Below are 55,853 nucleotides of genomic sequence, written 5' to 3' on the forward strand. Positions count from 1 at the left end.
AGGGGCAGGAGACCTTTGCGGATGGCGGCTTCAATGTTTTGTGGATTGAGCGAATTCTCTGCTACGGCGTTGCGCACTACAATGTCCATCGCCAAGGCCTGCTGCACCAGCAGGTTCGTCGTATCGTCACTCAGTGCGTCAAAGGCCTCGTCCCCCAGCACCAGACGAATCGCACCAAAGTAGGCCTTGGCATGTGGCTTGTCTGCCAGAGCATCCGGCATATCCGGGGTTGCTCGGGCGTCCAGCTTTTCCTCGAAGGACTTGAACAGCGCATACTGCTTCAGTGGGTGGTCGAACATGGCCTCCGCTTCAGCGATGGCCTGACGTAGCAGTTCGCCAAACACTTTCTGTGCGTAAGGGTCAGTCGCCAGCTCCTGTTCGATGGTCTTGCGCAGCCGGGTGCGGATTATGTCCGTCTCGTTGCGTGTCTTCTCCTCTGACCAGTCCTTCGGATCGTCCACTTGTCCTAACTGGTGCACCAGATAAACCCCCTCAGGTTCACGCACCTCCGTGCCGATGACCTGCTTGTCCACCAGCTTGCGGATCTGTTCTTCGTAAACGCTGTAATCCACCGTCTCCATGGCGTCGCGGCGTGCGGTCTGGCGCAGCTCGGTGAAGAAACGGAGGTCTGCCTTGTACCGGGCAATCTGTGCTTCAGAGAAGCTCTTGTCCTCAAAGAAGCTGCGCGATGAGAGCGCCGTCTGCAAGCACAGGCCGAAAGCAGTCAGTGCATCGTAGAAGCCGTCTCGCAGCTTCTGCCGCTCGTCGTACTCTTCGCCGTCGCTGTCCTTCACGAACTTCGGTGCCAGCACCTGCCGGTACTGCTCGCGGTCGAGTTTGTTGGTCACCGATTGGAAGAACGACCACAACTCATCGTGCAAGGCCGGCAGGCGCTTGTATTCCGTGCTGAACTGGTGATACAACCCCTCCAGATCATTGATGTCAAAGCCCCCTTGTGTGCGAGCTTCAAGGTCCTGGTAGGCGCGGATGGCGGTGTCGAGTTCCTTCAAGATACCGCGGTAGTCCACCAGCACGCCGTAGCGCTTCGCGTCGTGCAGACGGTTGACGCGTGCCACGGCCTGGATGAGGTTGTGCCCCTTCAAGGGTTTGTCGATATACAGCACGGCATTGCGCGGCTCGTCGAAGCCAGTCAGCAGCTTGTCCACGACGATCAGCAAGTCGGGGGCGCCGTCTGAGCCAAAGTCGTTCACCACCTGCTTCTCGTAGGCTTCGGGGTCATTCCCGCAGGTTGCCATGGCCTGCTTCCACCACTTCTGTACCTCGGGCAAGGTGTCCTCGTCCACCTCGGAGTTGCCCTCGCGTGTGTCCGGCGCCGAGATCACGATGGCACTGGTGACCAGGCCAGTTTCATCCAACGCCCTTTTGTAGCGAATGGCGTCGAGCTTGCTGTCAGTGGCGACCTGGCCCTTCAGGCCGAGGTCGAGCTTCTTGATGTTTTCGCTGAAGTGGGTCGCGATGTCCCAGGCGATCAGTTCGATGCGGTTGGCCGCGCCGTAGATGGCCCCTTTCTTGGCAAATTTCCTTTTCAGATCGGTGCGCTGGGCCTCGCTGAGATTGCTGGTGATCTTCTCGAACCAGCGGTTGACGGCCTCTTCATTGATGTCCAGCTCGGGTACGCGCTCTTCGTACAGCAGCGGGGCCACGGTTTCGTCCTCCACGGCGCGCTGCATGGTGTAGGCATGCACGATGGGGCCGAATTTGTTGGCCGTCTTTTCCTTCTTGAGCAGGGGCGTGCCGGTGAAGGCGATGTAGGACGCCTTGGGCAGTGCCTTCTTCATGCGTTCATGCGTCTCGCCGCCGTGGCTGCGGTGGCCTTCGTCCACCAGCACGATCATGTCGGCAGAGTCGTTACGGCACTCCGGCAGCTTGGATGCCGTGTTGAACTTGTGCACTAGCGTGAAGGTGATACGCTCGGTGCCCTTGCCGATGCGCTGTGCCAGGTCACGGCCGGACAGACTGCGGCTCTTCTCTCCGTCTTTCTGCGTAGCGATGCTGGAGCCAAAGGCACCACCTGTCATGAAGTTGCGGGTGAGCTGAGTTTCCAGGTCAATGCGGTCGGTCACGACAACTACGCGGCACTCCTTCAAGGTATCCACCAGCAGCAGCGCCTTGGTCAAGAACACCATGGTGAAACTCTTGCCTGATCCCGTGGTGTGCCACACTACACCGCCCTCGCGACCACCACCTTGCGATTCGGGCTTTTTCTGGCTGATGCGCGCCAGCAGCGCACGGATGCCAAAAAACTGCTGGTAGCGGGCCACGATCTTGCCCACTTTGCGGTCGAAGAGCACATAACCGCGCAGGAATTCGAGCAGACGCGCCGGGGTCAGGAGGCTGATCAGCAGGCGATCCTGCTCGGTAGCCTGCATGGGGGCGCTCCAGAGCGTGTCGAAATACGCCGCCAGCGCGGCAGGCTTGCCGTCGAACAGCGCAGTGCGCACATCCGGCTTGAGTGCCTTGTTCTTAAGCGCCTGCATGTGCGCCTCGTCGAACCCCTCTTCTCGCCACTTGGCCCAGAATTTGGCCGCCGTGTGTGTGGTGCCGTAGCGCCCCTCAGTCTGGCTGATGGACAGCAGCAGCTGGGCATAGGCAAACAAGTTAGGAATTTCATCCGGTCGTTGGTTGCGCAGATGTTGGCTGATGCCCTCGGTCACCATGGCTTTAGCGGGATGGCTACCACCGCCCGATTCAGGCCGCTTAGCTTCGATCACCACCAAGGGGATGCCGTTCACATACGCCACCACATCCGGCGTGCGGTGGTGCGTACCCTGCGTGGCCAGCAACTCCAGCTCTTCGGTCACATCCCAGCGGTTGGCCGTGGTGTCGGCCCAGTCGATTACTGCGATGGTCGGCTGGTGCTTTTTGCCATCGGGCATAAATTCCGTCACTGTGATACCCAGTGCCAACTTGCCATACAGCCGCTCATTGGCTGGCATGAGCCCTTCAGCCAAGCTGAGTGCCGACAATTCCCGCACGATCTGGTCGACGCCGCTGGGCGACAACGGGTACCACTCGCCCTTGTATTCATAGCGCCGGGTTTGCAGCACCTCAATCAGCCGAGGCTTGAGCAGCACCTCGCGCGTGCTACCACGCAGGGCCAGCGCCTGCGCTGTGGTCAGAAAGTTCCAGCCCTGGTTGCACAGCAGGTGCAGCGCGGGCAGGTGGGCGCTGTACTGCTCGCGGGAGTTGGGCGTGGTGTTCATGCCTGTGCCTCCGTTTCAGCGTCCGACAGCTTGACGCGGCGTTTGCCGGTCAGGAGTTGGGACATCAGGGCGGATTTCTCTTGGCGCAAAAGTTGGAGATATGTCTCATGACACTTAACTGCCTGCTCCGCAGCATTCAAAATGTCTGCGATGGCTTGCTGCTCTGAAATCGAAGGGTATGGCAACCTTAGGAATTCAAAGTCGTCATAGCTGATCTGCTTCCCGTCGCGAATCCCGATTACAGCAACTGCCAACCGGCCAATAAACTCCTGCGATTTGAAGTAGTGGCGGTAGAAGTCATCAACGATAGGCTTGGCCGGTTTCAATACGGTGTAGGCTGGACTAACTAGCCCTTTGAATCGTGAGTACTCCAGACCACCTTCGAAAGAGCGTAGGCTGATGACAAAGTCACCTGGTTCAACGAGCTTGTAGCCATCTGTTGAGCCCTCAGGCATGACTACCTTTCGATCCAAAGAATTGCGTGGAACGACACCGACGTCCTGCATAACTGAAAGTAGCTCAAGACCGTCGTTGCGGCGAACGGACCGAGGCAAGAAAATCGCAGATGCATGCTCTCGATGCAAAATGGGTTCATCACGTGAATGTCTGGATCGATCACCAATTAATGCTTGTGTCAGTCCCAATTTCTGCCGCCGGCTGTTAGCAACAACTTGCTCTGTGGCGACGATGGCTTGATCCCAAGTGGAGAGAATTTGGGCTATGCGGCGCTGCTCGTGGATTGGCGCAACTGGAACCGCGATTTGCTTCAGCAACCCTGCGTTTAGGTGTGAGACGCCACCGGAATGTCCGAAGTCGCGAATGTTGTCGTACTGAGACCAAAGAAATTGAAAGTAGAAATCCGGGTCATACCCTTCGTTGAGCAATATCGCTGCGGAGTTTTGGTTGGTCGCGGCTTCAATGCCCAGCTTCGCCACTTGGCCACGCGTCTTTCCCTGCCCGTACATCGCCATCAACAGTGTTCCGTGCGGAAACAGCTTGGCCGACGAGTTCTGCAAACCGGCTTCCGTGATCCTCTCGGCAGAGTCCGTGATCGTGTTGAATAGGATTTCCCCCGTCGTGATCCACGGAATTTCTCCGCCCCAGTATTCAGACTTGCTTCGGTCAGGCGTTCCGCCTGAGGTGATGCGGGCAATCTCGCCCAGCGTTGAACGGTGCCATGCCTCAGGCAGCATCACGATCTCCCTTTTTCTTTGTCAGCCGCTTAGCGACCTTTCCCAATTCGTTCAAGGTATCTTTATCGGCTGCCGCACCCAGCACGCGCACAGCATATGCCTCACCTTCCGCCTCCAACGCAGCCCGCCGTTGCGCCACAAACTGCTCGTACTCGCTCTGCGCATGGGCCACCGCCTGCTTGTGCGACACCTTGCCGGCGCCCACCAGCACTTGCCGGTCATTGAAGCTGAGGAAGGCGTCGAGCTTTTCGGCCCAGTCCTTCAGGAACACCTCTTTGCGGCGCGTGGCCTGGTCTTCGGCAAAGTCCAACCACATGGTGACGATGCGGTTCAACTCGGAAATTTCCTGCTCGTTCAGGTAGTTCTTGGCCACGCCCACGTCGGCCTTCTGCACCTGGCCCTTGCGGGTGGTAGTCAGGCCCATGTTGGGCTGGGTGTGGTCGGCACGGCGGCGGATGATCTCGGCTGCCGTCTGGCCGGACACGGCGTAGTGCAGCTTGTTCTGGATGACGCGGAAAAAGGCTGTGGTTTCGGGCAACGTGGGGGCGTAGTCAGCCGCCAGGGCGAAGATTTCGCGCACCCGCAGGTACATGCGGCGCTCACTGGCGCGGATGTCACGGATGCGCTCCAGCAATTCACCGAAGCGATCTGGCAGCACCGAGTCACCCACAGGCGGGTTCTTCAGACGCTCGTCGTCGAGCACAAAGCCTTTCAGCAGGTATTCGCTCAGGTTGGCCGTGGCCCATTGGCGGAACTGGGTGCCGCGTGCAGAGCGAGCCCGGTAGCCCACGGCCAGGATGACGTCGAGGCTGTAGAAGCGCACATTGCGGCGGACGAGCCGACCTCCCTCTTGGCGAACTTGTAAGCCGGACTTACAGGTTGCCTGGGGATGGGCCTCACCTTCGGCGTAGATCGTCTTCACATGCTGGGTGACGTTCTGTGGCGTGGTCTGGAACAGCGTGGCGATTTCGGCCTGACTGAGCCACAGCAAACCGCCTTCGGCTCGCATTTCAACGCGGGTGAGACCATCGTCAGTGGTGTAGAGAATGAATTCGCCCTGGCTTTCTGCACTGGATGGTGCATTGAGGTCCACAGGCGCAGCAACCGCTGTGGTTGGCGTATTGGGTTTTGGCGCTTTACTCATAGCCCAGTTCCTTCAGGTAGACCGCCATCTGGGTTTCCAGGCTGGCCAGTTCTACCTTGAGCTGCTCGCGCTCCTTGCGCACGGCCATCAGGTCGATTTCGGCTTCTTCCTCGAACGTGTCCACATAGCGCGGGATGTTGAGGTTGAAATCGTTCTCGGCGATCTCCGCTGGCGAGGCGAGGTAGGCGTACTTGTCCACACTCCGCCGCGTGGTGGCGGTGGTCAGGATTCGCTGCAGGTCGGCTTCGCGCAGTAGGTTCTGGTTCTTGCCGGCTTCGAAGTCGCGGCTGGCGTCGATGAACAGCACCTCGTCGTCAGCCTTGTTCTTGCGGAACACCAGCACCGCGGCGGGGATGCCGGTGCCATAGAACAGCTTTTCAGGCAGGCCAACCACCACGTCGAGCAGGTTCTCTTCGATCAGTCTCTGGCGAATGCGCCCCTCGGCAGCGCCACGGAACAGCACCCCGTGCGGCACGACCACGGCCATGCGGCCGGTGCCGGGCTTCATGGTCTCGATCATGTGCAGGATGAAGGCGTAGTCGCCCTTGGTGCGGGGCGGCACACCACGCCGGAAACGGCTGAATTTGTCGGCATCGGCCCCTTCAAAGCCCCACTTTTCCAGGCTGAACGGCGGGTTGGCCACCACGATGTCAAAGTGCTTGAGGCTGGCGGCACCGTCGAGCAGCTTGGGGTTGCGGATGGTGTCGCCCCATTCGATGCGGTGGTTATCCTCGCCGTGCAGGAACATGTTCATCTTGGCCAGGGCCCAGGTGCTGCCGATGGCTTCCTGCCCATAGAGCGCGTACTTGCGTGAACCGGTGTTCTCGCGGATCAGGCGGCCGCACTTCATCAGCAGCGACCCAGAGCCGCAAGTGGGGTCACAGATTTCGTCCCCTTCTTGCGGTGCCATCAGGCGGGCCATGAGTGCGGAGACTTCGGGTGGGGTGTAGAACTCGCCAGCCTTCTTACCACTGGTGGATGCGAAGTTCTTGATGAGGAACTCATAGGCATTTCCGATCACGTCAAGTTGGCCGACACGGCTGGGACGCAAATCCAGCTCGGGCTTGGCGAAGTCTTCTAGCAAGTGGCGCAGGATGTCGTTCTTCTGTTGTTCATCCCCCAGCTTGTTGGAATTGAAGCTGATGTCTTGGAACACATCGCGCAGCTTGGTGATGTTGGCCTCTTCGATGGCGTGCAGCGCCTTGTCGATGCGTTCGCCGTTACCAGGGCTGTGCCGCAGGGTGTGCAGGGCATAGAAGCTGGCGCTGGCAGGCAGCACGAAGCGCTCGTTCTTGAGCATTTCTGCAATCAGCTCAGGGTGGTCACCGTACTGCTTCTTGTAGGCGTCGTAGTGGTCTTGCCAGACATCTGACACGTACTTGAGAAACAGCATGGTCAGGACGAAATCCTTGTAGATACTCGGGTCCACGGTGCCGCGGAAGGTGTCGCATGCGGCCCAGACGGCGGCATTGATGGCGTCTTGGCTGACAGAGGTAATCTTGGTGGTGTCGTTCATGGTGCGGATTCCCGGGTTATTCAGTAGCAGCCTGCGCGGCGTGCGCAAGACTTTCCGCAAGCGCTTGGAGTTGTTGCTCGCGGTTGTGAATGAGTTGGTGGAGGGTGTTTCGCTCCTGACGCGCCAAGTCGGCCAGGGCAACGATGCGTTGCTGGTCAGCCAGCGGCGGTACGCATAGCGTGAGCGATTCCAGTACAGGGCGGCGAATGCTCAACTGGCTGCTGCCTTCCGCGGCTTGTTGAAGCTGGCGCTGGAATGGGGGCTGGTTGATCTGCCATGCCAAGAAGGCAGGCAGCAGTGCAGCACGTGGCATCACCTGGAGCAGAAAGAAGTGCGGGCTGCATACGGCGGTACTGGGCGGTTCGTCGATGCAGACTGCGTAGAACCGTGCGCCTTTGGACACGAACAAAACGTCACCGGCCTTCAGCCAGTCCGGCTGCCTGCGGCCAGCAAGCATGGTGCGCGTGACTCCAGGCCAGTTCACCCCGAGGCCGGGGTCAACGTCCTTCATCTGAACGGCCAAAGTGTCGCCTTCGGCTGACTCTTCTATGGAGCCCCGAAAAGGGTAGCCACTTTGCACGGAGGCTACTCTGTCAATGGTGGAAAATTTTGCATCAATCGACATGAAGCGAATGATACGCGAGTTTTGCTTTAAAAATATGCATCATGCAGATTGATGTGAAATTTTTGATGGAGTAACTCGCTTCCCCGACCTGAAAGGCGAAGAGGGCGGTTGCGTCCATCAGGCGCGGAGGTCGTGTCAGCCTAAGTCCGTAAGGCCTTCGATAGGGCCGAATGCCCATCAGCACCCAAGTAGCATGCCGGCGCCATCGCGTGTCATGCGCTCAGTGCTTCAGCTTTCTCGGCTGGGTCATCTGCCTTGGGCGCGAGGCCGACCGACCAATGGCCGCCTTCTTCCTGGCGCGGGATCAGCAGGTCGTAGGTCCTGACCATGTTCAGCAGCCCCGAGTGGCCATAGGTTTGCGGAGAAAACGCTGGATCGGTGCGCTTGAGGTACTGACCCAGCGCGCCCATGGCTACCTTGCCTTCGGAGGTGTTGCCGGCCAGCAAGGCCACGGCTTCGACCAGGAAGCGTGGCCGGCGTTTAGGGGCGGGCTTGGCAGGGTCTGGCTTGGGTGCTTCTGGTGTCGCCGCTGTCTCCTTTGTGGTCTTGGGCAGTGCCTCGGCAACCATCTCGATCGGTGGTTCGGGGCGGGTCCATTCGAAGAACTGGTCGCTGGCATTGCGCAGGGCATCGGGTGTCTTGGCCTCGCCTACGATGCAGACCGAGGCGCCGCGCTCGCGCAGCTTGCGGCACAGGTAGGCGAAGTCGGAATCGCTGGTGACCAGGCAGAAGGTGTCGGCGCGTCCATCGAAAAGGGCTTCCAGAGCATCCAGCGCCAGGGCGATGTCGGCCGTGTTCTTGCCGGCGGCGTACTGGTACTGCAGGCAGGGCGTGAAAGCCAGTCGCACCAGTGCCTCCTGCCACTTGTGGGCGAGCGTTGTCTGGTTGCCGTAGCCGCGGCGCAGGACGACACGGCCGAACTGGGCCACCATGCGCAAGGCATGCTCGAGGATTTCTGGGGGAACGTTGTCGCAGTCGACCAGGACGGCCACGCGGGTCTCGGTTGTCTGTGAGGGTGTGCTCATCCGTCTTCGGGCTCTGGAGTGGATCTGTTTCTCACGGTAACCGATTTCGGGCGTCCCCGGCCGTGGGGCTGGCCGGTCGCGCTGTCGTGTTGCGCATCGAGCCCCCTGCGGCGTCTCGCCCCTGAGGGCTTCCATCGTTCCCTCCCTCCGGTCGGCTGACGCCTGCGGCCCGGATTTCCAGACCCGGTCCTGCGCGCTTCGCTTGCCAAGAGTGCGGTGTGCGGTGGTTTGGTGGAGGGCGGTCTTGCTGTTCCCTTCATCGTGCCACGGCGTGCTCGCCGTCAAGGGCTGCGCGTGCTCGCACGCTTGCGGCCTGCAGCCGTCGTTGCCCCCTGACTGCTAGCGTTGCGCCGTGACCTGGAAGGGCTGGGCAATTCCGCCCGGCAACTTTCAGGAGTTCACCATGAACTGCGCATTCATCACCGACGAGCAGCGTGCGCTGCTGCTGGCCAACGGCCGCGAATCGTTGGAGAACCGGGACTTCGATCCGGCCCCTGTGGTCAAGCTGTTCACGCCGGATGCCGGTGCGACCTGGCTGCTGACCGAGATCGACCCGGATGACCACGACCATGCTTTCGGCCTGTGCGACCTGGGCCTGGGAATGCCCGAACTGGGCTGGGTCAGCCTGCAGGAACTGGCATCCGTGCGTGGTCGGCTGGGATTGCCGGTCGAGCGGGATCTGCACTTTCGCGCGGAGAAGCGCTTGAGCGCCTATGTGCGTGATGCACGGCTAGCGGGGCAGATTGTTACCTGATCCCTCTGGGGCGCTGGAAGGTGCCCCTTTTCTCCCTCGGCTTAGGCGCTCACCAGGGCTTCCATATAGCCACTATTTGCGGATGGGAGCCTGACCAGCGAGCTCAATCGGGGACCATTGCTGCGAGCTGCTGCAAAAGTCCGGATATACGCGCGCAATCTTGTCCTACTTGATGTGGCGAATCAGAGGACTGGTAAACCGAGATCCTATATATGCTATTAACCCTTGAAGATATATTTTCTATGATATTCCATGAAAGGCTTCATTCCCTCCAAAGAAATATCTATTGCACGTAAATACATGTTTTGAGTCAGTGATATGGCTTGCATGTCGAGAATTTTTAAGCTTGAACTCACTAGGATCTTGAATCTGTTTTGCTCGTCAAAGCTAATCAGTCCGGAGTCAAATAGCTTGTCAAAGCTTGGATTTAGTAGAATGCCGTTGTCAGGGGAGAGCCTTTCATGCTTGTTTTCACACTTGCTCCATGGCTTGATATGTGAGGCAATCAGTAGAGTAGGGCTCTTGACTTGGCCAAGAGCACAACCTTCCCAGCGTCGCATCAGTTGATCTCTAAAGTAGCCTTGCCCCACGCGGGCTTTAATCAACTGCTCTTTCTCTGTCTCCGAGAGGGTCCCGTTGCGCTGAATGGCTTGAATTTCCTCAGAGTCAATAGAATCAGGTTCGCCATTAAATGGATCAATAACTCTTGGGGCGGGCTTGATACTCCTGAGCATTCTGTAGGATTTGTCAAGTGGGTTGTAGTGGTGAACATACCAGGGCTCGGTGTCCAAGCTGCGAAAATCTACTTGACGCTCTTGTTCGCCATCAATTAAAATTTCTTTGCCATCTATAAATATAATTCGAATAGGCTCTTGAGTTTTGTTGGCTCTATAGATTTGATCGGTGAAATCCTGTAATTTACTCAGGTGATTTCGCATGCGGCTGGCACTTTTGCCGTTGCCTTCTGCACTATATTTCGAGAGAAGATCGCTTTTTTCCTTGATTTCTTGGCCAATTGAGGCCTCGAATCCAAGATGCCCATCTATTTCCTTTAGGCCAATCCACCACATGCAGGCAACTAGTGGTTGATTAGGCTTGTCCAATCCATAGTTCCATTTGCTCGCTTGAAATGTGTTTTCACTTGGCTCAATTGGGGAGCCATCAACCTGACTGTACTCCCAAAAATGCATATCCATTCCGGTTTGTTTGAGCAGATCATATACGCGGGGTTTGTGCGCTTGAGGCTTAAGTTTTTGGATTTTTTCTACTGCGGACATTTTTTCAAATTGACATGTATTGTCCCGGGGGCGGGGAGGGTTTGGATGTGGGCAGGACCCCATCGCAGCGGCTTTGGTGAGATGGCAATCATAGGTTGCATCAGCTTTTGTCCATGGCACTATGTGCGCAATTTTTCTGCACCAAGCTTTGGCCCTCAAGGGGATGGACGGTTGCAACGATCGAAATTGCACGAATTTAGTCAGTTCTTGGTTTCAGCTGTCAAGAAAGTGACAGAGCTGCGAAGGGACATGGTGCCTATGCGATGCGGTTGCTTAGATTTTCTGCGATGGCGTGATGATCTCGCACTAGATCTATCGGGACTAAGTCCGGGATCTGGCCCTTAAAATTGCTTGGCGAAAAATTCAACCAAATGGATTACAAGGGGCCTAAGAATGGAAGTCAAACGGCAGGAGTTGTTCGGAACCGCGATCGTGCTCGCGCCAGACAAAGTTGGCACCAATGCGATCCGTATTGCGTTCACGCAACTGGAGCTGACGCAACGCCATCGCATTGCCAGCGGTTTTGTGGATTTGTTCTCCAACCTCGACGGGCTGTATGAGCGGGCCGACCTTATTGCCAATGAGGTTCGGAGTTTGGCGATCGAACAGGCGATGAAGGCGTTGGCTGCGCACGGCCTGTACGAAGTGTCGGAGCAGCAGTTCTTTGAGCAGTTCATGGATCCCTACGATAGCTGGGATCAGGATTTCGAGCCGATCGCTGACGCCTACGAGGCCATGGTCGAGCACACGGCGAACCTAGACGCCTATCGGACCGCGCGGCGCCAGAACCGGGCGAAGTGGGTTGGGCTGAACGAGCACAGCGTGTATCAGGCTGACGGCAAGAACTTCGTCTCTAATGTCGGTCACGGCGTGTTCAACCTCATGGCCAAGGGCGTGACCGCGATCGGCAACGCGATCAAGAAGGATGAAATTTTCAAGAGTCCGCAGACCCTGGTGCGCGTGCGCGACGGCATAGGCGACATCGTCGCTGCAGCACGCGAGGGCACGATCGAGGCGCTGAAAATGCTCAAGCCGGGTGCGGTTTACCTTTACTCGCAGGACGAGGCCGCCCGTGCGGCTGCGATTATCGAACATGTGCGCAAGGGGCGCGTCCCTGACGCGGATCTGCTGCCAGCCTTGCTGCGCGCGATTGATGCATTTCCCTATAACCGAGATGCTTACGTTTTGCTGCTGCAGCATAGCGGCTGCGATGCAGGGCGTTTGGACGAGATTGTTGCGTACTTTGGTTTGGCTGTGTTGGACCCAGAGAGGAAGCAGCTCTTTGAGGTCCGTCGACGTGGCACGGACCTAAGCACCTTAGAAGCCCTTGACGTACACCTGCCCGAGCTCATCGCTTATGCAGAGGCGATCGGTTACACGCCCTTCGCGCAGGAGGCCGTCACGCTGCGCGAGGCCGCCGCTCGTCAAGTCTTCGACAGCCGCGTGCGCATACTCGGTGAAGCCTCGGTAGCCGATATCCAAGCACAGTTGGATGCATTGCGTGTGTATGCAGTTGAACTCGGGATTGACGGAGCCGAGACTGCGCTCGCTCAAGTGCTGACTGCGGCTCGCTTGCGAGAATTCAACCAGGAGGCAGCCAAGCATCCGCTGGCATCGCTTGAGGATTGCGATCGCAGCCTACCGCACCTTGACGCGTATGCACGTCGGATCGGCTTCGACGGCTTCAACGCCTGGGCGGAGATGGCGCGTCAGCGCGCAGCCACGCCCGTCCCCAATAAGGCCAAGGAGGTGCAGACCGTAAGCATCAGCAGCGACGCATCCAACGCCAATGGCAAGGCATCAAGCAAACCCATAGAAATGGTATTGGGCTTTGCAGTGATCGGACTCGTCTCGTTCGGGGGATTCAAAGCGTATGCGCATTTCACGGCACCCGCCGAGACGGCTCCCGCTGCTCTGGTGTTGCCGAAGGAGGCTGCTACACCCATACCGGTCATGGTGCCGCTTGCGCCACCTTCAGCACCGCAGCCCCCGGCGGCCACCTCTGGCGTCGTGGATAGTAAGCAGCTTCGGCCGCTCTCTCCTGCTGCCGAGGAGGCGATCCGCGAGGGCTTCGTCGAGATCAACGACCCCTCCGTTCAAGCCTGCACGGATGCCAAGATCGCAGACTTCCGCAAAGAGATGGGTGAGGACGCTGTGTTGAGGTTCGACATTCACAACGAGTTCGCCGTTGATTGCGGCTTTAACATCTGAGAGCATCTAGCGCGGCCTATAGCCCTGATCCATCAAGATGGGCGCCAGATCCTTGTCCACTTCGCAGCGGAAACGGAGATGAGTCGAACCTATCTATGGCGAACCGCTGGAGTTCGTTGCGTGGCTATGTAGCTACGCCATCAGTATCGCCTTCAATCCATCTCATGGGAACGAGTTTAGTGCCGTCACGCCACTCTTTCAGACCTACGACTCCAGGTATGTCGCCCCAAAGGTCGCGTGGCGCGTGATCTAGTACGATCACTTGAAGCTTACCCTCGGCTTTTTCCACCACTTTCGCTAAAACCTCGAAAGCCTTGTGCACCGCGGCAATGTCTTCATCACGCAATAGTGGCTCGGGCTCATCGTCTCTTGGCTGTCGGCCGACATGCTTGGGGAAATAGACTTGGCTAGGCTGATCCAATACCAGAAAGCTTGGAACCGGGTTATTCGGCTGGGACAAATAGAACTGATGTAGCGCCAGCAGCATGGCCAAATGGTAAGAAAGCCAGTTCGATCCACTGCCAATCTCTGACAAGTAGTCGTCGCGATCAGCACCTCTGACCTTAATCGTGAGATCGCTGATCTCCAACGAGATTGGATCGTCGGCATTCTCGACATCCAAGAATGGCAGCAGCCGGCCAGCGTAGCCGTTGACAGCATTTAGCGCGCGGCGCTTACGGGATTCCACATCCTGTTCCCGCAGCTCGGCTTCCAGTCCTTTCACTGTTTCGCGTAGTTTGTCCACCTCCTCTGTGAGGCCTCTGTCACTGCCCAGGCGTCGGTGCAGGTCTAGAGCAGACTCAAGATTCCCGACGAAGCGCTCCGCCTTCTTGGCGGCAAACTGCCGTTCATTGGCTTCTTTCGATCGGCTCGACAGCGCACGTTTGCGGATTTGCACCGAACGGAGACGCTCCGTTGTCAGGGCGACTTCGGCTGTTACGCGCTGCAATTCACGGTCGAACGCTGCGGGAACCTCCTTGTCAATACCTGCTTCGGCCTCTACCTCCTGCAGTCTGGCGGACAAGACTTCCAACTTGCCGCGAGCCGATGCAGTGTGGCTGCCGCACATCGGGCAATCTGCCTCGCTATCAGTGTGTCCGGCTAGCCAACTTGATAGCTGTAGCCGGCCGCGTTGTAATGCAAGCGCAGTCTCATATTGATCGCCACTGACGCGCATGCGATTCATCTCTTCCAACCTGTGCCGCAGAGTAGTCAACTCGCGCGAAACGCCGCGTTCTTCGTTCTCCAAATTGCTGAGTTCGCTTAGCGCCTCGGAGATCGTTGAAGAGCTGACGGCAATTGTTAGGTCAGTGCGTGCAACGACTTCTTCTAACAACTCAATCATCTGCCCTCGTGTTGGCTGCGATTCTGGTTTCGGCGTTAAGCCAAGTTCCTGGGCTTCACTGAACTTTGCGGTGAGGTCGGCCAGCCAGCGAGCCGATACATCCTGCGCTTCTTTGAGCTCACGCTCTTTCCGTCGAAGTTCAGATCTTGTTCTTCCCAGTTCAAACTGCTTGGCCATTAGGCTTGGTGTTACGGCACCCAGCACATACGGGAAGATCTTGCGTAGCTTTTCCCGGTGCTCATAGGTATTGGTCTTAAAGAACAGCACGTCTGGGTTGGCCACGATGTTCTGTGGCTGGAACGTGAAGGCGGCAAGGTCCCGGAAACTCGGCCGCCCGTCGAAACCTATGGACTCATCACCTCCGGTGAAATCCAGCTTCGATAGTCCGGCAAGATCATCGAGCAGCTGTTTGACAGCCTCAGCATTAGTGTTCTTGACGATACGTTCCGGTATCTCTTCAATTGAATCGGCCTCCATGAGGAACATGTCGTCAGTGCAGCGTTGCGTGCCGGGCTCACGTCGTGCCAGAAGCTTGTCGCCCTGCGACGTCGCAACAATTACTCCGAACCATTCGCAGTATTTGCGGATGGTTTTGACAGGTATTGAGCAAGTGCTTGACCCAAGGCAGTAGTCAATGATGGGAATGACAGCGGATTTGCCGGTACGCGAAGCACCGCTGATCACATTGACCTTGCCGAGATCAAACCGTAGTCTGCGAGGTCTGAACGCTGGATTGCGGGGCCAAAGTACGATTGAGCGGATCTGGAAGAACATCAGAGCCTTACCTTCAGTGTTGTCGTTATTTCGTGTAGGGTTAGCGCGCCACACCAGGCGCCTAACTTCTCCGCATCGCTCATCAGCTGCTTGACTTCATCCGGCAGGCTGCGCGCTTTGGTTTTGGACAAAGGCATGGCTTCGCCAGACTCAGTCAGATGGATTAGACGCCCAGCCGCGGCTAGTTCGATCGACTGTAGCGTTAACGTTCGCCAGCGGATTGATCGTTCGTGGATTTGCAGTAGAAGATCCTGCTTTGATACCTTGGAGTCACCAAACTTGGCTGCGAATGCTCGTAATCCAGAGCTGGGTCTGGTGCTGTGCAGCAGACCTGCAGTGGCTTGGTGAAGCACGATTGGCAATACCAGAAACAGTGCCGGCAGTGCAGGTGCATCCCCCGTTGGATGGGCTGTCACGTAGGCGCAGCAAAAACGCCAGAGGATGGCGGCGCCGAGAGCGGGATTCTGAACGTTTTGTGCCTCTTTGGCCAGCATCGTCATCCCGCCCTTTTCTGCTTAAGTTGGAGTTCAAATTGAGGATGCCAGCCAATGGTCAAGTCGTCGGCGAGTCGGTGGAGGCAGCCAGGAATGAAATGTCCTGGCACGTCTTTTTCTTGCACGGCAAGGTTATCCTGCATGCAGTCAGCATAAAGAGCCAAGCCCTGCAGGTCTGGACTTTTATCTCCATGAGTTACCTTACAGACAAGGAACTTGTTTCTCCAACTACGTTTGAGGTCGATGTCCAGTTCCTCAAACGAGGTCGGATCCACCTCTCCGCTAATGGCCCAAGCGGTCCGATCAGCTGCCGCCATCAGATAGTCGCTCACTGCCTCGAGTTTGTCTTCAAACGGCAGCCCGATTAGATCCAGCTGCTGCACAAACACCCTTGGTAGCTGGCCCTCCGCCTCTTGGGAGCTAGGCCGCCTTGCTTGACTGCGAAGTACAGTGTCTCTATCGATTTTGCGGACGTAGGCGGCATACCATGTTTGGAAATCGTCACTCGCAATGATCGCTGGCTTTCCTGCCTCTAGCAGTTCGTCAATGCGTCGTTTCACGACACCGCTCATATGGTCGGCAATGTCCCGAACCTTGCTTTTGGAAACGGGGTGTGTCCTGATGATCGCTTCAACATCCGCTTGGGGACTGCCTGAGCCGCAATTTAGGGTGAAGTTCTTGATGATCTGGACAACTTGAGCTGGATCTGCATTGAAAACGTTCTGGACATACGAGGCTATCTCGGTCGCGACCTTTTCGCGTTCGGGGTAGTTTGGAGCGTTTCCCCAAAGTGTGGAGCGTGCAAGCAGAATCGCACTTTGAGCGGACTCCAGTGTGGCGGCGGCAGAGAAAGCGTCAACGAGCATTCCCGAAACGGGGCGTGACACGTAAATTTCAAATATTGTGCGATCAGGCTCGCAGCCGCCGGCAGCAGCCAAGGTGACCCAGTTAGAGAGGGTCTTCCAAAGCGACTTTGCACGATCCGCCACCGGGTTTGCTGTAAGTGCGCTTTTGCTTTGACCAAGTTTGGCTCCGTGAGCATCTACTTGTGCGACGTCATCCAAATATTCCATGCTACAGGCGCTTCCTGGAGGTGCCTGTAGCAGCATCTGGAGGAGCCGGGTGTATTGAAGCCCTATGCCGAGTGCTTGACCTGGAACTTCGGTCTTACGCCTTCGTGAAGAGGTTGTCCTGCCTGTAGATATTGTCATGCCGCGCCCTCGTGAACATTTGAAGCATCATCTTACAAGTGAAGATGCAAATCTTGAAAGGACAACTACCACTTCAAATTTGGCCAAGCGGCTACATTTGAAAGCCTGTTTGTATCGTGTCATCTTGCCGCGCATTGCTGATCGCAGCGCTGCTTACAATTCTTAGGAATGCCTCTTTGGAGGAGGTCACCTCTTCCAGAAGGCGGCGTTTATGCAGAGAGATGTAGAGCGCAACGGCATACGCTTGGCAGTTGATGGAGCGCTCCGGATTGAACTCGATATCGGTAAAGGCCGAAAAATCCAAGAGCTGAGTGGCCAGGTTTGGGGCTTTCTTAAGAGCATTGATATAGAGCCAGTCATAAAACGCTGTTTGAGGCTCCAATCCCCAGTCCGTGCCAAAGAAGCGAAACCCAAGGAGGTTGCCTGATGAGCGCAGCCGTTCATCCTTTTTTGCCTCTCGCGAGGTCATGCCAAAGATGTCGACAAACGGCCCACCATGCTCGAAGACCTTGCTGCCTTGATAGGCACACTCTACGCTGAAGGTGCGGTTAAATTTGACTGTTGTGAAGGTGAGATTGAACGCGCTGAGCGCTACACCTAGCTCCCTTCGAGATTTGCTGGAGACTTCCAGCACGCTACTGATGCCTGGAAGCTTGCACGCGGCCGCATGTAGGGAGTCAACAGATTTCTGCTTTTGTGACGCGGCCATGCCGGCGAACCACTGGAAATCGACGTGACGTGTCCTTACTAGTGCGGGCCCTTCAATGGCTGGAATGAAGATGGGTCTCTCTGCCATGAGTCAACTATTGGAACTTCCGAACGTAGCTGCGGTTAGCAAAAAATCCTTTGTTCGGATGGTAAACCTTGGTCTTTCGTTCACCGACATGTGGTTTGTACCTAGCAAAGACGGCCTCCTTATCGAAGGCCACACCAAAAATATACCGAGGTTCAATGACATCGAACACTAGCACTTCTGCTTGAACATCGGTTGGATCGTATGCCTTCAAGTTGTCATCGGCGCGTGGAGTGGAACCTTCGATTTCGTCGTACATACCAACGAACGCCTGAGCGGTCATTAAATCTTGGATGGGCTGGCTACTGATTCGGGCATTGGCAGCATTGTGACGACAGAATGCACACGGTTTTTCCCAGAGAATTGACGAATAAAGGCCGAGAACCGCCCAGTCCTCCTCGGGTTCCTCTTGGCGGTATTTGTAGAACATTTGGCTGTTGGGGAAGGCGATAGAGACAGAGGTGCTGTCGGGATGGCCATCCCAGCGATGTTGGTCATTGATACGCGGGATGACACCAATTTCTGCAATGCGTTCAATGGGATACAAGCCATGCTGCATGATTGTTGGCAGGTTTACTGCGCGCGTAAAGTGCCAGAGATGGGGAACTTGGACTTGGACGGCGTGTGCGTGAATGGCCTGCCTTGGCATGATGTCGCCTTCTTTGTATCTATTACATATATGCTTATATTGTTACAGAATTGTAGGTAAGTCACGAGAGCAATTCAGACTTGGCGGTGAGTGTCGGGTAAGTACCTGTGCCGGCCTTTAACCGTATGCATCTTTACCTCAAATGATCTCTTTCAGTATCGTTGCCAAGAGCACGTAACGAAATCTCTCAATGGAAATCCCGGCTCCCATCTGCCAGCCTTCCCAGTAGCGGTGTCAAATCCTCCAGCCGGCTCGTCACTAAGTTGCAGACCTCGCCTTCGCGTTGCCAGCGGCCATGCACGCCAGCAGCTTGGAATGCATGGCGCTGGCTAATCTTGGTCCAGACCACGACCTGTATGCGGAGATGATGCTGGCGTGGAGCACGGGATTGGTCGCCATCCCTGACGAGCTGCGTTCGGAGGAGGCAGTGCCCATTCTGTGCGCGGGCATCGCGACCTTCAATGCAGTGAAAAAATGCGGTGCGCAGGCCGGCGACACCGTGGCGATCCTGGGCATCGGTGGCCTCGGGCACATGGCGCTGCAATACGCGCGGCGCATGGGTTCCGCGTTGTCGCCATCGGGCGCGGCGGCGACATCGCGGCGGATGCGCTGGCGCTGGGCGCTCACGTCTATATCGACAACCGCGCGGAAGATGCTGCCACGAGACTCAAGAGCATGGGCGGTGCCCAGGCCCTCGTGACCACGATCGACCGTGCCGATACCGTATCGGCATTACTGGCGGGCCTGGCGTCGGAGGGGCGGCTGGTCCTGCTGGATCCCAGCAAAGGCCCATTGCAGGTGCCTGGCGGACTGCTCGTCGGTGGCCAGCGCGGCATTCTGGGCTCCTGACCGGCACGCCCCATGACAGCGAAAAAGCACTGGATTTCAGTGTGCTGGTGGATGTGCGGCCGCGCATCGAAGTCCTGCCCATGGCGCAGGCGTCTGAGGCGCTGTGCAGGCCGAAGTCCGGCGACGTCAAATTCCGCATGGTGCTGACCATGGATCACCAACACTGAGATCCTAGCGAAAAAATGACAGGCAACAGCACGACTTCAGCCCCCCATTCCCTCGCTGTCCTGCCCGAGAAGGTGCAGCGCGGCAATATCTGGCGCCTGTGCATTGCCCAGGCGCTCGCCGGCGCCAACTCGGTGGTGGTCTATGCCACGGGCGCCATCGTCGGCGACATGCTGGCGCCAACCCCGATGCTGGCCACCTTGCCGATTTCCATCTTCGTGGTCGGCATGGCGGCGTGCATTCTGCCTGTAGGCGCCATCACCCGGCGGCATGGCCGGGGGACTGCCTTTCTGGCGGGAACCGGGGCAGGAGCCCTGGCGGGTCTGCTCGCCATGCTCGCCGTCATCCTGGGCTCGTTCTGGCTGTTTTGCCTGGCGACGTTCCTGGGCGGCAGCTACGCGGCCGTGGTGCTGTCGTTCCGTTTCGCGGCCGCCGATGGCGTGGAACCCAAGCGCCGGCCCTGTGCACTGTCACTGGTCATGGCCGGAGGCGTGGTCGCCGGGGTCGTGGGGCCGCAACTGGTGACCTGGACGATGGACTGGTGGCCGCCGCACCTGTTCGCCGCGACCTACCTGTTCCAGGCCGCCGTGGCTGCGGTGTCGGCGCTGATCCTGCTCGGCGTGAAGCTGCCGCCCATGCCCACGGCCGCCGAAATGGCCGGCGGGTGGCCCCTCGCCGAGATCGCGCACCAGCCGCGCTTCATCGCTGCGGCCATCGCGCGCGCGGTGTCGTACATGCTGATGAACTTCCTGATGACCGCGGCGCCGCTGGCGATGCACCTATGCGGGCATTCGCAGGCCTCGGCCAACCTGGGCCTGCAATGGCATGTCATCGCGATGTATGTGCCCAGCTTCTTCACGGGCAACCTGATTGCGCGCTTTGGCGCTGGACGCATGGCGGCGGCGGGGCTGGTCTTAACCGGGATTGCCGCCGTCGCAGGGCTGCGTGGTGTCGATGTGGCGCACTTCTGGTGGATGCTGATCCTGCTGGGCCTGGGCTGGAATTTCGGGTTTCTCGGCGCTTCCGCGCTGGTGCTGGAGTGCCACAGGCCCGAAGAAAAGACACGGGGTCAATCCCTCCGCGATTTCATCGTCTTCGGCCTGATGGCGATCGGATCGTTCTCCTCGGGCGGCGTGCTGTCCGCCTATGGCTGGAACACCGTGTTGTGGGTGTCGTTCGTTCCACTGGCGCTTGCCTCCGTGGCGCTGGTCGCAGCGATGTGAAGGAATGCCGCCAGTGAGGCGCCCATAAGGCACGGTCAATAGGGCCTGGGCGCTCAGTTCGCTGTCTGCAGGTTCATCACGGCGTTGATTGTGTCGGCCAATACTGGGGCCATGATGAAACCATCGGGGCTACCGGCTAGATGGGCTGCCTTTGGCATGCTTCACTGCGGGGCTCCTGCGCTTGCTTGCCGGGAGCCCCGACGTGACTGGCGGCGCCGGCGGGGCTCTTCTATTGCCGTTTCTTGGCCAGGTTCGGCGTGGGTTTTCGTGTGGCGGATTGCATACTCGAGCAGGCTTGCTACTTGCTGAGGCCGTTCACGTTGACCATGCGCATGGAAGGCGATGAGGTAGAAGCAAGCAGCCAAGATCAGCGGCAACCACAGGTATATATTGATATCGCTCTTGAGGAGCGTCGATGCGGCCATGGCCGAAGCCGCGAATGCGGGAAACAGACCGAGCTTGCGCAGATCACCGGTGAGCAAACCGACTCGGCCGTCAAAGATGTCCCAGCGATGGCGGTACTGCAGCAGCGCGTATTCCAATGTGGCTTTGTCGTAACCGAGGAGTCGGGTCAGGAAGGCTGCGTCGCCGTCCATATCCTGTTGAAGGCGGGTGAGCAATTCTGGAAAGCGTTGCTTTCGATGGCGCCAGAAGACGTATCCCACATTGACGATGGTGAACAGCATGAAGCCCAGCCCGCATAGCAATACCATGGCATAGAGCAGTAGCAGGACCATGGCAAGGTGCTGGGAAGGCCGCGTGTACTGCACGAATGCTGCGATTGCCATGAGCGCTATAGCGGTCAGGTAACCATAAAGCATTGCATTCTCCAAACGGCGCATACGTGTTGAGGGCTCAAATTCACTGTTCTTGCGATGAACCAGTGTCATTTCCTGCAGCAAGGAGAAGAGAGAGGCCAGAGTGTTGGGCTTGAGCATGGTTGGTGTAGCTATTGGATCGTCAGTCATCGCAGTATCCGGCGAATCCAGCAACTGATGATTCCGGGCGTCCCCGGCCACGTGGGAGTTGGCCGGTCGCGCTGTCGTGCGCGTAGCGCATCGAGCCTCGCTGCGCGAGTCTCGCCCCATGCGGGCTCCCATCGTTCCCTCGCTCCACTCGGCTGACGCCTCCGGCCCGGCTTCCAGCTTCGGGCCTGCGCGCTTGCGCTTGCGTGCGGTTCGGCACACAAGGGCGGCCGTTGCCATGTCCAGCCGTCTTCCCTGACTCCATCACCTTGTCCGCGACTGTAGCCCGCGGCCGTGTGCCGTCAAGGCGCGCAGGGCCGTGTCCTCGGCTGCGCCTGCGGGCCGCACCAACCCTGCGCTTGTTTCCTTGACGGCCCCCGTCCACGTGCTCCCTTTCGTCGCGGGCGATGAACTCAGGAAAGACGGTGAGAACCAGGCCAAGAGGGCCAACCGGGTTCCTCGTGCCGACCGCACCGAACAGCCGCAAGGCTGGGCTCCGAATCTAGGAATCCGGTGTGCGGTTTTCTTCAACAGCCAAGTCAGGAGAAAGACATGCTCGCATCCCGTTTCGCCAACCATTCCCCCGCACTGCGTTCCGACCATCCCCTGTCGGATGACCAAATTCGCAGGGTAGCCCCCTCCATCTTCGCGGATGCCCCGCATGAGAGCCGTTCCGAGCGGTACGCCTATATCCCCACGGCCACGGTCTTGACCGAGCTGCGCAAGGAAGGGTTTCAGCCCTTCATGGCGTGCCAGACCCGTGTGCGCCACGAGGGGCGGCGCGAGCACACGAAGCACCTATTGCGCCTGCGCCATGCCAGCCAGATTAATGGCGCGGAAGCCAATGAAATCGTGCTGCTGAACTCGCACGATGGCACCAGCAGCTACCAGATGCTGGCTGGTCAGTTCAGATTCATCTGTGCCAATGGGCTGGTGTGTGGCGACACCTTTGCAGATGTGCGCGTGCCCCACAAAGGCGACGTGGCGGGGCAGGTCATCGAGGGCGCTTTCGAGGTGCTGCGCGGCTTCGACCGGGTGCAGGAATCCCGCGACCTGATGCGCGGCATCACCCTGGACGATGGCGAATCCCAAGTGTTCGCCCGTGCCGCGCTGGCCCTCAAATACGACGACCTGAACAAGCCCGCACCCGTGACGGAATCGCAAATCCTGATGCCGCGCCGCTTCGAGGATCGCCGCCCGGATTTGTGGTCTGTCTTTAACCGCACCCAAGAAAACCTCACAAAAGGCGGCCTGTCCGGGCGCAGCGCCAACGGACGCCGCCAGCAGACCCGCCCTGTGCAGGGCATTGATTCCGACATTCGACTGAACCGCGCCCTGTGGCTACTGGCCGATGGCATGCGTCAGCTCAAGGCCTGACCGTTCCCCCGCTGGAGGGGCGGTTTCCCCTCCATTCCCTTGTTTCACTCGATTGGAGATTTACCATGAACGCCGTTACCACTACCGAAACCCGCGCCGTCCACATCGCAGCCAGCGACGGCGCCAACGCGCTGCAGGCCGCCGACCCGAGCAAACACATGATTCTGGTTCCGCTGTCGCGGCTGGTGCTGCGCCCCACGGGCCGCAACGTGCGCAAGACCGTTCCGCGCATGTCCATCCCCGAACTGGCCGCGAGCATCCAGCGCGTGGGCCTGCTGCAAAACCTGATCGTGATTCCCGCCAGCGATGGCGAGCATTACGAGGTGGTCGCTGGTGGCCGACGCCTCGCAGCCCTCAAGCTGCTGGCGAAGAAGCACCGCATCGCCAAGGATTGGGACGTGCCTTGCCTGCAGGTGGCCGATGGCACCGCACGCACCGCCAGCCTCACCGAGAACGTGCAGCGCGAAGCCATGCACCCGGCAGACCAGTTCGAGGCCTTTGCGGCACTGGTGGCCGAAGGCCGGCCCATCGAGGACATTGCGGCGGATTTCTCCGTCACGCCGCTGGTGGTGCAGCGCCGTTTGAAGCTCGCCAACGTCTCGCCCCGGCTGATGGAGGATTACCGGGCCGATGCCCTGAGCCTTGACCAGTTGATGGCCCTGGCCGGGACGGATGACCACGCGGCGCAAGAAGCGGCTTTCTACGAGGCCCCGCAATGGCAGCGCCAGCCGTCCGCGCTGCGCGAACGCCTGACCGAGCGCGAAATCGACGCCTTCCGTCATCCGCTGGTGCGTTTCGTCGGGCTGGAAGCATACGAGCAGGCGGGCGGCGGTATCCGGCGCGATCTGTTCGCAGAGGACGATGCGGGCGTGTACCTGACCGACGCTGCTCTGTTGGAACGGCTGGCGCAAGACAAGCTGGCGGGTATCGCCGCCGAGGTGAAGGCCGAGGGCTGGGCCTGGGTGGATGCTGCGCCCGCCGCCACCTATGCCGACCTGCAAGCCTTCCAGCGTGCGCCGAGGGAACGCCGCGAGCCGAACAAGCGCGAAGCGCAGCGCATCGAGAGGCTGCAAGCCAAGATGCAGGAGGTCGCCGAAGCGGTGGATGCCGCGATGGACGCCGAGAACGAGGACAAGACCGACGCCCTGCAGGAGGAAGGCGAGCGGCTGGGTGAGCAGTTGCAGGCACTGGAAGATGGCTTGCAGGGGTACGGCGCGAACGTGAAGGCCGCAGCCGGAGCCATCGTCACCATCGACCGCAACGGGCAGGCTGTGATTCATCGCGGGCTATTGCGCGAGGCTGAAGCGAAGGCGCTGCGCACGCTCGAAAAGCTGCGCCATGGCTTCAGCGACCCGGATGCTGCGAACGATGATGAAGGCGAGGAAGACCAGCAGCCCAGGGCTGCAGCGATTTCCGACCGGCTGGCTCAGCGCCTGAGCGCCCATCGCACGGCGGCGCTGCAAATCGAGGTGGCCCAGCATCCGCAGGTGGCGCTGGCTGCGCTGGTGCATGGCATGGTGCAGACCGTCCTGCAGGAACGCCACTACGGGCACGGCCTGCCGCTGGGCGTGCGCCTCACGGTGCAAGACCGACTGGAAGGCTTGGCCCCGGACATGCCGGAATCGCCTGCTGCCGTGGCGCTGCGCGAATTGCAGCAAGTCGCGGGCGACGCCTTGCCGAAAGACAGCGCCGAACTGTTCGCCGTGCTGCTGGCGATGGAGCAAGGCGAATTGGTCAAGCTGCTGGCCGTATGTGTGGCTTCCACGGTGGACGTGGTGACGCCGCGTGCCACGGGGCAGCAGCCCGGCACGGAACTGGCGCAGGCCGTGGAGCTGGATATGGCCGCATGGTGGAAGCCGACCGCCGAAGGCTACTTCAAGCATGTTTCCAAGGCTGTGATCCTGGATGCTGTGGGCGCGTTCGCGCCGGATTCTGTCAACCGGCTGGCGAAGCTCAAGAAGGCCGACATTGCCAGCGAGGCCGAGCGGCTGGCGGATGGCACGGGTTGGATGCCTGCCATCTTCAAGGGCGAAGGCCCGCAAGAGGCCGCGCAGGATGCAGGCCCGGAGCAGGAGGCCTCGGAGGATGCCGAAGCCGTGGTGGATGACCCCGCTGAGGCAGTGGCCGCTTGATCTTCGACGCAGTGCAGCGCCCGGAGCCATCCGGGCACTGCCTTGTAAGGAGCCCACCATGCCCATCATCAACACCAGCCGCCGCCCGCGTGGCGTCCATCTACGCACCCGGCACGGTGCGCGCCCGCCGCTGGCACGGCGAAGGCGACGTGCGCGGCTACCGTCCGCCCTCGGGCTGGACGGCCCGTGCCGACCTCACCGACATTCATCCCAGCACGGGCCGCGCCTTGGCGCGGGCCGTGTGGTGGATCGTCGAGACGAAGGAATAGCCGTCATCGGCACTGGCCCCAGCGTTTCGCGCTGGGCCGGTGGATTCAAAATCCGGGCGTGGCGGTGGCCACGCCCGGTGTTGAAGCCCAGCCACGCTGTGGCTATCGCGCCGACTGCGGCGCGACGCTATGGCGCTTGCTGCGCCTGCGACACACGCGGAAGGCTTGCGCCCACGGCGTGGTCGATGACATAGAGCCAGCGGCCATCCGCCTGTTTTCTTATCAGCTCCGCAGAGCTTCCCGAGGCGACAATGGCGCCGTCATCGGCGGCCAGTTCCCAGTCAGCGCGCAGCAGCGCAAGGTCTCCGTGAACGACGCAGAAGTGATTGAGCGAGGTCATTCGACCTGGCACCTGGAGCAGTTGCCCCAGCGCTTTCTCGATCGCGGCCAGGCCGATCAGATCCACGCCTTTGCCATCGCCACATAGTACTGCGTCAGGCTCGTATAGCTGAAGCAAGTTCGTGATGCTCCGGCTGTTGAATGCGTCTGCAAAGGCGGAGTTCATGTGATCCGGTGAGGTGACGGCGAAGGCCATGGTGTCGTTTCCCTGCGTTGAAACGGGCATGATGGATGGGGCGTCCTGTACTCACCAAACGGAAAGGCATGAATGGAGGTTTTCCCCATGAGCGAGCCGGAACTCGATATGCCATCGCCTCGGCATTCCCTGGAATGCCCGGTCGAGGATTGGTTGGGTTTCCTGGGCCACCGCTGGAATGCACTGGTGCTGTGGCATCTGCAGGATGGAATGAAGCGGCACAGCGAACTTGCGGCGCTGCTGCCCGGTGTTTCACCCAAGGTGCTGTCCGAGCGACTGCAGGGGCTAGAGGACCGGGGATTGCTGGAGCGCTGCCCGATGGCAACATTTCCAAGAGGCGTGGGCTACCGCCTGACTGCATCGGGAAAGGCGCTAGTGCCTATCCTTGACCAGCTAGAAGTATGGGCGCGCCAACTCGATCATCCGGCTGCTTGACGTGCGCTGCCGGGCTTTCGGACTGTGTCTCGTGCCGAGCACGGCCATTGGGTGGCATTCCTCACAACACTTCGCACCTGCGGCGCCGCGCGCTTCGCTTTCCTCCAGGTAAAGGCCCTGCGGGCTGCCCCCGCCTCGCATAGTTTGGAGTATCTTGATAAAAATCCCCAAAGATTGGATGGCTGTCCAACTTCTGGGGACAGTTCATGGCCGCGCCCGGTGCTGTGGATGCAGGCAATCCGCTTACAGAGATCGCGTTCAGCGTGGCCTAGTATTTCATTCAAGCCGAAGGCGTTTCGTGGCATGGCTACATTCAAGCGCCAGGCTCATCGAATTCCTGGTGATTTTCCTTGGAGGCAGACCCATGGCAGAACCGGTGGTCAAGACTGCTGCAGCATCCGATGAGGCGTCGGTCATTGCCGTCGTGGCACTGGCGTTCAGTGCGGATCCTGCGGCGCGCTGGACCTGGCCTGATCCGCAGCAATACCTCCGGCATTTCCCCGACTTCGCCAAGGCGCTCGGGGGCAACGCGTTTGCCCACGGGAGCGCCTACTGCGTTTACGGCTACGCTGGTGCGGCGATGTGGCTGCCGCCCGAGGTGAGCCCCGACGAAGAAGTGCTGATCGACCTGTTTCGACGCACGGCGCATGCGCCAGTCCAGAAGGATGTTTTCGCGGTATTCGAACAGATGGGGCGCTACCATCCGCGGGAGCCGCATTGGTTCTTGCCGCTCATTGAGGTCGATCCGTTTCGACAGGGCCAAGGGTTTGGCGCGGCGTTGATGCAGCACGCGCTCATCCCGTGTGATCGCGACCGCACACCGGCCTATCTCGAATCCAGCAATCCCAAGAACATCCCGCTTGATGAGCGGTACGGATTCGAAATGCTGGGCACCATTCAGGTGGGAACCTCGCCGCCCATCTTTCCCATGATCCGCAAACCGCGCTGAGGGGAGCGGAGGGCAGGGGGGCAAATCGGGAACCGACCGTCGCACCGGGTCAACTCCATATTTCCTGAGACTCTTTTGGACGAAGCCTAATGCACCTCGGAATATCTATAGCGATTCCTTACACCGCCAAGGAAAAACACGCGCTCGCCTTGTGTTATTTTTATCGGCGCAAAGGTATTCAGGCAGTTCGGAGGTTCTGGGATGGAAGCGGCAGCACCGCAGTTGAGCCGGTCGCAGAGGCGAGCCCTCGTGAAAGAGGAAAAGAAGAAGCCGCGCCCCGTACGCAGGAAGGGCTCCACGGTCATCAACGCGGTGAGGCACGCGGTCGTTCGCAAGCATTTTGAGGAGCTGCTGGTCACGGCCGACGGGCTGTGCGCATCCAGCCATGACGTCACCGACATCGCTGGAGTGGTGGGCCGGCTGTTGTTTGTGACCGCCAAGGCCGTATCCCTCGAGGAGATGGAAATCGAGGAGCCGGGCGTGATTCGCGCCCTTGCGCTTGCGGAAAGCACCTTGACCCAGATTGTCAAAGCCGGCGATATCGATGCGCAGCAGCGCAAGGATCTGCTGGCAGCGGTGGATTACCTGGACGCCCTGTCCCGGGCGGTTTCGACGGAAGCCCTGGATATGTCGTCCTGGCTGCTGGACCGGCTCATCGCCAAAGGGCCAGACTTTGGCGATGATGAAATCCCGCTGCTCCTGGACAGGATTACCAAGAAGCCAGTGGATTGCCTGCCTTGAGGTGCAGCGGGCCGGTGGCCAAGGCGCACCTGTTCTGCTGGTACCGCGCAAGCATGGGTAAGTAGGACTGTCTCTGGGCGTGTCGGCGCAGAGCGCCGCCGGGCTTTGCGGGCTGTGCCCCGCGCTTCGTGCCGAATCACGGCCATCCGGCTTGGTCCCTCGCGCACCTACGCGCCTGCGGCGCTGCGCGCTTTGCTTGCCTCCAGGGGAAACCGCTGCAGGCTATCCTCGCCGCGCGGGCTTGGCGCCCCTTGAATACCACCGAACCGGCATGCGCCGGATCGGCCAGAGACAGCGCCCCGCCGCAGTGGGCAGTGCTCGGCGGGTACGCCAGGGCTTGCTGCGGCAGGTTGTGTGAATGCGTGCCGCCTGCGACGCTGGCGGTTCGTTGCCTGTGTGTCACGAAGGACGGTTCACGGAGGGGCGCCCAGCCTTGCCTGGTGTTCCAGGCCGCGCTGCCAACATGGCTGCCTGCACGGGATGGGGGCATGTTCCCGCTGGTCGTTGGGAGTGGCCTTGCCTGGGTCAGGGGGGCGTGCCTTTGATGCCTTCGTGCGGGGATGCCGAGCTGGCCATGGCTCCATACGGAGTTGGTTCGGCCCAAGGCGTCCTTGTCTGGTTGTGAATCCTGGCGGGGGCGCGGCTGCGCCTCGGGCTTCATGGCTGCAACCGTCCGGCGAAAACAATTTCCCCTCTGCTGTGCAGATTCCTCGCGGGACAAATTCTTTTCGCCTCCAGGCTCTCCACTGCGTTGCGACCGCAAGCGGTGCCGCCAGCCCATCCCCCGCCGGCCGGATCACAACAAGGACGCGATGGGCGCGAACCTTGTTCAACCGTAAGGAGTTTCATCATGGCAAACATCGGCACCTTCACCGCAGACAAAGACGGCTTCAGCGGCACGCTGCGCAGCCTGACACTCAGTGTCAAGGCCAAGCTGGTTCCCAACGACAAGGGGGACAACGAACACGCCCCCGACTACCGCCTGCAGGCGGGCGGCCTGGAGGTCGGCGCGGCGTGGAAGAAAGTCAGCAAGGCCGAACGCCCCTACATCTCCGTGACCCTGGATGATCCCTCGTTCCCGGCAACGGTCTATGCCCGCCTGATCGAGGGCGAGGACGGCACGCACGACCTGATCTGGTCGCGCAGCAAGCCCCAGGCGGCCTGACCGCCGCCAGCGCCTCGCCCATGCGGTGGGGCGCTGTGCTGCTGATGCAGCGCTGCAGGGAGACCTTGTGGCTGCCCGCGTGTGGCCCTACCGAGCGGCATCTGGATGCGCTGAGTCTGTCGTCATAGAAACACCCTGGCGTGCCGGTGCGATGCACCGTCAGGCTCTTCGGGCTGCGCCCCATGCCTCGTACCGAGTCACGGCCTTGGCGGCTCGATCCTTCACGCCTACGCACCTGCGGCGCTGCGCGCTGCGCTTGCCTCCCGGGGGATCGGCGCCAGGCCCATCCCCGCCGCGCCGTGCTTGGCGCCCCTCGACACCACCGAACCGGCCATGCCGGATCGGGCAGGCATCCTGATATGCCAATGGGCTGCCCGCACTTTGCCATTCGGATACACGCAGGGGTCAACAAGCCTGGTTCTGTCGCGTTATTGAGGAAGTGGCATATGCCATTGGCTAACAGAATCTCGCGAAAGGATGCCATGAAATTTGCATCACTGGCATTGGCCACCGCACTGGCGATGGCATCGGTTCCTGGACGGGCGGAGGTCTACGTGGATGTCGGCATCGGGGTAACCGGACCCTTGATGGTGGCACAGCCTGAGCGTTACTACGCGCCGCCACCCCCTCCGGCTTACTACGCTCCGCCCCCGCCACCGGTCTATGTAGCACCCCGGCCGGTGTACGCGCCGCGCCCCGTGATGGTTGCGCCGCCTCCCGCCTATGGGTCTGACTGGCAATGGCGGGAAGACAATGAGCGGTGGCGCAGAGGGCATCGGCACCACCACCGACGCTGGCAGCGCGAGGCCGACGACGATTGACACATCTCCAGTGCCCGATGGGATGGCGAACGCCCCATCGGGCATCATGGGCGCATGCGCCCGCCATGGACTCTTACAGGCCGTTCCACTCTCGGGGCCGAGCGCCAAGCTGTCATTGCCCGCCGCCGACAATATCCCCCAACTCCCGCCGTACTTGCGCCAGCAACTGGTCAGCCTGCTTTGAACCCTTGCCAGCATAGGCCAGCGTCAGCAGCGTGAGTGGGTGGACTTCCATGACCTCGCACAGTTCGGCCAGCTTGTTCAAGGTGGGGCTCTTGAGGTCGCGCTCCAGCGTACTCATGTAGGTGCGGCTGGAGACGTCGGAAAAGTCTTCCTGGCTCAGACCCCGTGCTTTGCGGATGGTCTTCAACGCCTCCGACAATGTGTGCTTCGCTGCCAAGCTTGGATCTCCCCAAAATCCAAGATGACATTCGATTGCGCCTCATAGGGCTACAATCTATAGTGTTCATTAAGCACGACTTGGCGCTTTTGTGCTTTTACGGAAATCCGTATTTGTGGCTTTGAGCAGGTGAACAAAGCCACATCCGTGCTTTGGCGCAAATCCGCTGATGCGGCTTTGGGTTTTCACGCTTTGGCAGATGCGATGCAAAGCGCATTTGGGCATTCAATCAAACGCGTGACGATGTTTTGCGTTGCCGTATTGAGGATCGCGGTATGCGAGCGCATCATGCTCGTTGCGGAGAGATTCAGTCATGACAGAACCACTCACCACCGACCAGGAGCGTGCGCAGTTGATTGCCAACGGCAGGGATCGTGCGGCGGGCGCTGCCATCGACCCGCTGCCCGTGGTGCGGCTGTTCACCCCAGATGCACACGCCACCTGGCTGCTCGCTGCGCTCGATCCCGCCGATGGCGATACGGCGTTTGGAATCATGGATGTGGGCATCGGCATGCCCGAGTTGGGGGAAATCAAGCTGTCCGATCTGGCTTCCATCGTCGGCCCGAACAAGCAGCCCGTGATGCGGGATCGGTATTTCAAGGCGGTGCGCCCGCTGTCGGAGTATCTGCGGCTGGCCCAGGAAAACGGCTCCATCACCGATTGAGCCATTCGCGCCACGGGCAAGACGGGCGCATTGAGACTATTTGCGTCTGAGTCCAGATCTGCCAAGTCTTAATCCAGACTATTGCAGCGAACGGGTGAGATTCAGGCCCAAACGGCCATGACGGCTGGCGCGGTATTTGGCACGGTGGATCTGGCAGGAGGTGATATTTACCTGACGCTGTCACCGTATTCAGACGATTTGTGCAATGTACCGGATTTGTATTGTCTTGACACGAATTTCACGATCTATCCATGTTTTTAACGATTGGATATTTGATGCGGTAATCCGTGCGCGGTGATGGCGTTGCTCCTGCCATGCAACAGGAGCTTGTGTCATGACCGAACCTCACCACCTTGCGCACTGGTATCCGACCGCCGCCTATCTCTACATCTTGGGCCTCGATGCGCTCGCGCTAGCCTGGGAGTACCTGCGCCGCCATCCTGAATATCGGCTCGACTGGCTGCGCCGTGCGCACCGCCCGGCGGCTGCGCATCGCTGGGGCTTGCGTCTTTGGGAGGACCCGGCCTTGGATGCGCGGGACGCGCAACCGGCGTGGTTCCCAGGCCACGATGCCGTGGTGCAACTCTACCCAGATACTGACCCACCACTGGATGCCACCACCTTTGCGCTCTGGCATATCCCTGGTGACAAGCAATTGCTGCACGATGGCAAGAGGCTGGTGCTGATCACGCGCAGCCCTGACCGTTGCTTGCGCTTCGCGCTTGCACCCGGTCTGGAGGACGGCATGGCTGTCGCCTATGCCCATCGTGGCGGTAGCGCCATGCATCTGCGCGACGGACTGGCGACTGATACCACGCCGACTGCCCGGCCCAGGCCTTCGCCTGCCGCGCTGCTGGAACTGCACACACTGCAGGCGCTCGACGCCACCTTGGCGGGTGCGTCCTTGCGGGAGGTGGCTGAGGGCTTGTTTGGCGCTGATGCCGTGGCGGCCGACTGGCACGCCGACGGCGAGCTGCGCGCCCGCGTGCGGCGCCTGGTGCGCCGGGGCACTGCGCTGATGCGCGGTGGCTACCGTCAATTAGCACAGATCGATACGGCTGGGAAGGGACGTTTTGCAGGGGGCGCAAAACGTCCCTGAGCAAGAGGGGTTCATTTTCTGAGACTGCCTCCATCCGGTTGCGCTGTGTGGCCGGAGCTTTGAAAGCTATGGAGGTTCTCACCATGCGTCCTGCTCCCTTGCGGTCCACCGCAACTAGTCTCACCGCTGCTGTCGCCCCGACCGCTCAGCCCCAACGCTATCTGACCAACGACGAAGCCGCCGACTACCTGCGCCTGTCGCCGCGCACGCTGGAGAAGCAGCGTGTGCTGGGTGGCGGCCCCAAGTTCCGCAAGTTCGGGCGGCGTGTCATGTACGCCGTCACCGACCTCGATGCCTGGGCCGAGGAGCGAAGCTACGAGACCACGTCCGATCCTGAGTACGCCGAGTTCCATGCGGCGGACAGTCGTGCGCGCTGATCGCTGGAGCGCGGGAGGCCATCGCCATGTCCAGCCCAGCGCTGCCGTTCCGGCAGCGGCCGTCGCAGGAGCGCGAACAGCTCGATCTGTTCCGCGCCTTGCCGGGCGACATGGCGCCGCGCGACAGCCAGGACCTGATGGCCTTTCCGTTCTTCTCGCTGGCGAAGTTGCGGCGCGTGGCGCCGATCGACTTCCAGGCGGGAGGGGTGACTATCCGCGTGGAGGGCACGCAGGAGCATGGCATCGCCACGATCTGGGATGCAGACATCCTGATCTGGGCGGCCAGCCAGATCGTGGAAGCGCGCGATGCGGGCCTGCGCCCGTCGCGGCTGATGCAGGCCACACCCTACGAGATTCTGCGCTTCATCGGGCGCGGTACGGGTTTGCGCAACTACCAGCGCCTCAAGGCTGCGCTGGATCGCCTGCAATCCACAACCGTGGCCACGTCGATCCGCGAGACCACGGGAAGGCGCTTGCACCGCTTCTCATGGATCAACGAGTGGAAGGAGTTGGCCGATACCCGCGGCACGCCGCTGGGCATCGAGCTGATCCTGCCGGACTGGTTTTATGGCGGCGTGCTGGATGCGGCACTGGTGCTGACCATCGATCCGGCGTATTTCAAATTGACGGGCGGCATCGAGCGCTGGCTGTACCGGCTGGTGAGGAAGCACGGCGGGCGGCAGGAATCGGGCTGGTGGTTCGACTTCCGGTCGTTGCACCGCAAGTCGGGCAGTACGGCCAAGCCTGCCGACTTCGCTTGCGACCTGCGTGCCCTGGTGGCGCGGCAGTCGCTGCCGGGCTATCGGCTGGGCATCCGGCGCATGGCAGGCAGCGGGGCCGAATTGCTCACCTTCCGGCCCGTGCCGCCCACGGCACGGGGATAACCGGAGCAAAGCCTGTGGACGGGCTCGTGCTATCAGGCGTGCCAAGTCTCGTGCTATCAGGCGTGGAGCCCTCGTGCTATCAGGCGTGCCGATGGGCCGCCAGGCCAGTGCTGGCGCGGGTTTCGGGCGCCTATAACGTATTAACTTTAAATACCATAACTAGTAGGAGCGCCGCGCCCCGGTGGATAACCGCGAATCGGCGCAAGCAGGCCAGCGATCTTTTCCAGCACCGTGCCGGTTCGGCACGCCGCTCAAAATCCCGTCCTTCAGTCAGGAGGGCCGGGCCATGATCCTCGCCGTGCTCCACCAGAAAGGCGGCGTGGGCAAGACCACACTCGCCACCCACATCGCCGGCGAGCTGGCGATGCGTGGGCAGTCGGTCATCCTGCTGGATGCCGATCCACAAGGCTCGGCACTCGACTGGACGCAGCGCCGCAGCCAGCACGGGCTGCCCAGGCTGTTCAGCGCTGTGGGCCTCGCACGCGAGATCCTGCATCAGGAAGCCCCAGAACTCGCCAGGCGGGCCGATCACGTAGTCATCGACGGACCACCCAGGATCGCCGCCTTGGCGCGCTCCGCGCTGCTGGCGGCCGAGCGGGTGCTGATCCCGGTACAGCCCAGCCCCTACGACCTCTGGGCCAGTGCCAAGATGGTGGCGCTGATCCGAGAGGCCCAGGTGTTTCGGCCGCAGCTGCGCGCGGCCTTCGTCATCAACCGGCGCGTGAGCACCACGGTGATCGGGCGTGAAGCGCGTGGCGCGCTGGCCGAGCAGCCGCTTCCCGCGCTGCGCTCCGAAGTGCGCCAGCGCATCGTCTTCGCCGACAGCGTGGCCGCGGGCCGGTTGGCGCGCGAGACGGCGCCGGACAGTGCTGCTGCGCGCGAAATCACCGCTTTGGTGGACGAACTGCTGCGGTGGCCGTCATGACCCCGAAGCCCACACCCAGCAGCAAACGCGCTGCCAAGCGCGTGGGAATCGGCGCGCGCCCGCCGGCGAATCCGCACGCCGAGGCGTGGATTCGCCAGGGCGACGGCGATGCGCTCAGCAAGGGCGATACCTACACGGCTCGCCTGACCCTCGACATCACGCCCGCGATGCGGGCTCGCATCAAGGTGTCGGCCTTTACCCAGGGCGTGACGGCAGCCAGCCTGCTGCGCGAACTGCTCGAGCGGGAGTTTCCAGAGCAACGCGGGGAGAACACGCCATGAACGCATTCGCTTTGCCTGCTGCAGCAGCATCGAGGGTTGCGCCGTCACCGTCGCTCGCTGTGCTCGCGGCGCAACCAGCCTCCACGCCGCTAACGCGCGTGGCGCTGGCCTACGTGGACCAGCGCATCGACATTTACCTGCGCTTTGGCGAGCCCGTGCGCGTCATCCGGTTCGACCGCTGGCGGCGCTGCGCGATGTTCCTGCCGCGCGCCGTGTTCTGCCGCATCCGCTGGCAGTCCAATGACTTTGGCACTATTCGCTGGCAGCTCATGGTGATGCAGGCTTGCACGCCCTTGGATGGCGCGCAGCGCATCCCCGGCGTGCAACCAGGTGCGCGCCTGCTGCTGCATGCCGAGGGGGAGAAATCGGTGCGCGCCGTGCTGCAACGCATCGACGCCATCGAGGCGCAGGGCATTGAGCCTGTCGGCGTCTCGCCCGCGTACTGGCGAACGCTCGCCAACCGGCTCGCTGCGCGCCTGCCGCTGCCTGAGTACACCGCCGAGCGGCATGCTGCCTGGCTGGCCGGGAGGGCGCTGTCATGACGGCGATTTCCACGTCCACCACCGCCATCAGCATGGCGTTACATCCTCGCTCGCGCCTGCGCGCTCGCCTCGTGCTGGCTCCGCTGTCCGTCTGCGGCCTCGCTGCGCTGGCCTGGGGGGCTTTCGTGCCGCCGCTGCCGCGCATCATCTACAACCCGTCCGACAGCGTGGCGGTGGGATGGTATCGCGTTGATCCGCTCGACCATCGTGCAGACTCGCTGCCACGTCCGCTGTCCGTGGGCAGTATCGTGCTGACCACGCTGCCGCCAGACGCCGCAACGCTGGCCGCGCAGCGCGGCTACCTGCCGACGCGCATCCCGCTGCTCAAGCGCGTGGGCGCGGTCGCGCCGCAGGAGGTGTGTATTTCTGGCGGCAGGGTCCGCATCGACGGCGTGCCTTCGGTCGCCGCGCTGCCTGCCGATCGGCTAGGCCGTCCGTTGCCATCCTGGCAGCAATGCCGCCGCCTTTGGCACAGCGAGCTATTCCTGCTGAGCAGCACCAATCCGGCGTCGTTCGACAGCCGGTATTTCGGGCCGGTCAGCACAGCCGCTGTGATCGGCGTGGCGCATCCGATCTGGCTTGAGACACAGCCATGATGGCCGCCGATTCGCTGCACGCGGGCGTGCATCTTGTCCTGCTATCGGGCGTGTCGTTCTGCTGGCCGTCGCCATGTGGTCGCGCACGCAGTGCAGATGCGCTCGCATTGCACTTCGCGCTGCATCTCTGGCTGCATTCCATGCAGCCCTCCAACGTGCAGGCGTCTTGCCTCGAACGCGGCCGGCCTGCGGCCATCGCCGTGTTCGCCGGGGCGCTGGCCGCTGGTGCAGCAGCGCCACTGGGCCGCAATTGCCGGGAGCGGATGCGGGAGGCAAATGCGGAAGGCAAGATTGAAGGGCGCGGCACTGTGGTGTGCGCCAAGCCAGTCTGCACGTGGGTTTGGGGTGACACGCGCCACAAGGCGGCTGCGTGCTGCCAACGGCCCCAATGCGTTGCGGGCATGGGGAATACCGTGTGCCACATCCGCTTGGGCGCGATGGGCTTGGTTGGAGTCTCATCATGAGCCAGCGCGGAAATCCCGGTGACGATGACCGTTTCCGCCTGCGGCCCGGCAAGCCCAGGCAGCGCGGCGACACCTTCATTGCTCAGGTGCTGCGCCAGACCAGCAAAGCCGCTGGCGTCTCTGGCTGGGGGAGCAAGACCACCGGCAAGGCGCCTGGTTCACGACTGGGGCGTGGGCATACGGCGGCGCGCTTCACGAGTCAGTCGTTGACGGCGTTTTCTCGCCGGGCCACGGTCAAGGTGCGGCTGGTGTACCTGCAGCAGGCCAGCGGCCGATCCACGGTGCAGCACCTGCGCTACATCGAGCGCGAAGGTGTGGGTCGCCAGGGTGGACAGGGCCATGCCTATGGCGCCATCACCGACGAGGCGGACACGGCTGCGTTCGAGGAGCGGGGCAGGGGAGACCGACACCAGTTTCGCTTCATCGTCTCGCCCGAGGAGGCGGAGCAGCTTGAAGACCTGTGCACCTACACCCGGCACCTGATGCAGCGCATGGAGGCCGACCTTGGCACCCGGCTGGACTGGGTGGCGGTCGATCACTGGAATACCGACAACCCGCATACCCATGTGGTGCTGCGCGGCAAGGACGACACGGGCAAAGACCTCATCATCGCGCAGGAGTACATCACCCGCGGCATGCGTGAGCGGGCGATGGAACTGGCCACCGAATGGCTGGGCCCGCGCAGCGAGCTGGAGATCCAGCGCACCCTGGCCCGCGAGGTGGGGCAGGAGCGCTGGACGAGCCTGGACCGCACCCTGCAGCGCGAGGCGGGGGACGGCCTGGTGAAGATTGAGCGCTTCAACGATCCCAAGCTGCAACGCCAGCGCCTGCTGCTGGTGGGGCGCTTGCAGCGGCTTCAACGCATGGGGCTGGCCACGGAGACCCAGCCCGGCACCTGGGCCGTGCATGCCGAGGCCGAACCGACCCTTAGGGCCATGGGCGAACGCGGCGACATCATCCGCACCATGCAGCGCGCGATGGGCGGCAAGCCGCGTGACCTGGCCGTGTTCCAGCCGGGTGAGAATGGACACTCCGTCATTGGCCGCGTGGCGGGCAAGGGACTGACCGACGAGCTGTACGACCGGGGCTATCTGGTGCTTGATGGCGTTGACGGCAAGGCCCACTACGTGGCGCTGCCGGCCAGGACAGAGCTGGAGCAGTACCCCATGGGCGCGGTGGTCGAAGTCAAAGGCTCCACCGACCTGCGCACGGCAGACAAGACCATCGCCGCATTGGCAAGCAACGGCCTGTACCGCACCGACCATCACCTCGCCCTCGCGCAAGGCCAGGCCAAGAAAGGCCGCGACCCGCAGGAAGTAGTCGCAGCCCACGTCCGAAGGCTGGAAGCCCTGCGCCACGCCGGCATCGTGGAGCGTGTGGCCGAGGGTCTATGGAAGGTGCCGGACGATCTACCCGAGCAGGGGCGCCAGTACGACGCACAACGCCTGGGTGGCGTGGCGGTGGAGCTGAAATCCCATCTGCCCATCGAGCGACAAGCGCGCGTGATCGGGGCCACCTGGCTCGACCAGCAATTGATCGGCGGCGGCTCGGGCCTGGGCGACCTGGGCTTTGGCAGCGAGACCAAGCAGGCGATGCAGGAGCGCGCCGACTTCCTTGCCGAACAAGGGCTGGCCGAGCGGCGCGGGCAGCGCGTGATCCTGGCCCGCAACCTCCTGGGCACGCTGCGCAGCCGCGAACTCACGCAGGCCGCCAAGAACATTGCAGCCGAAACCGGTCTGGAACATCGGCCCGTGGCCGATGGGCAGCGCGTAGCAGGAACCTACCGCCGCAGCATCATGCTTGCCAGCGGACGCTACGCCATGCTCGATGACGGCATGGGTTTCAGCCTGGTACCGTGGAAGCCGGTGATTGAGCAGCAGCTGGGGCGGCAGCTCGCTGCGATGGTACGCGGTGGCGGAGTCTCATGGGAGATTGGACGAACCCGTAGGCCGTCCATCGGATGAACAGATGCGTGAAGGCTGCAACCCTTCCAAATCTGCACTGTTTCGGCTTTTTCTGCGCGGCCTTGATCGACGAGCTTGCAGATCTGGAAAACATCTCCGGGTAGGTACGCTGGGTCGATTCAATACGAATCGTTCGGTCTTGCTCAAGACAATTTCGCGCAGGCAGATCTAATCTTGGAACACGCCTGCTCCAATAGTTCATAAGAGGTGGCAAATGAAATGCGGAAGTACGGTGACAATCCGAATGCGCTACCAGGTACAGTCGCCACGCCTGCATCTTCGATAAGCCACATTACGAAGTCGGTATCTGTTTCAATCACTTTCTCATCGGGGCGTTTTTTTCCAATCAGGCCAGCGCATGTCGGAAAGAGATAGAAGGCACCATCCGGCCTGCGGCAGGCCAGACCAGGGATTTTGTTCAATGCGTCAATGCAAAAGTCTCGCCGGATGCGAAAAATTTCATTGCGCTCAGCCAGAAAATCACTCGGTCCCCGCAATGCAGCCACAGCAGCAGCCTGGCTTACCGAGCTCGGGTTGGAGGTGCTTTGAGATTGGAGCGTCGACATTGCTTTGATGATGTCCGCCGGGCCACCTGCATATCCAATTCGCCAACCTGTCATTGCGTAAGCTTTGGAAACACCATTACAAGTCAGTGTTCGGTCATACAGTCTGGGTTCGACCTGAGCAATGGTATTGAACTGCCAATCGCCATAATGCAAGTGTTCATACATGTCGTCGGTCAGGATGAGAACGTGCGAGTAGTCTAGGAGTACATCGGCCAAGGCTCTAAGGTGACTCGCCAAGTAGCCAGCACCGGTAGGATTGCTGGGGGAGTTCAAGAGCAACACCTTTGTCTTTGGCGTGATGGCCTGACGTAGTTTCTCGGCGGTAATAAGAAAATTGTCGGTCTCAGGGCATGCAACGATCACAGGCGTGCCACCTGCTAGGCGAACCATATCTGGGTAGGATACCCAATATGGAGCAGGAATAATGACCTCATCTCCTGGATTAATGGTGGCAAGCAGCGCATTGTAGATAACCTGTTTTCCACCAGTGCCAACGCTAATTTGCGAGGTTTTGTAGATAAGGCCATTTTCACGACGAAATTTCTCGACAATGGCTTCCTTCAGCTCCAGTGTGCCATCCACGTCGGTATAGCGCGTCTTACCCAAATCGATCGCATCTTTGGCGGCCTGACAGATATGCGTAGGCGTATCAAAGTCAGGCTCGCCTTGCGAGAGACTGATGATTTCCTTGCCTTGCTGCCGCAACTCACTGGCCAAGCGAGAAATAGCAATGGTCTGAGACGGTTGGACATTGGTTAGAAGCGATGAAATGCGGGATTTTGTGGTTTCAAGCTGAGCGATCATGATTCAAGCCTTAAAAAATGATTGGCGGATGGTGCGATAGCATCCCTGCTTGTGCAAGGATGCGGAGGAAATCTTTTTCGAGGCAAGAAATGAGATCCTCAAATTTTTCGATCATGTTGTAGTGCGCAAAGACTTTGTTGCATAAAACAAATTCCTTTCGCTGTAGACGCAATTTGAGAAAGAATCTTGCAACTATGTCATGGCAAGATTCTTTCCTTAATGCCTCCTTTAATAACGAAAAATCGCTTTATGCAACAACGCACATCTGCGGGACTCAATTTACCGCCGCTAAACTCATTTCAGAGCTGCCAACTTTGCCTCCTGGCGAGAAAGGAGATGTTCCACCTCCTTTACCGCAACAGGACTGAGAACTGAGCCTGGACGACGTTGAGCCGGCGTTGCGATAGCACCGCGTTTGGCAAGAACGTACTTGCGAACAGCCAAGCCAAGGCCAGGCTGTTGCTCATAGCGCACGAGCGGCAAATAGGCGTCAAACCTGTCGTGGGCTTCTTCAACCTTACCTTCTTGGCTCAGGCGAACGACATCAGCCATCATCTCTGGGAAGGGGAAACCGGTCATGGCTCCGTCCGCACCGCGCTGCATCTCTTCCGGCAGGAAGACGCCTGCATTGCCGGCCAGAATGGAGACGCGACGACGCCCATTGGCTTCTGCAGCACGCAGATCGGAGATTTTTTGCAGGCCGGGCCAGTCTTCATGCTTGAGCATTACTATGCTGGGATGTGCTTCAAAAATATTGCCAAGGGTCTTCGACGATATTTGCACAGACGTTGCCAGAGGGAAGTCTTGAAGCACCACCGGAACATCGGTGCCAATCGTTTCAATGACGTTGCGGTAATAACCAATAATTTGTTCGTCGGTGCGAAGTGTTGAGGGCGGTGCGACCATTACGCCAGCAGCACCCAAATCCATCACGGCTTTCGTCAGTTCGCTGATTGCTGCCATACCGGGGGCGGAAACACCAACCACGACAGGCTTACCGGCTGAACGCTTGATTGTGCAGCGGGTGATCTCGATGGATTCTGACTGTGTCAGTTTAGGCGCTTCTCCCATCATGCCAAGGATGGTCAGGCCATCGGCACCCTTCTCATAATAGAAATCGGTGACACGATCAAGGCTGTTGAAGTCTATTTCTCCGTTTTGATCGAATGGTGTGACTCCGATGACGAAAACACCTTTTGTTTCGGATGTGATGCGAGACATTTTTTCTCCAGTTTAGTTAAACCAACGGTTATCACCGCGAGCGACGTACCGCCCAGAACCAGGGGCGTTGAGAACCTGCTGACCGTCCCAGGCCAGAATTCCGCGCAAATACGTGCGCGCAACGGTGATATTGAATTTGCGCCCGTCAAACGGGCTCCAGCACAGCTCATCGTGTGCATTCTTTGAGTCCCAGATTTGAGGCTTGTTGGCGATGATCGTGATGTCGGCATCAGCGCCCAGTCTGATTGCCCCCTTCATCGGCCAAAGACCGAAGAACTTGGCCGGACGCTCACACAGTTGCTCAACAGTCAACTCGGCTGCATTCAGCCCGCGGTTCTGTGCTGCTGTGTAGAAAGACGGCAGTAGCGTCTCCACGCCAGGGATGCCTGCACCAGCATCAAAGATCGACTTGGAAAGTTTGTTGTCAATCGGCCAACTGGAATGGTCGGAGCTGACAAAGGCAACTCGGCCAGCCAAGATTTCACCCCACAGCGCGTCGATTTGTTTTGGTCGAATGGGAGGGTTCACCTTCATCTTTGCACCCAGTTCTTCACCATCTTTGTCTGGGTCAAACCACAGGTAGTGAACACACATTTCTCCAGTGGAGCGATAGCCGTCTTTGACGTAGTTGTCGACCAGGTGGAAGCCGCGCGAGGTTGTCAGGTGAACGATATGAGCATGTGCTCCAGTAGCGGCGCCCAGCTCTAGAAATTGAGCGGTAGCAGCCAACTCTGCAGCAGGAGGACGGCTGTTCGAATGGACGGTCAGGCCGCTGCCACCTTCTGCACGGGCCTTGGCAATCAAAGCTTGGACAATTTCCTGATCTTCGTTGTGAACACCAAGGGGAATGTCGCTTTTTGCCAAAGCGCCAAACAGCGCAAAGATTTGGTCTGTCGCGATACGTGGGAAGCGCGTGGGGCTGCTTTCGAACGTGGATATCTTGAAAGCTGCAATGCCGTGGTTAATCAGAGGCTGCACGTCCTCTACACTTTGACCTGGCAGAATGGTTCCGTATAGTGCTACGTCAACATGAGCGTGCTCATGGATTGCCGCCACCTTGGCTTTGAGCCGGTCCACGTTGTTCAGCGGATTGGGGTTGTCATACGGCATGTCGACGATGGTTGTGACACCACCGGCGATTGCAGAATGGGTCGTGGAACGGATGCCTGGTAGACCGCCTGCACTACAGGCATGAGTTTGACCATCAACTACCCCAGGGATGATCAGTCCATCGACCACATTGTGTGTTTGCTGTGCTTCCGGGGTTTGGCCAGTGCCAATCGCCGCGAATTTTCCGTCCTTGATTGCGATCCAGCAGTTTTCCTGCAAGCCTTCTGGCAACACAGCGGCTCCGGTTATAACAAGTTCATATTTCATCGTTTGATTTCTCCATGCTTCACATCTAAGGAATTAATGGTGAAAACCACTAAGCTCCATCAGGATCGCAAGCCCCTCTTGCATTTCTAGGATGCGTAGAGGTGGACAGCGATGGAAAACGGCTCTTTTTAGCCGCGCGCACGGCGGTGCTCTAGCCGACCAAGCCATCGTGTCAATGGCCACAGAAGCGCCAGATAGATCATGGCGGCTAGCATCACTGGCGAAGGGTTGAAGACAATCGATTGCGCATCTCGTGCTGCACGAAGGAGTTCGGGAATGGCGACTACGCTGGCAATGCTCGTAAGCTTGACGATTTCAATAGCGTTACCCACTAAGTCAGGCAGGACGTTCTTGATCGCTTGCGGGATCACCACATAGCGCAGGCCCTGAACCTTCGTAAGGCCGGTGGAACGGGCTGCCTGCATCTGCCCCTTGTCGACGCCTTCCAGGCCTGCGCGAAATACCTCGGCGAAATAGCTCGAGTTGTTCAGGACGAAGGCAAGCGTGACCGCGGCCACCTTGTTGAGCTCAATGCCGAGAAATGGCCCACCGAAATAGACCAGGATCAGTAGCACCAGCGGTGGAAATGCCCGGAAGAAGTCGACCCAGATGACGACCCCCCACCGAATCAACTGGTTAGTGGATTGCGTTACGCCTAGGGCAAGCGCCAATCCAGCTGCTGCACCCAAGGGAATCACGATCGCCGAAAGCCAGACCGTGGTCCAGAGTCCCTGTAACAAGTGCGGCAGGACAGCAGCGTAGATCTCGAGGTTGAAGAAGTTGTGGATGAAACTCTGCATTTTGATTACGCTCGCTTCCAACGTCGTTCGATACTTCGAGATCCGATGACCAGAGGCAAGAACACGATCAAGTAGGCGATGGACGCCATCACCAACGGCGTCGGATTTCCTGCATGGCTGGTGGCTCCTTGCGCGTTGTTCAGAATCTCGTTGAGCGCCACGACGGAGCCGAGAGCAGTGTTCTTGGTGGTGGCGATAACACGGTTCGTCAGCGGCGGCACCGCTCGGCGGATGGCCTGAGGCAGCACCACCCAACGCATTCCCTGCCACCATTTCATGCCGGTAGAGCGCGCGGCCTCGAGTTGCCCCGCAGGCACAGCGAGGATGCCGGCCCAGATGCTTTCCTCTGCATATGCTGCGAGCACCAGCGAAAGGGCGACCCAGGTCACCGCGAACGCAGACATGGGCAAGCCAAGGGCTGGCAGGCCAAAGTACAAGACGATCATGACCACCAGAGGCGGAAGTGATCGCATGACGTCGGCGAAGGCCACGATAGGCAACGCCATCGCCCGCATTCCGAACGATCGGAGTATGGCCAATGCAAGTCCGAGGGCCGTGCCCGTGATGACGACCGCGATGCCAACACCAACCGTCACGAGCATGCCAGTGGCAATGGCGGGCCAGTATTGCTCCGCAACGGCGAGGTTGAAGAAAGTGAAGAAAAATCCGCTATCGCCGGTCATGGTCGTCCACTTCCATAACGTGCCAAGAAGCTCTTCGTACGTGCTTCTCGTGGGGTTTCAAAAACCTCGGCCGCAGTCCCTTGCTCGACGACGACACCGCCATCCATGAAGACGACTCGGTCAGCGGCAGCGTGCGCGAAAGCCATCTCATGGGTCACCACGAGCATCGTCATGCCGCGCTTGCGCAGGTCCCGCATGACGTTCAGAACATCCTCCACGAGTTCCGGATCAAGCGCGCTCGTTGGCTCATCGAACAAGATCACATGAGGCTTAAGTGCCACGGCACGGGCGATGCCGACACGCTGCTGCTGCCCGCCCGAGAGCTGCGCGGGGTAGAACTTGGCCCGGGCCCCCAGGCCGACCTGCTCCAGTGCGGCCATCGCGATCTGCTCGGCGTCGTTTTTCGTCTTTCCCTGCACCTTCAATAGCGCAAGGGATACGTTCTCCAACGCGGTGAGGTGCGGATAGAGATTGAACTGCTGGAACACCATTCCGATGTCCTGCCGGACATGATTGATGTTGACGGCAGGCGACGTCACCTCGTGGCCATTGGCGACGATCTTGCCTTGGGTTGGGACTTCGAGTAGGTTGCAGCAGCGCAGCATCGTGCTCTTGCCAGAACCTGAAGGACCAATCACGCATACGAGTTCGCCGGCATTGACCTGGAGATCCACGCCGCGTAGCACCTCGGTGCTGCCATAGGACTTGCGCAGTCCTGAAATTTCGAGGATCTTCATCATGCGCACTTCGGAGTCACAGGGGTTGGGTCATAGCCATCCACGCCGGGCACACCCGTTCCAGGCGCGATCTTGTTTGCCGAGTCATCGGCGTCAGGCTGGAAGCCGAACCACTTCATCGCCAGCTTGGAGACCGTCCCGTTCTTCTTCATGCACTTGAGTGCGCTGGAAGCCGCATCTCGACCAGCTTTGTCGTCCACGCGGAACGCAAATGCCAAGACTTGCCCAGTCTTGACGGTATAGGAAGTTTTCAAACTTGGGTTCTGTTTGGCCACCCAGCCCACGACGGTGCTGTCAGCCAGGCTGTAGTCCGCTCGACTGGATTGCACTGCCTGAATCGCGTCGGCGTTTGAGCCGAACACGTCGAACTGGAACCCGTACTTCTGGGCGTTGTCCTTGGCCCAAGTCTCGGAGACCGTCCCCTTGTTCACGGCGATCGTCTTCCCCTTCAGGTTTTCCAACTTCTCGACGGCGGGAGTGCTCTTTAGCCCCAGTAAAGCGATGTTCGTGTCGAGGTAGCCTTCCGTGAACAGTAGCACCTTGGCGCGCTCCGGGTTCACCGTGACCGGAGCCACGAGCAGATCGTAGCGACGGCTGTTCAAGCCCGGGATCAGGCCGGAGAACTCGGCTCCCTCGATCTCGATCTTGCGACCCAACTGCTTGGCTAATTCTTCGCCTAGGTCAATGTTAAAGCCCTGCAGTCCGCCGCCGAGCTTTGCCATCGCATGCGGAGCGAACGTCGCGTCGACGCCTGAGCGCAGCGGCGGAAGATTCTGCGCGAACGCGGCGGCCGCAGTGAGGCACACCAGGGCGATCGAGGCGGTGCGCATAGGGGAAGGTTTGATATTGAGCTTCATGGATCAACTCCTGTCGTGCTGAATGAGAAATTGGATTGAGAACGGAATAAAGCAAGTCGGGATCAAGGTGCGCGTTTCAGGCAGGCGGCCCCTGCGGGGGCAGGAAGTAGAAATCAGATTCCCAAACCGTCAGACCAAGCCGATCTGACACAAGCCAACTGGCTTCCTCGAAACTCGGCGCGGTTCAGTGCGCCATTAGGCACACTTTGGAGTCACAGGGGTCGGGTCATAGCCATCCGTACCGGGAACACCCGTTCCAGGCGCGATGGTGTTGGCGGCGTCGTCGGCATCGGGCTGGAAGCCAAACCACTTGACCGCGAGCTTGGAGATAGTGCCGTCCTTCTTCATGCATTTGAGTGCATTGGAGGCAGCGTCGCGGCCGGCCTTGTCGTCGATCCGGAAGGCCAGCGCCCAGACGAGGCCCGTCTTGATCGTGTAACTGGTCTTGAGAGCGGGGTTCTGCTTGGCGACCCAACCCACCACCGTGCTGCCTGCCAAGTTATAGTCGGCGCGCCCCGATTGAATTGCCTGCACGGCATCCGCGTTGGAGCCGTACACGTCAAACTTGAAGCCATATTTCGCGGCGTTTTCCTTCGCCCAGCTCTCATAGTTGGAACCCTTGTTGACCGCAACCGTCTTTCCCTTCAAGTCTTCCAGCTTCTGGACAGGAGCGGTCGTTTTGAGCCCCAGAAAGGTGTAGTTCGTGTCCAGATAACCTTCGGTGAACAGAAGCACCTTGGCTCGTTCCGCGTTCACGGTAACCGGAGCGATCAGCAAGTCATAGCGGCGGCTGTTGAGACCGGGAATCAGGCCTGAGAATTCAGCTGCGTCGATCTCGAGTTTTCGCCCCAGGCGCTTGGCAACCTCTTCGCCCAGATCCACGTTGAAACCTTGCACGCCACCGCTGAGCTTGGCCATTGCATGAGGGGCGAATGTCGCGTCGACGCCGGTGCGCAATGGTGGGAGGTTTTGCGCGAAGGCGGTGGCTGCCGTGAGGGACACCAGGGCAAACGGCACGGCGCGCAGAGGGAACGGTTTGACACTGAGCTTCATAGAAAGACTCCTGTTGGACAAGATGGGATAGCAGATCGGGAACGGGGAAAATATGTTCAGGGGGCGCGCTTCAGGCCCACGAGCTGGCTGAATGCACCCTTTGCTGCAGATTGCTTCTCGCGTTCACGCAGAGGTTCGGGGCGACGCCTGGGAATGTATTGACCGGTGCCGCGCTCCACTTGAAGCGTGTTGTCGCGCACCACGCAGCGGCCACGGCTGTAGACCTGCTCGGGCCAGCCCCGCAGCGAGCGGCCCTCGTAGGGCGTATATCCCACTTGGTCATGCAGCATGGCTGCGTTGACGTCAACGCTGCGGTTCGGATTCCATAGCGCGAGATCCGCATCGGCGCCGACCGCAATGGCACCCTTGCGGTGAGCAAGTCCATACATGCGCGCATGATTGGTAGAGGTAAGCGCCACGAATTCTTCGATCGTGATTCGTCCCTTCATCACCCCTTCCGAGAAGAGCAGGGGCAGCCGCAGTTCAATGCCCGGGACGCCATTGGCCATTTCTTTGAAGGTGGTCGCATCGCCCTTGGGCAGCTTTCCCGATTCATCGAATCGATAGGGTGCATGGTCTGAAGAGAACAAACCCAGAGTTCCGTCCTTGAGTCCCTGCCAGACTGCTTCCTGCGAGTCTTTGTCCCTCGGGGGCGGACTGCAGCAGAACTTGGCACCCTCTACGCCCGGCAGGTCACTGTCGCTCGCTTCCAGGAAGAGATACTGCGGGCAACTTTCGGCGTGCACGGCGGCACCGAGCCGGCGCGCGTTGCGGATGACTTCGACGGTCTGCCGTCCCGCGACATGCACGATCAGGACTGGCACATCCACCAAGCTCGCCAATGCAATGGCGCGGTTTGTTGCTTCGGATTCGGCGAGCGGGTCATGGGCAACCGTGTGGAACTTTGGTGCTACGTGTCCTCGCTCCAGGAGACGATGGGCAATCCAGCGGATCATGTCGTTGTTCTCGGCGTGCATCATGACGAGGGCTCCTTCCTCGCCTGCGACAGCCATGACTTCCAGCAGTTGGTAGTCATCCAGCTTGAGCTTGTCGTAGGTCATGTAGACCTTGAGCGAAGTGATGCCATCCCGGATGACCTGCGGCAGATGCTTGCTCAGGGCGGTCTCATCGGGGTTGGCCAGGATGAGATGGAAGCCATAGTCGATGACTGCCTTTTCGCTTGCCAGCTTGCTGTATGAAGCAACTACGTCAGGGATGCTGTCGGCGCGATGCTGGGCTGCGAACGGAATGATCGTGGTCGTGCCCCCAAATGCGGCTGATACGGTGCCCGAGTAAAAATCATCCGCACACATCAGCCCCATGCCGGAGAGTTGTTCGATGTGGCAATGGCTGTCGATTCCCCCAGGAAGTATCCACAGTCCCTTGGCATCGACGTCCTTGGCACCGGGAGAAAGGCGCTCGGCGATCTCGACGATCACGCCATCCCGGATTCCGATATCGGCATGAAAGGTGCGATCGGCATTGCTGATACGGCCGTTTCGAATAGTGAGGTCAAAGTTGGATGTGCTCATGTCGTTGAAATCCGTGAGTCAAAAAATCCCGGGATAGGCTCCGCCATCAAGCAATAGGCTTTGCCCGGTGACGAAACCCGCCTGTGCGCTGCAGAAGAAAGCGCATGCATCGCCAAGCTCACGCGGCTCACCAAAGCGGCCGGCAGGGTTAGCGGCTCTGCGGCGAGCCAGTACTTCGCCGCTGTCCATGCCTTTGTCGTGCGCCCATTGGCGGGCTGTCTCCATCAGTCGCTCGGTCTCGAATGGCCCCGGAAGCAGGTTATTGATAGTGACGTTGTGTGGGATAACCTGGCGCGCAAGGCCGGCGACAAAGCCGGTCAGGCCGGAGCGTGCTCCGCTAGAGAGGCCAAGGATGTCGACAGGCGCTTTGACTGTCGCCGAGGTAATGTTGACGATCCGGCCGAAGCGCCGTTCGATCATCGTGTCGATCGTCGCGCGGATGAGTTCTATGGGCGCAAGCATGTTGGCGTCCAGCGCGCCAATCCAGTCGTCGCGGCTCCAATCCCGGAAATGTCCGGGAGGCGGGCCACCGGCATTGGTGACCAGGATGTCCGGTGCCGGATGCGCAGCCAGCACAGTCCTGCGGCCTTCCGGCGTGACAATGTCAGCTGCCACCGTATGCACGGTGACGCCATAGCGTTGCCGAATTTCGGCAGCGGCGAGCTCCAAGGCTTTGGACCCACGTGCCACCATCGTCAGATGCACTCCATTCGCCGCCAACGACTCGGCGCATGCTCTGCCTAGCCCCCTGCTGGATCCGCAGACCAGGGCGCGCCGCCCTTCAATACCTAGCTTCATCGCGCATCCCCTCGCCCGGCTTCGTGGGGTAGGAGCGCAATGGTCTTGACGTGGCCATCAAGAACAGAAGAAGCGATCTGGGCGGCTTTGAAGCACATGACTGGGGGCTCGAATGGGTGGTCTTGTTGGAAGCAATTATTCCGACCATGCCATTCGATGTCGCGTCAAAGTTTGAGCGCGACAATTAACATCATGTTATCTCTTCATGGGGATAACCCGAGCCCTTCCTTTTTCAACACTCCCTTGAGTACCTCGACAAAGGACTGTGCGAGCTGGGACATGGGCTCAAGACGCAAGCGAACCAATGTGGCCTTGAGGATGGGGGCTTCGTCTAGTGGCCGGATCAGAAATCGGGCTCCGGGCCAACTGAGCGCGGAAAAGACATCGACCAGCGCAATCCCGGCACCCGCATTTACCAGGGCGCAAGCGTTCTGGGGCGAACCGGTTTCAATGGCTGCACGCACGGTCTCGCCGCTGGCATCGAACAACGCGCCAACCATCGCACCGAATGGTGTGGCGCGGTCATACGAAATGAATGGATAGGGTAGAAGGTCTTGAACGGTCAACTTGGCTCTACGCGCCAGGGGGTGGTTGTAGGGGCAGATACAAACCAATTGCCCCATCCCAATGAGTTCCATTTCAAGGTTGGGATGGTTGACTGGAAGGATCGTCACCGCTAGATCCGCTTGCCTGTTGAGCAAACGCTCCATGAGCGGGGTGTGCGCAAGATACTGGAAGGTCAACTTCACCTGAGGATTGGCATGGCGGTATTCAGCCATGGCCGTGGGAATGACCATCTGTCCGACGCTGGGGCTCGAGACGATGTTCAAGATACCCTCTTGATGCTCCTTCAGGTCACGAGCGAGCTCATTCACCCGCTTCACGCCGGCATAGACCTGCTCGACTTCGTGAAAGAGCTTCTTGGCTTCCGGCGTGGCATGCAACCGTCCTCGGATGCGCTCGAATAGGGGAAATCCGACACGCGACTCCGTATGGGATAGCAGTCGGCTCACGGCAGGTTGAGACACAAACAGGAGTTGCGCTGCACCTCGGATCGAGCCAGTGATCATCACGGCACGGAACACCTCGATCTGCCGTAGATTGAAGGACATGGTGGTGGAGATTAACAAAAGGTCAATGATGACCGATAAATCGGTAAGTGTCGAATTCGCACCCGGCTTTTAAACTGAGTGCTCCTCGGCGCGCTCATGTGCCATCTTTCATCAGCTTCATCCATTGCTATGACTCAGAAGCATCTATACGTCATCAATCCGAACAGCAGCGATGCGGTCACCGCCGGTATCGATGCGGCCATGGCGTCATTGCGGCGACCGGATGGCCCGCGCATCACCTGCGTCACCATTGCCGACGGCCCACCTGGAATACAGACGCAGCATGACGTGGACCGAGCAGCGCTGTCCGTCTACAAGTTCGCTCAGGAACATCTGGATGATGCCGCCGGCTTCGTGACGGCCTGCTTCAGTGATCCGGGGTTACATCTGCTGCGTGAAATCAAGGGCGTGCCGTCGTTCGGAATTAGTGAATCCGCCGCGCTCACGGCCATGACACTCGGACAGCGGTTCGGCGTGATTGCCATTCTTGATGGATCCATCGGACGGCACTGGCGTACGTGGGGGGCCATGGGTATCACGCAGCGAGTCGCAGGGGAAGTGGCGATCGGCCGTTCGGTGGCGGAGCTGGCCGATCAAGCGACTACGCTGAAATCCATGATTGCGGCGGGCGAGAGGCTTAAAAGGGAGCACGGCGCTAATGTGCTGGTCATGGGATGCGCCGGCATGGCGCCATTTAGGAGCAAGCTGCAGGAGGAGCTTGGACTTCCGATCGTCGAGCCCACCCAGGCTGCGGTTTCAATGGCGCTGGGGCGCCTCCAACTAGGCTGGTAATTCACATGAGTAGCAACAATCACGATCTTATCGGCCGTCTGCGCACCGCCGTTGGCGATGCCGGCCTGGTTCTAGAGCCACAGGCTAAAGCAGCCTACGAAACGGACTGGCTGCAAAAGTGGACCGGTCTGAGTAGCGTTGTGGTGCGGCCCGCGAACACCGCAGAGACTGCGGAGGTGATGCGCATCTGCCATGAGACACGTACACCTGTTGTCATTCAGGGTGGCAACACGGGGATGAGCGGAGGCGCGACTCCAGATGCGAGCGGCGCTCAGGTCATCCTCAGCATGGTCCGCATGAACGCCATTCGGAATGTCGATCCGTTGAACAACACGATGACGGCCGAAGCGGGTGTCATCCTAGCGAACGTCCAAGCCGCGGCACAGGAGGCGAACCGGTACTTTCCGCTTAGCCTTGGTGCAGAAGGTAGCTGCACGATCGGCGGCAACCTCGCCACCAATGCAGGCGGGATAGCGGTTCTTCGCTATGGCAATGCGCGGGAGCTGGTGCTTGGTCTGGAAGTTGTCCTGCCTGACGGACGCGTCTGGAATGGCATGCGAGCTCTGCGCAAGGACAATACCGGATATGACCTGCGTGACCTCTTTGTCGGTTCGGAAGGCACCCTGGGGGTTATTACCGCTGCTGTGCTGAAGCTGCATGCACGGCCCATCGCGCGGGCAACTGCCTGGGTCGGAGCCACGAGCGTCGATGCACTCGTCCAGTTGCTGGCACGAATGCGCGAATCGTGTGGCGAGCGTCTCGTTGCCTTCGAGATGTTGTCCGAAGAGTCGCTCGATCTGATCTTGCAACATGTGACAGACGTTCGTGCGCCCCTCGCCAGTTCACATTCCTTCAATGCACTCATTGAGTTGGCAGACACCCAGGAAGAGGGGCTTGCCGATTTGCTCGAGAACAGCCTGGGCGATGCGTTGGAAGAGGAACTGATCCAGGACGTGGTCGTGAGCCAAACCCATGCCCAGACCCAAGCATTCTGGAAGATTCGAGAAGGCATTTCTCAAGCGCAAGTTCGTGCAGGGAAGGCGGTCAAGCACGATATTGCACTGCCGATCTCCGCTATCCCCGCCTTTGTTCGAAATGCTGACGTGGCCGTCCGAGAAACGCTGCCAGGCGCACAAATCATTAATTTTGGCCACCTGGGCGATGGGAATCTCCATTACAACGTGCTGTTGCCGTTGAATGCTTTGCCTGACGAATATGCGGTCGCAACTGCCAAGCTCAATCGGGTGGTGCATGACATCGTGTCGGCGGCCAATGGGAGCATTAGTGCGGAGCACGGCGTTGGTCAGTTGCGGCGCGAAGAACTGCGGCACTACAAGTCCGATGTTGAGTTCGACCTGATGCTTCGCATTAAGCGCTCCCTGGACCCCAATCACATTATGAACCCCGGCAAATTGATCTAACGATCAAGACCTCAACACTCAAAGAGTAAGGACACAACGATGGAACTAGGACTTTCTGGAAAAACTGCACTTGTGCTGGGTGCGGGCGGCGGTCTGGGCGGTGCGATTGCCCGTACCTTGGCGAGAGAGGGGGCGCATGTTGCACTTGCCGATATCGACTTGGCCGCTGCAACTAGCGTCGCCGAGCAAATTGGTAAAGAAATGCCATCCGTCCGGACCGCTGTCCTGAGTTGGGATCTCGCTGACCTCAGCGTCGTCGAAGGCAATATCGAGCGGATCGAGAAGGAACTTGGTCCGGTAGACATCCTGGTCAACAATACGGGCGGTCCGCCTCCCACTCCCGTGTCTGGTCAGAGCACCGAACTTTGGACGGCTCACTTCCAAAGCATGGTGATGTCTGTGATCGCCATCACGGATCGGGTGCTCCCGGGGATGCGCGAACGAAAGTTCGGTCGCATCATCACCAGCACCTCGTCTGGTGTCGTTGCGCCCATTCCGAATTTGGGCTTGTCCAATGCGCTGCGAATGACACTTCTCGGCTGGTCAAAGACCCTGGCTCGGGAAGTCGGTCGTGATGGCATAACTTGCAATATCGTGCTGCCCGGGCGCGTGGCGACCGCACGTATCCGCTACTTGGATGAGCAGAAAGCCAAGCGTGAAGGACGTTCCGTCGAGTCGGTGTCTAGCGAGAGCACTGCGTCCATTCCTGTTGGCCGCTATGGTGAGCCTCAAGAGTACGCTGATGTGGTTGCCTTCCTGGCGAGCAGGAATGCCGCTTACGTGACGGGGTCCGTGATTCGAGTGGACGGCGGTCTGCTGGCCAACATTTAATCATGCTGTCGCTGCGTACATCCATTGCCTCGCCCTTCGGGCGTAAGGTGCGCATTGCGGTAGAGGTTCTTGGCCTACAGGAGTTCGTGAGGCTGGACCCTGCGGACACCAGCGATGCTTCCGACAGCCTGCGGCAGCAAAACCCGCTGGGAAAGGTTCCGACGCTCGTCCTCCCCGATGGGCAGGCATTGTTCGACTCCAGAGTCATCATCGAGTACCTCGATTTGATGGATGGACGCGGCATCCTGATCCCGAGTACCGAAGATCGTATTCGCGTGCTCCGACACCAAGCCTTGGCCGACGGTCTCCTTGACGCTGCCTTGCTGCAGGTGTATGAGGCACGGTTTCGCCCCGAGTCGCATCGCCTTGCTTCCTGGCTCGATTACCAACGGGAGAAGGTGGAGCGCGCGCTCAAGGCATTCGCCAGCGACCTGCCCGTTCAGCGCTCGGCCGGCGTACACATCGGTGAAATCGGGCTCGCGGTGGCGCTGGGGTATCTGGATTTCCGCTTCCAGGGAAACTGGCGCACAGCTCACCCCGTTCTGGCGGATTGGTTGCAAGGATTTGATAGGCGTGTTCCGGCATTTGGCAGCACTGCACCACCCTCCTGAAGGTGGGTGCTCCTATATACCATTGCCCTAGGCACAGACATATATAGCTAGACACCTCCCGAGCTCGATTCTTGACGCAGGCTTACTTGCTTTGCAGCCGTAGGTCTGTACTAACTGCAAAACTGCTAATTAATTAGGTGCGAGAAATACTATGAAAATCCTGGTACCGGTGAAGCGGGTGGTGGACTACAACGTCAAGGTGCGTGTGAAGTCCGACGGCAGCGGCGTAGACATCGCCAACGTCAAGATGAGCATGAACCCCTTCGACGAAATCGCGGTGGAAGAGGCCGTGCGCCTGAAGGAAAAAGGCGTGGTCACCGAGGTGATCGCCGTCTCCTGCGGCGTGGCCCAGTGCCAGGAAACGCTGCGCACCGCCATGGCCATCGGTGCCGACCGCGGCATCCTGGTCGAGACCCCCGCTGACCTCGACCTGCAGCCGCTGGCCGTGGCCAAGCTGCTCAAGGCCCTGATCGACAAGGAACAGCCTGGCCTCGTGATCCTGGGCAAGCAGGCCATCGACGACGACTGCAACCAGACCGGCCAGATGCTGGCCGCGCTGGCCGACCTGCCGCAGGCCACCTTCGCCTCCAAGGTCGAAGTCGCCGGCGACAAGGTGAACGTCACCCGCGAAGTGGACGGCGGCCTGGAAACCCTGAGCCTCGCCACCCCCGCGGTCATCACCACCGACCTGCGCCTGAACGAGCCGCGCTACGTGACGCTGCCCAACATCATGAAGGCCAAGAAGAAGCAGCTCGACACCTTCAAGCCCGAAGAGCTGGGCGTGGACGTTGCTCCCCGCATCAAGACCCTGAAGGTCAGCGAGCCGCCCAAGCGCGGCGCCGGCGTCAAGGTGCCCGACGTGGCCACCCTCATCGACAAGCTCAAGAACGAAGCCAAGGTCATCTAAGGCTCACCACAACAACATCGAAAGGACACCAGCCATGACCGCACTCGTTATTGCAGATCACGACAACGCCAGCATCAAGAGCGCCACCCTCAACACCGTGACGGCCGCCAAGGCCTGCGGCGGTGACGTGCACGTGCTCGTCGCCGGCGAGAACGCTGCCGCTGCCGCTGCCGCCGCCGCCCAGATCGCCGGCGTCGCCAAGGTCATCCACGCCGACGGCGCGAGCCTGAAGAACGGCCTGGCCGAGAACGTCGCCGCGCAAGTGCTGGCCATCGCCGGCAACTACAGCCACATCCTGTTCCCCGCCACCGCCGGCGGCAAGAACGTGGCTCCCCGCGTGGCCGCCAAGCTCGACGTCGCCCAGATCAGCGACATCACCAAGGTCGACGGCCCCGACACCTTCGAGCGTCCCATCTACGCCGGCAACGCCATCGCCACCGTGCAATCGGGCGACGCCACCAAGGTCATCACCGTGCGCGGCACCGGCTTCGACGCCGCGGCCGCCACCGGTGGCAGCGCAGCGGTTGAAACCGTGGCCGCCGCAGCCGATTCCGGCAAGAGCAGCTTCGTGGGCTCCGAGATCGTCAAGAACGACCGTCCCGAACTGACGGCCGCCAAGATCATCGTCTCGGGCGGCCGCGCGCTGGGCAGCGAAGAGAAGTTCAAAGAAGTCATCACCCCGCTGGCCGACAAGCTGGGCGCAGCCATCGGTGCCAGCCGCGCCGCGGTGGACGCGGGCTACGCGCCGAACGACCTGCAGGTCGGCCAGACCGGCAAGATCGTGGCGCCGCAGCTGTACATCGCCTGCGGCATCTCGGGCGCCATCCAGCATCTGGCTGGCATGAAGGACTCCAAGGTGATCGTGGCGATCAACAAGGACCCCGAGGCACCGATCTTCTCGGTGGCCGACTACGGGCTGGAGGCGGACCTGTTCGCTGCCGTGCCGGAACTGGTCAAGGGCCTTTAAGTTGTAATGGATGCAGCATGGAGCTTCGGCATTTGCGCTGCTTTATGGCTGTTGCTGAAGAACTGCACTTCGGCCGTGCCGCAGAGCGGCTGCATATCGACCAATCTCCTTTATCACGCACTATCAGGGAGTTGGAGGAGGAGCTTGGAACCGCGCTCTTCACGCGGACCACGCGCAGCACCCGACTGACCCATGCGGGCAAGGCATTCCTGGAGCGGGTACCCCGCATCTTCGCGTCACTGGAGCAAGCGCGCGATGGCGTGCAATCGGCCGCCAGGGGATTTCATGGCCAACTCCGCATAGCCTTGTCGGATGGCGTCCCACCATCGCGCCTGCCCGTCTTGCTGGCGCGATGCCGTGAAGAAGAGCCGGAGATCGATATCAGGCTATTCGAGGTTTCCTTTGACCAACAGATTCAGGGCCTGCACGATGGCCTATACGACGTCGGATTCTCGATGGCGGAGGAAGTGGGCGACGGTATCGTGGCGACTCCGGCCTGGGAAGACGAACTGATGGTGGCGGTACCGGCTCGCCATACCGCGCTGGCCCATAGCCGAATCCCGTTGGAGGAGCTCCTGCGCTATCCCCTGGTGCTGGGGGATCCGGCAGTGTGCGCGGGCCACGCGCTCCAGGTCGAACGCTTTCTGCGTCGGCAGGAACAAGAGCCGATAGTTGTCCAGCGCGTGGCTACCTTCGGCGCGATGATGATTCTGGTGGCCGCCGGAAT

Annotated in this window: 54 protein-coding genes and 1 pseudogene (2 of these 55 only partly in view); 29 read left to right on the forward strand and 26 right to left on the reverse strand. The window is 60.1% G+C overall.

Annotated elements, in window-relative coordinates:
• The 6 genes from ACYVKR_RS10130 to ACYVKR_RS10155 form a co-directional block, all read right to left on the reverse strand.
• On the reverse strand, positions 1-3,224 hold the 5' portion of the coding sequence (locus tag ACYVKR_RS10130) for a type I restriction endonuclease subunit R (RefSeq protein ID WP_460480751.1). It extends 88 nt beyond the left edge of the window; 3,224 of the gene's 3,312 nt are visible here — the first part of the coding sequence; the start codon lies at positions 3,222-3,224; its stop codon lies off the left edge, out of view.
• Positions 3,221-4,417, reverse strand: a complete 1,197-nt coding sequence (locus ACYVKR_RS10135; protein WP_460480752.1) for a restriction endonuclease subunit S — start codon at positions 4,415-4,417, stop codon at positions 3,221-3,223. The genes ACYVKR_RS10130 and ACYVKR_RS10135 overlap by 4 nt, the downstream gene beginning before the upstream one ends.
• Positions 4,407-5,561 carry a virulence RhuM family protein gene (locus ACYVKR_RS10140; RefSeq protein WP_460480753.1) on the reverse strand — a complete coding sequence of 385 codons (1,155 nt, stop codon included), beginning with the start codon at positions 5,559-5,561 and terminating at the stop codon, positions 4,407-4,409. The genes ACYVKR_RS10135 and ACYVKR_RS10140 overlap by 11 nt, the downstream gene beginning before the upstream one ends.
• Entirely contained in the window at positions 5,554-7,077 is a 1,524-nt protein-coding gene (locus ACYVKR_RS10145; RefSeq protein WP_460480754.1) for a type I restriction-modification system subunit M, read from the reverse strand. Before ACYVKR_RS10145 ends, ACYVKR_RS10140 begins: the two co-directional genes overlap by 8 nt.
• A gap of 16 nt (positions 7,078-7,093) precedes the next feature.
• A complete protein-coding gene (locus ACYVKR_RS10150; protein ID WP_460480755.1) occupies positions 7,094-7,702 on the reverse strand; it encodes a restriction endonuclease subunit S in 609 nt (202 codons plus the stop codon).
• A 212-nt stretch (positions 7,703-7,914) separates the two neighbouring features.
• On the reverse strand, positions 7,915-8,727 hold the full coding sequence (locus ACYVKR_RS10155; RefSeq protein ID WP_460480756.1) for an NYN domain-containing protein: 813 nt from the start codon (positions 8,725-8,727) through the stop codon (positions 7,915-7,917).
• A 403-nt stretch (positions 8,728-9,130) separates the two neighbouring features.
• On the opposite strand from ACYVKR_RS10155, the gene ACYVKR_RS10160 reads away from it, so the two are divergent.
• Positions 9,131-9,481, forward strand: coding sequence for a DUF2958 domain-containing protein (locus ACYVKR_RS10160; RefSeq protein ID WP_460480757.1), 351 nt, complete (start codon positions 9,131-9,133; stop codon positions 9,479-9,481).
• A gap of 218 nt (positions 9,482-9,699) precedes the next feature.
• Here ACYVKR_RS10160 and ACYVKR_RS10165 read toward each other — a convergent pair whose 3' ends face one another.
• Positions 9,700-10,758, reverse strand: coding sequence for an HNH endonuclease (locus ACYVKR_RS10165; RefSeq protein ID WP_460480758.1), 1,059 nt, complete (start codon positions 10,756-10,758; stop codon positions 9,700-9,702).
• A 393-nt stretch (positions 10,759-11,151) separates the two neighbouring features.
• Here ACYVKR_RS10165 and ACYVKR_RS10170 point away from each other — a divergent pair, with 393 nt between their 5' ends.
• Entirely contained in the window at positions 11,152-12,969 is a 1,818-nt protein-coding gene (locus tag ACYVKR_RS10170) for a hypothetical protein (RefSeq protein ID WP_460480760.1), read from the forward strand.
• Between the two features lie 124 nt (positions 12,970-13,093).
• Here the strand turns inward: ACYVKR_RS10170 and ACYVKR_RS10175 are convergent, their stop codons facing one another.
• The 5 genes from ACYVKR_RS10175 to ACYVKR_RS10195 form a co-directional block, all read right to left on the reverse strand.
• The gene (locus tag ACYVKR_RS10175; RefSeq protein WP_460480761.1) at positions 13,094-15,088 is read right to left on the reverse strand and encodes a DUF3732 domain-containing protein; all 1,995 of its coding nucleotides are present in this window, start codon (positions 15,086-15,088) and stop codon (positions 13,094-13,096) included.
• Positions 15,088-15,588: a three component ABC system middle component gene (locus ACYVKR_RS10180; protein WP_460480762.1), complete on the reverse strand. Its 501-nt coding sequence runs from the start codon at positions 15,586-15,588 to the stop codon at positions 15,088-15,090. The genes ACYVKR_RS10175 and ACYVKR_RS10180 overlap by 1 nt, the downstream gene beginning before the upstream one ends.
• On the reverse strand, positions 15,585-16,655 hold the full coding sequence (locus ACYVKR_RS10185; protein WP_460480763.1) for an ABC-three component system protein: 1,071 nt from the start codon (positions 16,653-16,655) through the stop codon (positions 15,585-15,587). The genes ACYVKR_RS10180 and ACYVKR_RS10185 overlap by 4 nt, the downstream gene beginning before the upstream one ends.
• A 229-nt stretch (positions 16,656-16,884) precedes the next feature.
• A complete protein-coding gene (locus tag ACYVKR_RS10190; RefSeq protein WP_460480764.1) occupies positions 16,885-17,589 on the reverse strand; it encodes a DarT1-associated NADAR antitoxin family protein in 705 nt (234 codons plus the stop codon).
• 7 nt (positions 17,590-17,596) lie between these two features.
• On the reverse strand, positions 17,597-18,235 hold the full coding sequence (locus tag ACYVKR_RS10195) for a DarT ssDNA thymidine ADP-ribosyltransferase family protein (protein ID WP_460480765.1): 639 nt from the start codon (positions 18,233-18,235) through the stop codon (positions 17,597-17,599).
• A 355-nt stretch (positions 18,236-18,590) separates the two neighbouring features.
• Between ACYVKR_RS10195 and ACYVKR_RS10200 the strand changes: the two are divergent.
• Both ACYVKR_RS10200 and ACYVKR_RS10205 read left to right on the forward strand, forming a co-directional pair.
• Positions 18,591-19,251, forward strand: a pseudogene (locus tag ACYVKR_RS10200) (zinc-binding dehydrogenase); the annotation flags it as partial.
• A 15-nt stretch (positions 19,252-19,266) separates the two neighbouring features.
• A complete protein-coding gene (locus ACYVKR_RS10205; protein WP_460480766.1) occupies positions 19,267-20,472 on the forward strand; it encodes an MFS transporter in 1,206 nt (401 codons plus the stop codon).
• 161 nt (positions 20,473-20,633) lie between these two features.
• Here the strand turns inward: ACYVKR_RS10205 and ACYVKR_RS10210 are convergent, their stop codons facing one another.
• Positions 20,634-21,440 carry a hypothetical protein gene (locus tag ACYVKR_RS10210; protein ID WP_460480768.1) on the reverse strand — a complete coding sequence of 269 codons (807 nt, stop codon included), beginning with the start codon at positions 21,438-21,440 and terminating at the stop codon, positions 20,634-20,636.
• Positions 21,441-21,989: 549 nt separating this feature from the next.
• Between ACYVKR_RS10210 and ACYVKR_RS10215 the strand changes: the two genes are divergently transcribed.
• From ACYVKR_RS10215 to ACYVKR_RS10225, 3 genes are all read left to right on the forward strand, one after another.
• A complete protein-coding gene (locus ACYVKR_RS10215) occupies positions 21,990-22,814 on the forward strand; it encodes a DUF932 domain-containing protein (RefSeq protein ID WP_460480769.1) in 825 nt (274 codons plus the stop codon).
• A gap of 65 nt (positions 22,815-22,879) precedes the next feature.
• Positions 22,880-24,946: a ParB/RepB/Spo0J family partition protein gene (locus tag ACYVKR_RS10220; protein ID WP_460480770.1), complete on the forward strand. Its 2,067-nt coding sequence runs from the start codon at positions 22,880-22,882 to the stop codon at positions 24,944-24,946.
• Between the two features lie 89 nt (positions 24,947-25,035).
• Entirely contained in the window at positions 25,036-25,215 is a 180-nt protein-coding gene (locus ACYVKR_RS10225; RefSeq protein ID WP_460480771.1) for a hypothetical protein, read from the forward strand.
• Positions 25,216-25,342: 127 nt separating this feature from the next.
• Here the strand turns inward: ACYVKR_RS10225 and ACYVKR_RS10230 are convergent, their stop codons facing one another.
• Positions 25,343-25,750, reverse strand: a complete 408-nt coding sequence (locus ACYVKR_RS10230) for a YybH family protein (protein ID WP_460480772.1) — start codon at positions 25,748-25,750, stop codon at positions 25,343-25,345.
• Between the two features lie 87 nt (positions 25,751-25,837).
• Here ACYVKR_RS10230 and ACYVKR_RS10235 point away from each other — a divergent pair, with 87 nt between their 5' ends.
• The 4 genes from ACYVKR_RS10235 (at position 25,838) to ACYVKR_RS10250 (ending at position 29,040) form a co-directional block, all read left to right on the forward strand.
• On the forward strand, positions 25,838-26,185 hold the full coding sequence (locus ACYVKR_RS10235; RefSeq protein WP_460480773.1) for a winged helix-turn-helix transcriptional regulator: 348 nt from the start codon (positions 25,838-25,840) through the stop codon (positions 26,183-26,185).
• Positions 26,186-26,549: 364 nt separating this feature from the next.
• Positions 26,550-27,134, forward strand: a complete 585-nt coding sequence (locus tag ACYVKR_RS10240) for a GNAT family N-acetyltransferase (protein WP_460480774.1) — start codon at positions 26,550-26,552, stop codon at positions 27,132-27,134.
• A 249-nt stretch (positions 27,135-27,383) separates the two neighbouring features.
• Entirely contained in the window at positions 27,384-27,875 is a 492-nt protein-coding gene (locus tag ACYVKR_RS10245; RefSeq protein ID WP_460480775.1) for a hypothetical protein, read from the forward strand.
• Positions 27,876-28,725: 850 nt separating this feature from the next.
• Positions 28,726-29,040: a DUF736 domain-containing protein gene (locus ACYVKR_RS10250; RefSeq protein WP_460480776.1), complete on the forward strand. Its 315-nt coding sequence runs from the start codon at positions 28,726-28,728 to the stop codon at positions 29,038-29,040.
• A gap of 933 nt (positions 29,041-29,973) precedes the next feature.
• On the opposite strand, the gene ACYVKR_RS10255 is transcribed toward ACYVKR_RS10250, so the two are convergent.
• On the reverse strand, positions 29,974-30,261 hold the full coding sequence (locus tag ACYVKR_RS10255; RefSeq protein ID WP_460480778.1) for a helix-turn-helix domain-containing protein: 288 nt from the start codon (positions 30,259-30,261) through the stop codon (positions 29,974-29,976).
• 313 nt (positions 30,262-30,574) lie between these two features.
• On the opposite strand from ACYVKR_RS10255, the gene ACYVKR_RS10260 reads away from it, so the two are divergent.
• The 10 genes from ACYVKR_RS10260 to ACYVKR_RS10305 all read left to right on the forward strand — a co-directional run bounded on the left by ACYVKR_RS10260 (position 30,575) and on the right by ACYVKR_RS10305 (position 38,057).
• Complete coding sequence (locus tag ACYVKR_RS10260; protein WP_460480779.1) at positions 30,575-30,925, forward strand: DUF2958 domain-containing protein; 351 nt, start codon at positions 30,575-30,577, stop codon at positions 30,923-30,925.
• Between the two features lie 334 nt (positions 30,926-31,259).
• Entirely contained in the window at positions 31,260-32,024 is a 765-nt protein-coding gene (locus ACYVKR_RS10265) for a DUF2285 domain-containing protein (RefSeq protein ID WP_460480780.1), read from the forward strand.
• A gap of 83 nt (positions 32,025-32,107) precedes the next feature.
• Entirely contained in the window at positions 32,108-32,401 is a 294-nt protein-coding gene (locus ACYVKR_RS10270; RefSeq protein ID WP_460480781.1) for a helix-turn-helix transcriptional regulator, read from the forward strand.
• A 26-nt stretch (positions 32,402-32,427) separates the two neighbouring features.
• A complete protein-coding gene (locus tag ACYVKR_RS10275) occupies positions 32,428-33,285 on the forward strand; it encodes a replication initiator protein A (protein WP_460480782.1) in 858 nt (285 codons plus the stop codon).
• A gap of 286 nt (positions 33,286-33,571) precedes the next feature.
• Complete coding sequence (gene parA, locus ACYVKR_RS10280) at positions 33,572-34,210, forward strand: ParA family partition ATPase (RefSeq protein WP_460480783.1); 639 nt, start codon at positions 33,572-33,574, stop codon at positions 34,208-34,210.
• The gene (locus tag ACYVKR_RS10285) at positions 34,207-34,491 is read left to right on the forward strand and encodes a chromosome partitioning protein ParB (protein WP_460480784.1); all 285 of its coding nucleotides are present in this window, start codon (positions 34,207-34,209) and stop codon (positions 34,489-34,491) included. The genes parA and ACYVKR_RS10285 overlap by 4 nt, the downstream gene beginning before the upstream one ends.
• Positions 34,488-35,033, forward strand: coding sequence for a DUF2840 domain-containing protein (locus tag ACYVKR_RS10290; protein ID WP_460480785.1), 546 nt, complete (start codon positions 34,488-34,490; stop codon positions 35,031-35,033). Before ACYVKR_RS10285 ends, ACYVKR_RS10290 begins: the two co-directional genes overlap by 4 nt.
• Positions 35,030-35,629 carry a S26 family signal peptidase gene (locus ACYVKR_RS10295; protein ID WP_460480786.1) on the forward strand — a complete coding sequence of 200 codons (600 nt, stop codon included), beginning with the start codon at positions 35,030-35,032 and terminating at the stop codon, positions 35,627-35,629. Before ACYVKR_RS10290 ends, ACYVKR_RS10295 begins: the two co-directional genes overlap by 4 nt.
• Complete coding sequence (locus tag ACYVKR_RS10300) at positions 35,626-36,093, forward strand: hypothetical protein (RefSeq protein ID WP_460480787.1); 468 nt, start codon at positions 35,626-35,628, stop codon at positions 36,091-36,093. Before ACYVKR_RS10295 ends, ACYVKR_RS10300 begins: the two co-directional genes overlap by 4 nt.
• Positions 36,090-38,057, forward strand: a complete 1,968-nt coding sequence (locus ACYVKR_RS10305) for a relaxase/mobilization nuclease domain-containing protein (protein ID WP_460480788.1) — start codon at positions 36,090-36,092, stop codon at positions 38,055-38,057. The genes ACYVKR_RS10300 and ACYVKR_RS10305 overlap by 4 nt, the downstream gene beginning before the upstream one ends.
• A gap of 143 nt (positions 38,058-38,200) precedes the next feature.
• On the opposite strand, the gene ACYVKR_RS10310 is transcribed toward ACYVKR_RS10305, so the two are convergent.
• The 10 genes from ACYVKR_RS10310 to ACYVKR_RS10355 all read right to left on the reverse strand — a co-directional run bounded on the left by ACYVKR_RS10310 (position 38,201) and on the right by ACYVKR_RS10355 (position 48,485).
• Positions 38,201-39,427: a pyridoxal phosphate-dependent aminotransferase gene (locus ACYVKR_RS10310; protein WP_460480789.1), complete on the reverse strand. Its 1,227-nt coding sequence runs from the start codon at positions 39,425-39,427 to the stop codon at positions 38,201-38,203.
• Positions 39,428-39,721: 294 nt separating this feature from the next.
• Positions 39,722-40,648, reverse strand: a complete 927-nt coding sequence (locus ACYVKR_RS10315) for a dihydrodipicolinate synthase family protein (protein ID WP_460480790.1) — start codon at positions 40,646-40,648, stop codon at positions 39,722-39,724.
• A 12-nt stretch (positions 40,649-40,660) separates the two neighbouring features.
• Positions 40,661-42,025 (reverse strand): dihydroorotase, encoded by a 1,365-nt coding sequence (locus tag ACYVKR_RS10320; protein ID WP_460480791.1) that lies wholly within the window; start codon positions 42,023-42,025, stop codon positions 40,661-40,663.
• A 128-nt stretch (positions 42,026-42,153) separates the two neighbouring features.
• Positions 42,154-42,825: an amino acid ABC transporter permease gene (locus ACYVKR_RS10325; protein ID WP_460480792.1), complete on the reverse strand. Its 672-nt coding sequence runs from the start codon at positions 42,823-42,825 to the stop codon at positions 42,154-42,156.
• Between the two features lie 5 nt (positions 42,826-42,830).
• Complete coding sequence (locus ACYVKR_RS10330; protein ID WP_460480794.1) at positions 42,831-43,508, reverse strand: amino acid ABC transporter permease; 678 nt, start codon at positions 43,506-43,508, stop codon at positions 42,831-42,833.
• Entirely contained in the window at positions 43,505-44,248 is a 744-nt protein-coding gene (locus tag ACYVKR_RS10335; protein WP_460480796.1) for an amino acid ABC transporter ATP-binding protein, read from the reverse strand. The genes ACYVKR_RS10330 and ACYVKR_RS10335 overlap by 4 nt, the downstream gene beginning before the upstream one ends.
• Positions 44,245-45,075 (reverse strand): transporter substrate-binding domain-containing protein, encoded by an 831-nt coding sequence (locus tag ACYVKR_RS10340; protein WP_460480995.1) that lies wholly within the window; start codon positions 45,073-45,075, stop codon positions 44,245-44,247. The genes ACYVKR_RS10335 and ACYVKR_RS10340 overlap by 4 nt, the downstream gene beginning before the upstream one ends.
• A gap of 222 nt (positions 45,076-45,297) precedes the next feature.
• A complete protein-coding gene (locus ACYVKR_RS10345) occupies positions 45,298-46,155 on the reverse strand; it encodes a type 2 periplasmic-binding domain-containing protein (protein WP_460480798.1) in 858 nt (285 codons plus the stop codon).
• Positions 46,156-46,211: 56 nt separating this feature from the next.
• Positions 46,212-47,687 carry an amidohydrolase family protein gene (hydA, locus tag ACYVKR_RS10350; RefSeq protein ID WP_460480799.1) on the reverse strand — a complete coding sequence of 492 codons (1,476 nt, stop codon included), beginning with the start codon at positions 47,685-47,687 and terminating at the stop codon, positions 46,212-46,214.
• An 18-nt stretch (positions 47,688-47,705) separates the two neighbouring features.
• A complete protein-coding gene (locus tag ACYVKR_RS10355) occupies positions 47,706-48,485 on the reverse strand; it encodes an SDR family oxidoreductase (RefSeq protein ID WP_460480801.1) in 780 nt (259 codons plus the stop codon).
• A 50-nt stretch (positions 48,486-48,535) separates the two neighbouring features.
• Between ACYVKR_RS10355 and ACYVKR_RS10360 the strand changes: the two genes are divergently transcribed.
• A complete protein-coding gene (locus ACYVKR_RS10360) occupies positions 48,536-48,673 on the forward strand; it encodes a hypothetical protein (protein WP_460480802.1) in 138 nt (45 codons plus the stop codon).
• A 15-nt stretch (positions 48,674-48,688) separates the two neighbouring features.
• Here the strand turns inward: ACYVKR_RS10360 and ACYVKR_RS10365 are convergent, their stop codons facing one another.
• A complete protein-coding gene (locus ACYVKR_RS10365; protein ID WP_460480803.1) occupies positions 48,689-49,597 on the reverse strand; it encodes a LysR family transcriptional regulator in 909 nt (302 codons plus the stop codon).
• A 129-nt stretch (positions 49,598-49,726) separates the two neighbouring features.
• On the opposite strand from ACYVKR_RS10365, the gene ACYVKR_RS10370 reads away from it, so the two are divergent.
• From ACYVKR_RS10370 to ACYVKR_RS10400, 7 genes are all read left to right on the forward strand, one after another.
• A complete protein-coding gene (locus ACYVKR_RS10370) occupies positions 49,727-50,389 on the forward strand; it encodes an aspartate/glutamate racemase family protein (RefSeq protein ID WP_460480804.1) in 663 nt (220 codons plus the stop codon).
• A 5-nt stretch (positions 50,390-50,394) separates the two neighbouring features.
• A complete protein-coding gene (locus ACYVKR_RS10375; RefSeq protein WP_460480805.1) occupies positions 50,395-51,810 on the forward strand; it encodes an FAD-binding oxidoreductase in 1,416 nt (471 codons plus the stop codon).
• 39 nt (positions 51,811-51,849) lie between these two features.
• Positions 51,850-52,641, forward strand: coding sequence for a Rossmann-fold NAD(P)-binding domain-containing protein (locus ACYVKR_RS10380; RefSeq protein ID WP_460480806.1), 792 nt, complete (start codon positions 51,850-51,852; stop codon positions 52,639-52,641).
• Between the two features lie 2 nt (positions 52,642-52,643).
• Positions 52,644-53,252, forward strand: coding sequence for a glutathione S-transferase family protein (locus ACYVKR_RS10385; RefSeq protein ID WP_460480807.1), 609 nt, complete (start codon positions 52,644-52,646; stop codon positions 53,250-53,252).
• Positions 53,253-53,403: 151 nt separating this feature from the next.
• Positions 53,404-54,159 (forward strand): electron transfer flavoprotein subunit beta/FixA family protein, encoded by a 756-nt coding sequence (locus tag ACYVKR_RS10390; protein ID WP_460480809.1) that lies wholly within the window; start codon positions 53,404-53,406, stop codon positions 54,157-54,159.
• 34 nt (positions 54,160-54,193) lie between these two features.
• Positions 54,194-55,126, forward strand: a complete 933-nt coding sequence (locus ACYVKR_RS10395) for an electron transfer flavoprotein subunit alpha/FixB family protein (RefSeq protein WP_460480810.1) — start codon at positions 54,194-54,196, stop codon at positions 55,124-55,126.
• Positions 55,127-55,143: 17 nt separating this feature from the next.
• Positions 55,144-55,853 carry the 5' portion of a LysR family transcriptional regulator gene (locus ACYVKR_RS10400; RefSeq protein WP_460480811.1) on the forward strand. Its footprint extends 205 nt past the window's final position, so 710 of the gene's 915 nt are visible here — the first part of the coding sequence; the start codon lies at positions 55,144-55,146; the stop codon falls past the right edge of the window.

It is taken from the genome of Comamonas humi, assembly GCF_054782535.1.

Excerpts from the sequence above, each read along its gene's own strand:
- ACYVKR_RS10135 (WP_460480752.1), bottom strand. The coding sequence starts at position 4,417 with ATGCTGCCTGAGGCATGGCACCGTTCAACGCTGGGCGAGATTGCCCGC.
- ACYVKR_RS10140 (WP_460480753.1), bottom strand. The coding sequence starts at position 5,561 with ATGAGTAAAGCGCCAAAACCCAATACGCCAACCACAGCGGTTGCTGCG.
- ACYVKR_RS10145 (WP_460480754.1), bottom strand. The coding sequence starts at position 7,077 with ATGAACGACACCACCAAGATTACCTCTGTCAGCCAAGACGCCATCAAT.
- ACYVKR_RS10150 (WP_460480755.1), bottom strand. The coding sequence starts at position 7,702 with ATGTCGATTGATGCAAAATTTTCCACCATTGACAGAGTAGCCTCCGTG.
- ACYVKR_RS10155 (WP_460480756.1), bottom strand. The coding sequence starts at position 8,727 with ATGAGCACACCCTCACAGACAACCGAGACCCGCGTGGCCGTCCTGGTC.
- ACYVKR_RS10160 (WP_460480757.1), top strand. The coding sequence starts at position 9,131 with ATGAACTGCGCATTCATCACCGACGAGCAGCGTGCGCTGCTGCTGGCC.
- ACYVKR_RS10165 (WP_460480758.1), bottom strand. The coding sequence starts at position 10,758 with ATGTCCGCAGTAGAAAAAATCCAAAAACTTAAGCCTCAAGCGCACAAA.
- ACYVKR_RS10170 (WP_460480760.1), top strand. The coding sequence starts at position 11,152 with ATGGAAGTCAAACGGCAGGAGTTGTTCGGAACCGCGATCGTGCTCGCG.
- ACYVKR_RS10175 (WP_460480761.1), bottom strand. The coding sequence starts at position 15,088 with ATGTTCTTCCAGATCCGCTCAATCGTACTTTGGCCCCGCAATCCAGCG.
- ACYVKR_RS10180 (WP_460480762.1), bottom strand. The coding sequence starts at position 15,588 with ATGACGATGCTGGCCAAAGAGGCACAAAACGTTCAGAATCCCGCTCTC.
- ACYVKR_RS10185 (WP_460480763.1), bottom strand. The coding sequence starts at position 16,655 with ATGGAATATTTGGATGACGTCGCACAAGTAGATGCTCACGGAGCCAAA.
- ACYVKR_RS10190 (WP_460480764.1), bottom strand. The coding sequence starts at position 17,589 with ATGGCAGAGAGACCCATCTTCATTCCAGCCATTGAAGGGCCCGCACTA.
- ACYVKR_RS10195 (WP_460480765.1), bottom strand. The coding sequence starts at position 18,235 with ATGCCAAGGCAGGCCATTCACGCACACGCCGTCCAAGTCCAAGTTCCC.
- ACYVKR_RS10205 (WP_460480766.1), top strand. The coding sequence starts at position 19,267 with ATGACAGGCAACAGCACGACTTCAGCCCCCCATTCCCTCGCTGTCCTG.
- ACYVKR_RS10210 (WP_460480768.1), bottom strand. The coding sequence starts at position 21,440 with ATGACTGACGATCCAATAGCTACACCAACCATGCTCAAGCCCAACACT.
- ACYVKR_RS10215 (WP_460480769.1), top strand. The coding sequence starts at position 21,990 with ATGCTCGCATCCCGTTTCGCCAACCATTCCCCCGCACTGCGTTCCGAC.
- ACYVKR_RS10220 (WP_460480770.1), top strand. The coding sequence starts at position 22,880 with ATGAACGCCGTTACCACTACCGAAACCCGCGCCGTCCACATCGCAGCC.
- ACYVKR_RS10230 (WP_460480772.1), bottom strand. The coding sequence starts at position 25,750 with ATGGCCTTCGCCGTCACCTCACCGGATCACATGAACTCCGCCTTTGCA.
- ACYVKR_RS10235 (WP_460480773.1), top strand. The coding sequence starts at position 25,838 with ATGAGCGAGCCGGAACTCGATATGCCATCGCCTCGGCATTCCCTGGAA.
- ACYVKR_RS10240 (WP_460480774.1), top strand. The coding sequence starts at position 26,550 with ATGGCAGAACCGGTGGTCAAGACTGCTGCAGCATCCGATGAGGCGTCG.
- ACYVKR_RS10250 (WP_460480776.1), top strand. The coding sequence starts at position 28,726 with ATGGCAAACATCGGCACCTTCACCGCAGACAAAGACGGCTTCAGCGGC.
- ACYVKR_RS10260 (WP_460480779.1), top strand. The coding sequence starts at position 30,575 with ATGACAGAACCACTCACCACCGACCAGGAGCGTGCGCAGTTGATTGCC.
- ACYVKR_RS10265 (WP_460480780.1), top strand. The coding sequence starts at position 31,260 with ATGACCGAACCTCACCACCTTGCGCACTGGTATCCGACCGCCGCCTAT.
- ACYVKR_RS10270 (WP_460480781.1), top strand. The coding sequence starts at position 32,108 with ATGCGTCCTGCTCCCTTGCGGTCCACCGCAACTAGTCTCACCGCTGCT.
- ACYVKR_RS10275 (WP_460480782.1), top strand. The coding sequence starts at position 32,428 with ATGTCCAGCCCAGCGCTGCCGTTCCGGCAGCGGCCGTCGCAGGAGCGC.
- parA (WP_460480783.1), top strand. The coding sequence starts at position 33,572 with ATGATCCTCGCCGTGCTCCACCAGAAAGGCGGCGTGGGCAAGACCACA.
- ACYVKR_RS10285 (WP_460480784.1), top strand. The coding sequence starts at position 34,207 with ATGACCCCGAAGCCCACACCCAGCAGCAAACGCGCTGCCAAGCGCGTG.
- ACYVKR_RS10290 (WP_460480785.1), top strand. The coding sequence starts at position 34,488 with ATGAACGCATTCGCTTTGCCTGCTGCAGCAGCATCGAGGGTTGCGCCG.
- ACYVKR_RS10295 (WP_460480786.1), top strand. The coding sequence starts at position 35,030 with ATGACGGCGATTTCCACGTCCACCACCGCCATCAGCATGGCGTTACAT.
- ACYVKR_RS10300 (WP_460480787.1), top strand. The coding sequence starts at position 35,626 with ATGATGGCCGCCGATTCGCTGCACGCGGGCGTGCATCTTGTCCTGCTA.
- ACYVKR_RS10305 (WP_460480788.1), top strand. The coding sequence starts at position 36,090 with ATGAGCCAGCGCGGAAATCCCGGTGACGATGACCGTTTCCGCCTGCGG.
- ACYVKR_RS10310 (WP_460480789.1), bottom strand. The coding sequence starts at position 39,427 with ATGATCGCTCAGCTTGAAACCACAAAATCCCGCATTTCATCGCTTCTA.
- ACYVKR_RS10315 (WP_460480790.1), bottom strand. The coding sequence starts at position 40,648 with ATGTCTCGCATCACATCCGAAACAAAAGGTGTTTTCGTCATCGGAGTC.
- ACYVKR_RS10320 (WP_460480791.1), bottom strand. The coding sequence starts at position 42,025 with ATGAAATATGAACTTGTTATAACCGGAGCCGCTGTGTTGCCAGAAGGC.
- ACYVKR_RS10325 (WP_460480792.1), bottom strand. The coding sequence starts at position 42,825 with ATGCAGAGTTTCATCCACAACTTCTTCAACCTCGAGATCTACGCTGCT.
- ACYVKR_RS10330 (WP_460480794.1), bottom strand. The coding sequence starts at position 43,508 with ATGACCGGCGATAGCGGATTTTTCTTCACTTTCTTCAACCTCGCCGTT.
- ACYVKR_RS10335 (WP_460480796.1), bottom strand. The coding sequence starts at position 44,248 with ATGATGAAGATCCTCGAAATTTCAGGACTGCGCAAGTCCTATGGCAGC.
- ACYVKR_RS10340 (WP_460480995.1), bottom strand. The coding sequence starts at position 45,075 with ATGCGCACCGCCTCGATCGCCCTGGTGTGCCTCACTGCGGCCGCCGCG.
- ACYVKR_RS10345 (WP_460480798.1), bottom strand. The coding sequence starts at position 46,155 with ATGAAGCTCAGTGTCAAACCGTTCCCTCTGCGCGCCGTGCCGTTTGCC.
- hydA (WP_460480799.1), bottom strand. The coding sequence starts at position 47,687 with ATGAGCACATCCAACTTTGACCTCACTATTCGAAACGGCCGTATCAGC.
- ACYVKR_RS10355 (WP_460480801.1), bottom strand. The coding sequence starts at position 48,485 with ATGAAGCTAGGTATTGAAGGGCGGCGCGCCCTGGTCTGCGGATCCAGC.
- ACYVKR_RS10365 (WP_460480803.1), bottom strand. The coding sequence starts at position 49,597 with ATGTCCTTCAATCTACGGCAGATCGAGGTGTTCCGTGCCGTGATGATC.
- ACYVKR_RS10370 (WP_460480804.1), top strand. The coding sequence starts at position 49,727 with ATGACTCAGAAGCATCTATACGTCATCAATCCGAACAGCAGCGATGCG.
- ACYVKR_RS10375 (WP_460480805.1), top strand. The coding sequence starts at position 50,395 with ATGAGTAGCAACAATCACGATCTTATCGGCCGTCTGCGCACCGCCGTT.
- ACYVKR_RS10380 (WP_460480806.1), top strand. The coding sequence starts at position 51,850 with ATGGAACTAGGACTTTCTGGAAAAACTGCACTTGTGCTGGGTGCGGGC.
- ACYVKR_RS10385 (WP_460480807.1), top strand. The coding sequence starts at position 52,644 with ATGCTGTCGCTGCGTACATCCATTGCCTCGCCCTTCGGGCGTAAGGTG.
- ACYVKR_RS10390 (WP_460480809.1), top strand. The coding sequence starts at position 53,404 with ATGAAAATCCTGGTACCGGTGAAGCGGGTGGTGGACTACAACGTCAAG.
- ACYVKR_RS10395 (WP_460480810.1), top strand. The coding sequence starts at position 54,194 with ATGACCGCACTCGTTATTGCAGATCACGACAACGCCAGCATCAAGAGC.